We start from the raw sequence: 57,671 nt of genomic DNA on the forward strand, positions 1-57,671 counted from the left end.
AGCTTCAGCGTGACTGGAAATGGCTCCCAACCCCGATTCAAAAGCCCTTCTTCCGGCAATAACTCCTTCTTTAAAAGCGACCGCCATATTAAGTGAATTCCCGGCAACAGCAATGGCAGTATTCACCAAAACGGCATCCGCTCCCATTTCCATAGCTTTTGCAGCATCAGATGGTGCCCCTATTCCTGCATCTACCACCACAGGAACGTTGCTCTGGCTGATGATTATTTCAAGAAAGTCCTGTGTTTTTAATCCTTTATTCGTTCCAATAGGTGCTCCCAAAGGCATAACCACTGCTGTGCCGGCGTCTTCAAGCCGTTTGCACAGAACCGGGTCAGCATGAATGTAAGGCATTACTATAAATCCTAATTTAGCCAGTTCTTCAGTGGCATATAAGGTTTCAATGGGGTCTGGCAGTAAATATTTCGGATCCGGATGAATTTCCAGTTTTACCCAGTTGGTTTCCAGAGCTTCTCTCGCTAATTGCGCTGCCAATACTGCTTCTTTTGCGGTTCTGGCTCCGGAAGTATTAGGAAGAAGATGAACATTAGTCTCTTTTAATGAATCAAGCAGATCATCCCCGCTGGATTGGGCATCAATTCTTTTGAGCGCCATAGTTACCATATCGGTTTCTGATGCGATAACAGACTGTACCATATCTCTCATACTTCCGAATTTTCCTGTTCCTAAAAACAGTCTTGATTCAAAAGTTCTTCCTGCTATTTCTAATTTCTGATGGTTCATATCATTACTTTTTTTAATTCGTTAATAATCGCTGGCTGCCTGGTAATAATCCCGGAAACCGCAACACCATAAATTCCAATTTCCTGTAATGGTAAAATATCTTCAGGGTTAACGCTACCGATTGCAAATATTTTAGGAATTTCTATTGATCTATCTTTTAACCCTTCAACGATATTCCGATATCCTTCAAATCCAAGAACAGGGCTTAGCTTTTCTTTAGTTGTCGTAAATCTCAATGGCCCCAAACCAATGTAGTCACAGGGTTCTTTAATTCTCCGGATCACATCTGAAAGCGTATTTGCTGTTCCGCCAATAATGCTGTTTTCACCTAAGACCAGCCTCGCTTCATCAACAGAGCAATCATCTAGTCCTAAATGCACACCTTCAGCATCGATCTCTTTAGCTATTTGTACATGGTCGTTGATGATGCAAACCGCCTGATATTCTGAACAAAGTTTCTTTGAAGTTTCACAAAGGCTGATTAATTCATTTTCAGGCGCATTTTTCCATCGTACCTGAACCCATTGGATTCCGTTATCCAAAGCGTTACGGATATGCAGTTCCTGTTCCTGCATTGTATTTCCCTGCGATATGTATTGTAATTTTTCCATATTTTCTATGAATGTGTTCCCAGTAAAGAGGGATTGCTTTTTAAAAATTTTCCGATGTATAATTTTCCGTTCCGGCAGGCCGCTTCCATATCTTTCCCTTTCGCAAGTTCTGCAGTAATGGCTGAGGATAAAACACATCCTGAACCATGTTTAGGAAAATATACTGTATTGTTTTCGGCTGGAACGAAAAGAGTTTCTTTTCCGTTTTCAACTAAAATATCCGTTCCCAACAGATCTTTTCTATGCCCTCCTTTCATCAGCAATGCGCACTGATAGGTATCCGGTAGAAGATTATTTTCCTTTAAAACATTGTATTCATTATAATTCGGAGTTATTAAACTGAGCTTATTAATGGTATTTTTTAATTGAGGAAGTGTTTCAAGATCAAAAAAAGTGAATTCAGAAGTACTTTTCAGAACAGGATCCCAAACGATTTTAACTTCAGAATTATTCTTTTGAACTGTTTGTACAATTTTGCTTAAAAATTCAGCATCCTTTACAATTCCAATTTTTACTGCTGAAACGGGATAATTTTCCATCAATATCTCAATGGCTTCACTTACTTGCTCTATAGGACGCCATTCTAAACTCAGGCATTGGGAAGCTGTTTGCAATGTCAGTGCAGTACATACTCCCAATCCCATTACTTTGGATTGTTCAAAAGTTTTATGATCTGATAATAAGCCTGCTCCACCACTCGGATCGAAACCTGCAATACTTATGACATAAGGACGTTCCTGCATTTTCTGAATACTTTTAAAGGTTCTTCACTTTCCCAGACAGCACCTAACAGCGCTGCTCCGTCTGCACCTGATTCGAAGACTTCATGAATATTATCCTGATCAATTCCTCCAAGGGCAATTAATTTGACATCCGGATTATTCCTGTGTTTTATTTCTTCCTTAATGGTTGAATTCAATCCATATCCTTTTTTGGATATACTTGGAAAGAACGGGCTTATGAAAGCATATTCCCATTCTTTATCCAAAGTATTGTAGGTTGTGATATCGTGTACTGAAGTTGAAATGGTATTTTCTTTCACAAAAGACTTATACATTTCTTCCTGCCGATCAATTTCCCTGAAATGGAACCTTGAGATCTGATATTCCTTTCCAAGATCATAATGCGTATGCAGCACCAGCTGTGAATGAAAAGTTTCATCAATTTTACTGATCAATTCAATCATTTCATTCCGGCTGATCCATGGCTTTCGGATATGAAGCAGATCAAGACCTTCCTGAAACATTTCATTAATAATATCCGTTTCCTCAGGAAAGATCATTTCAGGGGTGATAACAAGGATCATATATAGATTTCTTTTCCTTTTTCAATAAATTCCTGCGATTTATCCAGCATTCCTTTTTCTGCAGATTCACGAATTTCCTGGGTGATTTTCATAGAACAGAATTTCGGTCCGCACATAGAACAGAAATGGGCAATTTTTGCTCCTTCTGCCGGAAGAGTTTCATCATGATACGCTCTTGCTGTTTCGGGATCTAATGAAAGATTGAACTGGTCTTCCCATCTGAATTCAAATCTTGCTTTACTTAATGCATTGTCTCTGTATTGTGCGCCTGGATGACCTTTTGCCAAATCTGCCGCATGGGCTGCCAGTTTATAGGTGATCACCCCAACTTTTACATCATCTTTATTCGGAAGTCCCAAATGTTCCTTCGGTGTTACATAGCAAAGCATGGCACAGCCAAACCATCCGATCATAGCTGCTCCGATTCCGGAAGTAATATGATCATACCCCGGTGCAATATCCGTGGTTAAAGGGCCTAAGGTATAAAACGGGGCTTCATGGCATTCTTTCAGCTGTTTATCCATATTTTCCTTGATCATGTGCATCGGAACGTGTCCAGGACCTTCAATCATTACCTGCACATTATGCTTCCAGGCAATTTTAGTCAGTTCACCTAACGTTTCCAGCTCTGCAAACTGTGCTGCATCATTGGCATCTGCAATAGATCCCGGGCGAAGACCATCTCCCAAAGAGAAAGCCACGTCGTATTTTTTCATGATCTCACAAATCTCTTCAAAATGGGTATACAGGAAGCTTTCTTTATGATGAAACAGACACCATTTTGCCATAATCGATCCTCCTCTGGATACAATTCCGGTTACTCTGTTAGCTGTCAAGTGAATATATCTTAATAAAACCCCTGCGTGGATGGTGAAATAAGAAACTCCCTGCTCAGCCTGTTCAATCAGCGTATCTCTGAAGATTTCCCATGTAAGATCTTCCGGAACACCTTTCACTTTTTCCAATGCCTGATAAATAGGAACGGTACCTATCGGAACCGGACTGTTTCTGATGATCCATTCTCTTGTTTCATGAATATTTTTCCCTGTAGAAAGGTCCATAATGGTATCTGCTCCCCATCGGCAAGCCCAGACCGCTTTTTCCACCTCCTCTTCAATACTGGATGAAACGGCACTGTTTCCGATATTGGCATTGATCTTTACCAGGAAATTTCTCCCGATAATCATCGGTTCACTTTCCGGATGGTTGATGTTATTCGGAATGATGGCTCTTCCTGCAGCAATTTCGTCTCTTACAAATTCCGGAGTGATCTTATTTTTCGGAGTATTCGCTCCAAAGCTGTGTCCCGGATGTTGAAAGCTCATTTCTTTAGATACGGAATCCAGCTGCTCTATCCTTTGGTTTTCTCTGATCGCCACATATTCCATTTCCGGAGTGATTATTCCCTGTTTGGCATAATAAAGCTGGGTAAGTTCTTTTCCTTCTTTGGCCACTTTAGGTTTATGGTCATAGGAAAACCTCAGTTCATCAAGACGTGGATCTGCCAAACGGGCTTTCCCGTATTCAGAAGTAATTCCGTCCAGGATATTCACATCATTCCTATCCAGAATCCATTGCTCTCTGATTCTCGGAAGTCCTTTCTGAATATCAATGGTTGCATTTTCATCGGTGTAAGGCCCTGAAGTATCATAAATTGTTACCGGAGCATTATGTTCAAAGCCGCCATTGGTCAGTTTGGTCGGACTAAGCTGTATTTCACGCATGGCTACATTGATAGGATGTAATATTCCTTCAACATAGATTTTCTTTGAGTTCGGAAATGGCGAACATGTAATGGAGTGAGCCATAAGTATTGGTATTTAATATGAGAATTAACCGCCCTGAGTGGCAGTGATGATTAAAATAGAATCGTTATTACTGAGGATGGTTTCCGCCCAGGCGGACAGTGGAATAATACGGTTGTTAAGAGCTACAGCGATGCCCTTTCTCTTTCCTGGCAGCTCAATAGCCAGTAATGCCTCCAGATTTTCGGGAAGTACATCGAATGTTTTTCGGGTGTGGTTGATTATAAGTTCCATTCCTAAATAAATTAAATCACTTCAGGAATGGCCATTATTGTACAATAGAATGTACAGCAAAAGTCATCTACTTTTCCCTACGCTGGTATGATCCAGATCAGGTTCAAAGGGTAAAGTCTCAGTCTGTTGGCAACAGACACCCCTAAAGTTTGAGACGAAGTTAGGCATTTTCTCAGAATACACAAAATTTCATATTTCAAAAAAACAAAAAAGCGATGAATGAACACCGCTTTTTAATTAAAGATATCTTGTTTTATTTTTATTTCTTAATTATTTTAACAGACTGTTGAGTTCCGTCTTTCATATCTAAAATCAGAATATAAACACCTGCTGAAAGATCCTGTAATCTTACTGTAGCTTGCGGATAATCAATTGTTCTGATTAATTTCCCTGAAAGATCAAGTACTTTAGCAGATTTTACCAATTCAGGCTTATGGACATTGATAATTTCCGAGAATGGGTTCGGATAAACTTTCACATCGCCTTTGGCACCGGTTTCAGAAATTCCTAAACAAGCTACCGCATCAACAGTTGCCGTTATCTGCTGACGTGAAGATTCACACTCTGTTAAAATTCCCCAATTGTAGAAAAAGTAAAAATATGCTGCACCCAAACTACTGCCAGTGATGTCTACAACACCTGGGAAAGAATATGGAAATGCTAAATTCGTACTATCTCTATACATATTCGTGACTCCAGTCCATGCACCAACACCTAATCTATAGTTACTACCTGGCGGGATAACAAAGTCCAGGGTTATTGTTTGTGGTATAGAATTAGCCGTGGAATTATGCCCCACTACATTTACTACTTTAGATGCAATTACAGTACCTGATGAATTTCTTAGCTCTACGGTAACGGTACCTGGTGTACCATCAGTTGAAGAATATGGAAATACATCTACTGTTTTTAATGTAAAAGTTGAATATACAGAAAATATCATATATGAACTTAAACCTCCTCCAGTTGATGCTCCACTTTCAATGATCTTTTTTCCAACCAATCCCTGCGTCTCTTTCATTGCACTTACCCAATAATTGGTTGTAGTGGTAAGTGATGGTGTAGTGTATGAATTTCCACTTGCTATTGAAGTTCCTCCTGTTGGAACATCATACCATTTTACAGTTGCTCCAGCATCAGCTGTAGCATTTAAAGTTGCGGAGGTTCCAGGGCAAACTGTTGCTCCTGCTGTCGAAAGTATATTGGACGGCTGACAAGGTGTATTTAAAAGTATTGGTAAAGCAGACCATTCACTATAATTTCCAGCCCCACAATTAGACCTTACCCAAACATAATATGAAGTGGTACTTGCCAACGAATTAATTGTTGCTGATGTCCCTGTAATATTAGTTTGTGTTGGAGTTGTAGTACTTGTCGGTGCAATATTGGTAGTATTATAGTATACATCATAAGTCGCAGGAGATGGCATCGGAGCGGTCCAGTTAACAGTAACTGAATTGGGAGTAGATGACCCCGTTGTTAAAGTTGGAGCAAAACAAGTAGGAGGAGTCCATGTATAAGTAAATCCTGCCGGAGGCATTCCTGCTGTAGAAGTAGAAGCAGTACTTGTATATTGTGTACTTGTGTTAGCTGTTCCGGGAGTTGAGCTGGTAAATGCTAATGTACTTGCATTTAAACGATTATTATAATCAGAGTTTGATGCCCCACGAAGCCCAACCTGAACAGTTCCTAAAACATTAGTAGAACCAATGGCAAATGCTCCGCTATTGTAAACCATATCAATAACATTAGTCGTTTCTTTCAATCTAATTTGAAAAGAAAACGCATAGGCAGATGTAGAAGAAGTTCCGTATGCAGGTCTAAAATTGGTCCATTGAATCACCATCTCTCTATTAGGTGCAGTTCCTACAACATCCGTTCTGATATCACCTGTAATTCCACCTAAATTAGCAAATGTATTTAAACCTTTACCAAAAACAGAAATCGCTCCTTCATAAGCCTCCGTTGATGATATAGGAACAGAATTTGACGTACTGGGAGCTGTAGTTCCGAAAGTGATATAGCCATTGGAAGAGATCTTAATACTGGTGTAAACAGTACCATTATAATTAAAATTAAAAGGCAACGCCACATCATAAGGCGTTACTTGATATAAACTTTCCGTTCCTGAGTTTGCTGTAGCGGTTCCTAAAACAGTTCCTCCTGTAACCGTTGTAAAAGTCCCTGTAGACTGAGCAAACGAATAGGCTTTTGCCTGAGCACTCACCAATGAATGTGCCCCTGACAACAACAGAGAGCAAAGTGTCAGTATTCTAAAATTCTGTTTTCTGAAATGTTTAAAAATGTTTAAATTGTAAAGTAGCTTCATAAATGTAAATTTGGAAGCACTAATATATAAAAATTTACAAAAAAATCAACGTAAATTAAAATTCAATACAAAAAAATTAAATTTATTTGTAATAAATTAAAAAACACAAAACGAAAACTATTTATTAATAAAAATATATTAAATAAAAAAAGAGTAGCATTGTGCTACTCTTTTACAGTCATTTAATTTAATATTTTTTAAAATTAAATAAATTTTCTATTCACAAGCTCTCCAGATCGCATCATTCTGCGGAACAGGAGCTATGATTTCTATGTTTTCTTTAGTAACCGGATGAATAAATTCCAGTTTTCTGGCGTGAAGATTAATACCTCCATCCGGATTAGAGCGAGGTGCTCCATATTTTAAGTCTCCTTTAATGGGAACTCCTGTTTTAGACAGCTGAGCCCTGATCTGATGATGTCTTCCCGTTTCAAGGTCAATTTCCAGCAACAAATAATTGTCTAATGTTTTGATTACATGATACGTCAGGATTGCTTCTTTGGCTCCTTCCGTAGCTTTTGGAAAAACAATGGCTTTATTATTTTTTTCGTTTTTCTTTAAATAATGAACCAGCCTTTGGCTTTGCGGAATCAATTCTTTTCCCACGACTGCCCAATATGTTTTTTTCACTTCACGGTTTTTCACCATCTGCGTAAGCCGGGAAAGTGCTTTAGATGTTTTTGCATAGATCACCAGCCCGGAAGTAGGCCTGTCTATACGATGCACCAAGCCGAGAAAAACATTTCCCGGCTTAGCATCTCTTATTTTTATAAAGTTCTTGATGGATTCTAATAGTGATTCATCACCGGTCTTATCACCCTGAACAAGTTGTCCGACTTTTTTATTGACCACCAGAAGATGATTGTCCTCATATATAATCTGCTCCTTCATACCTCTTCAGTTTATCTTCTTCTATTAGATAATGACAGGATAATTCCTGCAAGAAGCCCAACTGTTTTGATGGCTGAAAGTTTTGAGCCTTCCGGAATGAATGCTCCAAATACACAGATTGCGGCGGCGGCATACATCGCATAGACAAAATTCTTATTCGTAAGTAACGGAGCCTGAATAAAGAAGCTCGCTCCGATCAAAACATAAAAAACTTTTCTTGAAAGCAAATGATTAATTTCCGGAGAAAATAGATTAAACCAGCCCACAGCAAGACAAATCAAGGCTGCGATAGATAATATTCCCTGGACAGACTGTTGATTTTGCATAGATTAATAGCTTTCGTTTTCGTTTGGAAACTCTACACTTTTTACATCTTTTACATATTGGGAAACAGCTCCTGTAATTTCTGTGTAAAGGTCAAGATATCTTCTCAGGAATTTCGGGCTGAACCCTTTGTTCATTCCCACCATATCATGATATACCAAAACCTGTCCGTCACAATGTGCTCCGGCTCCGATTCCGATCGTTGGAATGGAAATACTGTCTGTCACTTTCTTTGCTAAATCTGCAGGAATTTTCTCCAATACGACTGAGAAACACCCCAGTTCTTCCAATAACTGTGCATCAGCAATCAGTTTTTCAGCTTCTGCCTCTTCTTTTGCTCTTACTTTATACGTTCCGAATTTATAGATCGACTGTGGTGTTAATCCCAAATGTCCCATTACCGGAATTCCGGCATTGATGATTTTTTTAATTGATTTGGAAATTTCTTTTCCGCCTTCAATTTTTACAGCATGTGCCCCACCTTCTTTCATCATTCTTACCGCAGATTCCAATGCTTTTTCAGGATTACTCTGATAGGTCCCGAAAGGCAGATCCGCTACCACCAAAGCTCTGTCGGTTCCTCTTACCACACTTTGAGCATGATAGATCATTTGATCCAGCGTAATGGGTAATGTAGTTTCAAAACCGGCCATTACATTCGCTGCAGAGTCTCCAATCAAAATAGCATCTACTCCGCCCGCATCTACCATCTTTGCTGTGGTAAAATCATAAGCCGTAAGCATTGTTATTTTCTCCTTGTCGAATTTCATTTTACGCAAGGTTTCAGTCGTAACTTTTTTAATTTCAGAGTGAACAGACATAATTTATCTATTTTTAAAAGTTAAAAAGTCGGCCTGAGCCGACTTAAGTTTTGTATGATTTTTATAAAACTACGTGACCGAGTTTCATGAGTTTATCGTGATTTAAAATCTTGATATTTCTTCCGTCCACTTCAATCAGGTTATCCTGCTTGAATTCAGAGATCAGACGGATGGCACTTTCTGTGGCAGTGCCGATAATGTTGGCAATTTCTTCTCTCGTCAATGAGATTTTGATGAACCCTTCAGGATCTACTCCCAGTTTCTGCTCCAGAAGCAGCAGGATTTCTGCCAGTCTTTCTCTTACCGTTTTCTGAGCAAGGAAAGTAATGGTATTGGATGATTCTCCCAATTCGTAAGAAATTTTCTGAAGCATTACGAAAGACAGCTGTGGATCTACTTCCAGAAGATACATGAAGATATCAGCAGGTAAAAAAACACATTCGATATCTGTCATGGCTTCAGCTTTAGCCTGGAAATTTTCCCCGCAAAGCAAAGAACGATAGCCAATAATATCCCCTTCTTTGATAAACCTTAAAATCTGGTCTTTCCCGAATGCTCCTGATTTTGAAAGTTTGGCAGCACCTTTTTCCAGGACAAACACTCCTTTGGGAGTTTCTCCATCCTCGAAAATGGTTTCATGTTTCTGAAAACTCAGTTTCTTTTTGCCATTAATATATTTTTCAAAATCTGCGCTAGAAAGTCTTTCCTTAAATGATTTATCATTAAAAACTCTGGCGAACCTCTCTTCAATTGCTATCTGTTGTTCCTGCGGCATTTTATATGATATTTATCACAAAAATAGAACTTTTTAACGCGATAAACAAAAAAAATTGTTATAATTTTGTAGTTCAATATTTTATGGTGGTGAACGAGAACTGTTTTCATTGTGGTCAAGGTATAGAAAAAGAGAGAATTTTATTTGATGAGAAGACTTTCTGTTGCAATGGCTGCAAGTCTGTTTATGAAATTCTGAATACAAATAACTTAAGCAATTTTTATCAGCTTAACAAAGGGGCAGGAATTCGTCCGAGTGATGAAAATTCTACCCAGTTTGACTATTTGGATACTCCTGAAATTTTTGAAAAAGTAACCGATTTCTCTGAAGGAAACACCAGCCTTGTCACATTCAAAATTCCTGTAATCCACTGTTCTTCCTGCATCTGGCTATTGGAAAGCCTCCATACATTAAATCAGCACATCAAATATTCTCAGGTTAATTTCACGAGGAAGACCTTACAGATTTCATTCAATCATAATGATTTGAAATTAAGCGAACTAGCTAATTTTTTAACCAATCTGGGATACAAACCTGTCATCAGTCTTGAAACTGCTGATAAAAATGAAGACCATCTTGACAAATCTTTATTAGTAAAATTTGCCATTGCCGCCTTTGCTTTTGGTAATGGAATGTTCCTTGCCTTTCCCGAGTACATTGGAGGGGAAGATTATTGGATGGAACATTATAAAGGTTTATTCAGAACCTTAATATTCCTCCTGGCAACACCTGTTGTATTTTATTCAGCTTCAGATTATTACAAATCTGCATGGTATGGTTTAAAAAATAAGATCGTCAACATTGATGTTCCGATTGTTTTAGGAATTCTTGTCCTATACGGAAGAAGTATCTATGAAGTGGTAACAGATTATGGCCCGGGATATTTCGATACACTTTGTGGACTTTTATTCTTCATGCTTCTCGGGAAGATCTTTCAGAAAAGAACATACAGTGCTCTTTCCTATGACAGAGATTATAAATCTTTCTACCCAATTGCTGTTACCAAGGTAGATTTTGAAGGAAAACAGGAAAACATCCTTCTTTCAGAGGTAAAAATAGGAGACAGAATTTTAGTTAGAAACCAGGAAATCATCCCTGTAGATGCCATTCTGATTAACGGGGAAGGAAACATCGACAACAGTTTTATTACCGGAGAAAGCGAAAGCATCAGCAAACAGCCTGGTGATAAGATTTTTGCCGGAGGTAAGCAGATCGGATCTTCTTTAGAGCTTGAAGTGATTAAAAACGTAGATCAAAGTTATTTAACTCAGCTTTGGAATAAAGAAGCTTTCAAAAAACATGAGACCGGGCTTGACACCCTGACAAACAACATTAGTAAATATTTCACATTCATTATTTTAGGTATCGCTTTAATTTCCGGGATTTACTGGTCATTTATTGATCTAGAGAAAATGTTCCAGGTTATTTCAGCCATCCTTATCATTGCATGTCCCTGTGCGCTCGCACTATCTGCACCATTCACTTTCGGACATATCATGAGGATTTTAGGCCGAAATAAATTTTACGTAAAAGATACTTTGACAATTGAAAAAATCGCGAAACTGGACACGATTGTTTTTGATAAAACAGGAACCATCACCCATAGAAAAAAATCAAACATCAAGTACGAAGGATCTGAGATCAGCGAATTTGATTCTCTGAATATTAAGACTTTACTAAAGAACTCCAATCACCCGCTTTCAAAATCATTATATGAATTCATCGAAGTAAATGATGATTATTTTCCGGTAGAAAATTTCGTTGAAATTTCAGGAAAAGGATATGAAGCCAGGGTAAGAGGAAATCTTTATAAGATCGGCTCTGCCCGTTACAATAATCAGAAACCTAAAAATCTTGAAACAGCAGTTTATATCAGCAAAAATAACGAATGCTTAGGTAAATTCATCTTTAAAAATGAATACCGTCCGAAGCTGAAAGAACTTTTCACAAAACTTACCCAATACAAAATATTTATCCTGAGCGGAGACAATTCCTCAGAAGAAAATCAGCTAAAAGAGCTTATCCCAAATTACAAAGGAATGTCCTTTAACCAAAGCCCGGAAGACAAACTGAATTATATTAAATCCCTTCAGGATCAGCACATGAAAGTAGCGATGCTTGGAGACGGTCTTAATGACGCCGGAGCCCTAAAACAGAGTAATGTAGGAATAGCCATTGCTGACGACACCAACAGTTTCACACCCTCTTCTGATGTAATCATGAATGGTGAAAAAGTGGCTACCCTTGATAACTACCTGAATGTCTGCAAAGGGTCTATCACCATTGTGAAAATGACATTTATAATCAGTTTTCTGTACAATATCGTTGGTTTAAGTTACGCTGTTACAGGACATATGCATCCGCTTTTTGCAGCAATCCTTATGCCAATCAGTTCGATCACAGTGGTTACCTTTACTACACTTTCAACATGGATTTTAGGTCGCAAACATTTCAAAAAACAGGCGTAAAAGCCCTTATTTAGACTGATTTTAAATTAGCTGAAATCGGCATTTCGTGATGAATGTCATTATTTTTCACTAAATTTGAACCCCGAAAATAGGTTAATTTTGTTGTCCAATGGATATTCTATATTTAATGATCCTCTGCAGTGTTTCTTTGGCTGCGATTTTCTTGGTCGTATTTATAGTGTATGCCCGAAAAGGACAGTTTGAGGATGATGAATCTCCTGCTGTCAGAATCCTTTTTGATGATGAAAAAATCAAAGAAAATGATGAAACTGGCGACAAAAATAAAGACGAGAAAGAAATAGGAGAAAATAATAAAATTGAGAAAAATAGTGAATAGTTGATATGGAAACACAGAAGTTTAGTTATGACAACAGTATTGTCCGTGCGTTCCTATATGCGACCATTGTCTTTGGTCTTATAGGATTTACGTTTGGACTTACGGCGGCATTAATGCTTTTCTACCCAGAGTTACCTGAATTCTTTTTCGGGACAGATGATACAACCATTAAAAGTTTGGCATCAGGTAATATTCAAGGGTTAATAAACACACATGGTGCATTTGGTTTTGGTAGAATCAGAATGTTGCACACCAATACCGTAATCTTTGCATTCGTTTGTAACATTGTTTACACGGGTATTTATTACTCATTACAAAGATTATTAAAAACAAGAATGTACAGTGATACATTGTCTTGGCTACATTTCTGGACTTGGCAGTTTATGATCGTTGCTACGTTCATTACATTCTTTATGGGGATCAATACCTCTAAGGAATATGCTGAGCACGAGTGGCCGATCGACATATTGATCGCATTCTCATGGATCATTTTTGGTATCAATATGTTCCTGACTATTTCGAAGAGAAGAGTGAGACACCTGTATGTTGCCATCTGGTTCTATATCGGTACCTGGATTGCAGTAGCAATGCTTCACATCTTCAACAACCTTGAAGTACCTTTATCTTTCACAGGCTGGAAATCCTATTCAGCATATGCGGGGGTAAAAGATGCTATTGTACAGTGGTGGTACGGACATAATGCGGTAGCATTCGTATTGACAACTCCGGTTCTAGGTTTAATGTATTACTTCCTTCCGAAGGCAGCAGACAGACCGGTATTCTCTTATAAACTGTCTATTATTCACTTCTGGTCATTAATTTTCGTATATATCTGGGCTGGTCCTCACCACCTTCAGTATACAGCTCTTCCGGCTTGGGCTCAGGCGGTAGGAACAGGTTTCTCTATCATGCTTATTGCACCATCATGGGGAGGTATGTTAAATGGTCTTCTTACCTTAAGAGGAGCTTGGGATAAAGTAAGAGAAAATCCTATCCTTAAGTTCTTCGTAGTAGCTGTTACATGCTATGGTATGGCAACGTTTGAAGGGCCGCTTTTGGCAACTAAAAACATCAACAAAATTGGTCACTTTACAGACTGGGTTATCGGTCACGTACACTTAGGAGCTCTTGGATGGAATGGTTTCATGGCATTCGGGGTTATCTATTACCTGGTACCAATCATGTGGAGAACAAAACTTTGGTCTGTAAAATTAGCTAACTGGCATTTCTGGTTAGGTACTTTAGGAATCATCTTCTATGCAGTACCAATGTATATTTCAGGATTTACACAAGGTTTAATGTGGAAGCAATTCAACCCGGACGGAACCCTATTATGGAAAAACTGGTTGGATACAGTAACGGCAATTATTCCTTACTTCAAAATGAGATTCGTAGGAGGTTTATTCTATATCTCAGGATCTATCCTAATGATCATCAATGTAATTGCTACAGTAAGAAAAGGATCATTCCAGAAAGAAGTTCCTGCTGAAGCACCTGCGTTGGCAAATATCAGTAAAAACAGAAAAGAAGGAGAAGGGACTCACCTTTGGTTAGAAAGAACTCCTGTATTATTAGGAATTCTATCTTTCATTACAATATCTATCGGTAGTTCAATTGAAATTATCCCTACACTATCTCTTAAGAAAAGTGTACCTACCATTTCTGCGGTGAAACCTTATTCACCACTGGAACTAGAAGGTAGAGATATCTATATCCGTGAAGGATGTAACGCTTGTCACTCTCAGATGGTAAGACCGTTCAGAGACGAGATTGTTAGATTTAACGGTAAAAACGGACAATACTCCAAAGCTGGGGAATTTGTATACGACAGACCATTCCTATGGGGTTCTAAGAGAACAGGACCGGATTTACATAGAGAAGGTGGTAAAAACCCAAGTTCTTGGCACTACAAACACATGTATAACCCAAGATCTACTTCTGCAGGTTCCATCATGCCTCGTTATCCTTGGTTAATTGCGACTGATCTGGACAGATCTAAAATGGTAAGCAAAATGAAGCTGATGAAAAATGTATTCGATGTACCTTATACCAAGGCTGAAATCGATTCTGCAGACAAATGGGCTAACAACCAATCAGCAAAAATTGTAAAAGATATCTTCTCTGAAGCAAATGACCTTAAGCAGGCTTATGCTAAGAGACCTCAGGGAGAATTAGAGAAAAAAGAAATTGTAGCTCTTATTTCCTATCTTCAGAGATTAGGTACAGATATCAAAACAACTGAAATCAAAACAGCAAGTAATAACTAAACATTAAAAGGTTCATATGATTCCTCAGAACTTTAAAGATATATTATCCAATACAGAAAATGCTGGCTTCTACCAGACACTGGCTCTGATTTTCTTTATGCTGTTCTTCATCGCTTTGGTAATCTATGTTTTTAGCAGACCTAAAAAATATTACAAAGAAGAAGAAGAGGCTCCTCTTGGGGATGATGAAGATGACGATTTTAATTTAAAAAATTAAACTATTTTTTATGAAACAAAGAACACCTGTTGTTATAAACATCTTAATAATAATCGGACTTTTAATAGTTTTTTATTATTTATTTGTACAGAGCTACGCGTTCCTTTCTTCACCTTACTTCTGGGGAACTGTTGTGATCGCCGGTATCCTTGCCTACATTCATAGTGCTATCGGAGACCTTATTGAAAACAACAAATTCAAGAAATTATCTCCTGAAGAGAAGGCAGCTTATTTAGCTGAAAAGAAAGTTCCTTATTTCAAAAGATTGTACCAAAGTGCATTCAAAAAGCAATCTGCTTCTGAGGAAAAAGATATCCTTATCGACCACGGTTTCGATGGAATCATGGAGTTGGATAACCAGTTACCGAAATGGTGGGTAGGTTTATTCTATTTTGGGACCGCTTTTTGTATTGTATATATTGCCGCTTACTCTTTCACAGATTTCGCTCACCCGCTAAGCGAATATGAAAAAGAATATAAAGAGCAGTTGGCAAGTATTGAGGAATATCAGAAATCTCAGCCTCCTGTAACGATTGAAACAGCTAAATATTCAGCTGATAATATCGCAGAAGGTAAAGAATTATTCAAAACAAACTGTGCATCTTGTCACAAGGAAGATGGTAGTGGAGGTATTGGTCCAAACCTTACTGATAACTACTGGATCAACCAGCCTGAGAAGACATTATTCAAAAACGTATTCCATATGGACTGGAATGGTTCTCCAACTAACCCTGCGATGAGACCATTCGGTAAGAATGGAGAAGTTTCAGGTGCTGAAATTGAAAAGATTGCAGCTTATGTATATCACATCAATCAGGAGCAGCCACCAGTGACTCCAGCTCAGGGAGGAGCAGCTCCTCAAGGAACTGAAGCGCATTGGGAAAAAGAATAATTTAAAAAATTAGAAAACATATGAAAAAAACATAATTTGTTATTAGATTAAAATAGTAACGAATTATGTTTTTTCTTTTTTAAAACCTATTACATATGTCAGACATAGAAGAAATAGAAGTACGAGGCGGACAGGGACAGGTTCTGGACCCTGAAACTTACAGAGATTCTATAGGGACAATGGAGCAATCCGGGAAAAGAAAATGGGTATTTCCAAGAAAACCCAAAGGAAAATACACCAACTATAGGAATATTGTAAGTTATCTGTTATTAATTATTTATTTTACATTACCTTTCATCAAAATCAATGGTAATCCATTATTGATGTTCAATGTCATAGACAGGGAATTTTTCATCTTTGGACAGCCTTTCTATCCACAGGACTTTTTTATCCTTACTTTAGGTGCCATCGCATCTTTAATCTTCATTATTGTTTTTACGATTGCATTCGGAAGAATTTTCTGCGGGTGGATTTGCCCTCAGACAATTTTTATGGAATCTATCTTCCGTAAAATAGAATATCTGATTGAAGGTGACAGAAATAAGCAGATGAAACTGGACAGACAGGAATGGAATAGTGAGAAAATCTGGAAGAGAAGTTTAAAATGGACTGTTTATATCATCATTTCATTGATCATCACTCACTTTATGTTTATGTACATTGTAGGGTATGAAGAAGTATTTAAGATTGTTGGTGAAGGACCATTTGCCCATCCTACCAATTTTATTGTAATGATTCTTCTTACTGCTGCATTTTATTTTGTATTTGCATGGTTCAGAGAGCAGGTTTGTACATTAGTATGTCCTTATGGAAGACTTCAGGGAGTACTGATTGATAAAGATACCATCAATGTTTTCTACGACTTTAAAAGAGGAGAAAACAGAGCGAAATGGAGAAAAGGAGAAGACCGAAAAGCTGCTGGAAAGGGTGATTGTATTGATTGCCATCAGTGTGTAGTGGTATGCCCTACCGGAATTGACATCAGGGACGGACAACAGCTGGAATGTATCAACTGTACAGCCTGTATAGATGCCTGTGATGAAGTTATGGAAAAAGTAGGTCTGCCAAAAGGACTGATCAGATATGCTTCTGAGAACGAAATTGAAAAAGAAACCCCATTCAGGTTTACCGGAAGAATGAAAGGATTCTCAATATTCTTATTTCTACTGGTAGGTTTCTTAGGATATCTTCTGTACAGCCGTGGTGAAATGGAGGCTAAATTCATTAAACCGGCAGGAAGTACATTTTTTGTAAGAGACGGTAAAATTACCAATACCTATAATTATACTTTCCTTAATAAAACGAATGATAAGAAAATTGTTACGATCAAAGTAATCGATCCTGCGCATGGTGAAATTACTTACAGTGCATCAAGTAAAATTCAGGTTGACAGAGATAAAATTTCCAAAGGAACAATCAATATCAGCTTCCCTGAAGATGAAATGAAGCTTTCTAAACAGAATATCACAATTGGTGTTTACGATATGAAGGGTAAACTGATTGATTCTTATCAGACCTATTTTGAAGGACCATTCAAACTGCAATTTTAATTAGAAAAAATGAAGAACTTTAGTTGGGGACATGGTGTTGTCATTGCATTATTAGCATTTATTATCTTTATATTATCCATGATGTTTCTTTTTCCAAACGGACAGAAGAACTCTGAAATGGTAACGGATAATTATTATGAAGAAGAGTTGAAGTATCAGGACGTTATTGATGCGAAGAAAAAAGCGGATGAACTACAGGAAAAACCTGTATACAGCCAGGATACCAAGGGAATTAAAATTACTTTTCCAAAAGATTATAACAACTCCAATACTACGGTAAAATTTGTTTTAAACAGAACCGACGACCAGAATTTAGACATTAAAAAATCTGTACAGCTTGACGCCGGACAGTCTTTCACAATTCCTGCACAGGTATTGAAAGTAGGAAACTACACCCTGAGACTGAGCTGGACGAAAGATAAAACAGACTACAGAATGGATTATGATGTGATATGGAAATAGGACTTATTGTGTCGGCTATTGCTTTAGGCTTTGCTTCCGGTTTTCATTGCATCGGAATGTGCGGTCCTATTGCATTATCGATGGGATTAACCAAAAAACAGGCTGCCAATTTCTATCTTCAGAACCTTACCTATCAATTCGGAAGAATTTTCACCTATTCGTTATTAGGTGCACTTCTGGGGATCATCGGTCAGGGATTTGAAATGGCGGGCTTTCAGAAATATCTGACTATTACTGCCGGAGTTCTTCTGATTATCATGGCTGTATTTTCATTTGGAGGAAAAGATTTTGCTTCAAAAATTCCTTTTCTTTCTAAATTCCTGTACAGCGTAAAAATGAATCTGGGAAGGCTTCTTCAGAAAGCAGACTACCGTTCAAGATTTACGACAGGACTACTTAATGGCTTCTTACCCTGTGGAATGGTTTATATGGCTCTTACCGCAAGTCTGGCAGGCGGAGGAATATGGCAGGGAGCTTTATATATGGCCTTATTTGGTCTGGGTACTCTTCCCTTCATGTTTGCCATCGTCTTAGCCGGTAATCTCATGAATCAGGCCTTCAGAATAAAAGTTTTGAAAGCAGTCCCGGTGATTATGATTATTCTGGGAGGATTATTCATACTGAGAGGTCTTGAACTGGGCATCCCATACGTTTCTCCGAAAGCAGAAGCTATGACAATCGTTAAAGATCCGAACGGAGCTGTTAACTGCCATTAAATTTATATTTACATAACCATGAAGAAAATCATTGTCTTATTCCTGATAAGCCTTTTTATGATGCAGTCCTGCAGTGTGAATTCTGAAATTGTTTATCATAAGGATGCCGCTTCTACTTCTGTTACCGATATCGATACAAGAGAGTTTATGGCAGAAATGATGGCTATGACACCTGATTCATTAAAGGAGAAAGAATTTGGAGAAGTAGATAAGCTTCCAACGATCTGGACAAGCATGTATGATCTTGCCAAAAAGGAAGGAAAATTAAAAACTGAAAATCCGGATTCCATCAGGATTATGAAAAAGATCTTCATGAAGTCTGCAAAAGAGGACAATAAACTGGCTGGGTTTTCTTTTAAGATGGAACATTTTGCTCCAGATGATTATAAAGTACTGAAAAGTTTTACCAAAACCGAAAAAATACCGCTGGATCAGAATATTTACAATAACTGGGATGGAAAAACGCTGACAATTGATACTGAAAATTTCAATCTTAAAAGCATTGAAGAAGCGATCAAAACCAAAAGCTCAAAGGAAGAAGCTGAAAAAATTGCCGGTATGATGGTCATGTTTTTCAAAAAAATAGGCACTACTTTAAAGTTCGAGAATCCCATACAATCAATTTCAGGGAAACATGACTGGCTGAAGCAGATTGATGATCATTCGATAAGGATAGAATATGATCTGAAAGCCATTTATGATAAAGATGTAAAACTTAAAAACGCTGATAAAAAGATTATAATCATTACAGAATAAAGCAAAACCCACCGGACTCCGGTGGGTTTTATAATAATATACTGAATTAAGTGATCCACTTAGTTGATCACGTCAAATCTTGCATATTCTGCAATCTTTTTAGGAAGTTTGATACCTTCCGCAGTCTGATTATTCTCAAGTAATGCTGCCATAATTCTTGGCAGTGCCATCGCAGAACCGTTCAAGGTGTGAACCAACTGAGATTTGCCATCAGCTTTATAACGGCACTTCAGCCTGTTCGCCTGGAATGTTTCAAAGTTAGACACAGAGCTTACCTCCAGCCACATTTCCTGAGCTGCACTCCACACTTCAAAGTCATAGGTCATTGCAGAGGCAAAACCTGTGTCACCACCGCAAAGTCTCAATACTCTGAACGGAAGTTCAAGGTCTGTCAGGATTTCTTTGATGTGTTCTACCATTTCTTCCAGCACAGCATAAGAATTTTCCGGTTTCTCAATTCTTACAATCTCTACTTTTTCAAACTGATGAAGACGGTTCAGTCCCCTTACGTGAGCTCCATAGCTTCCTGCTTCTCTTCTGTAGCATTGAGAGAATGCTGTATTTTTAACCGGAAGATCTTTTTCATCAAACAAAACATCACGGTAAAGATTGGTTACAGGAACTTCAGCTGTAGGAATAAGATATAATTTATCTTCATTGACATAATACATCTGCCCTTCTTTATCCGGAAGCTGTCCGGTACCAAAACCTGAAGCCTCATTTACCACGTGAGGAGGATTCACTTCCGTATATCCTTTTTCCACGTTTTTATCCAGGAAATACTGAACCAAAGCTCTCTGTAATCTGGCTCCTTTTCCTAAATAAACAGGGAAACCGGCTCCGGCAATTTTCACCCCCAATTCAAAATCGATAAGGTTATATTTTTTAGCCAGCTCCCAGTGAGGGATTGCACCTTCACCAAGTCCTTCTACAGGATGAGACTGGAAAATAATTTCGTTATCATCAGCAGAAGCCCCACTCTTCACCAGTTCATTTGGAATATTGGGAAGCTGGTAAAGGATATTCAGCAAGTCATTTTCTTTAACTTCTAACTGAGATTTCAATTCTGAGCTCGACTCTTTGTATTGTGCTGTTTTAGATTTTGCTGACTCCGCTTCTTCTTTTTTTCCTTCTTTCATCAAAAGTCCGATTTCTTTCGAAATTTTGTTGATTTCGGAAAGCTGGGAATCTAGTTCAAACTGGATTCTTTTTCTTTCGTCATCGGCAGCGATAGCCTCGTCTACCAACTCAAGATTTTTGAATTGTCTTTTCTTAAGACCTTCTAAAACGCGTTCTTTATTGTCGCGCAAAAAATTGACTTGTAACATTTTATTGAGATGTTAAATATTAGATGGTTAGCTTACAATCAGCTAACACTTGTACAAATTTAAAAATTATTTTGTGATCGTAACAGTATTTATCGAAGTAGGAGCATCAGCATCTTTTGAAAATACCTGAACCCTGTTATACAAAACTTTTGAAACCTGAAATACCGTTGGTGTATTCCGATACTGAACCTCCAAAGTATCTATAACATTATCATTTGCATTCGTACTTTTCGTATAGGTAATCTGCATTCTGGAATAGTAAGAAGTTCCTGTTCCCGGATTGTCAGGGCTTATAGAATCCAGTCTTCTTCTTTTGGCACCTGCCAGATATTCCATATAAAACAGGGAGTCTGTTGTCATTTTCAACGGAATACTTACCGGAGAAATGTCTTTGGTTCCAAAAATATCATTCACGGAATACCCAGTATAAGATCCTGTTTTCTTGCTGTTCAGCAAATCCTGACCGGCACTGTTCTTCATGTAGATATTCAGCAGCTGATCTATTCTCTGCAAAGAATCATCATCATTTTTGCAACTTATCAGTGCAAAAACCGCAACAAGTATACTCCAAAAATATTTCATCATGACTACAAAGGTAAAATATTAATCTTTAGGCTCCTCCTTTATTTTTCAAAATATTTCTGATACCATAGCTCAAAAGTTACCAGCTGCCATATTTTTACCCAATCATATTCGTGCTCCTGATGATTCCACCACTCATCAATTACAGAAGCATTGAAGAAATTTCTCTTCTTTAACCTTTCAAGATTTTCAACAATAAAGTCTCTTACTTTTTTTTCGTTTTTAATAAAATAATTGACAGGAAATGAAAATCCTTTTTTAGGCATATTCAAAACTGATTCGGGAAGATATTTTTCTGCAGTTTTACGCAATAAAGGTTTATTCTGATTTCCATTAAATCTTATGTTCTCAGGCAGCGCTGACACATAATCTATCAGGCTGTTGCTCAGATAAGGATAACGAAATTCGACACTGTATTTCATGGCACTCAGATCATCCCGGAAAACATGATGGGAGGACAGCGAATATTTCATGTCATATTCAAAATAACCGGAATAGCTTTTTGTTTCTGAAAGATGATATTGGGAAAGGTCTGAATGAATTGTTCTGTAAATATCCTGTTTTATAAGGGTTTTAACTTCCAAAGGCATCATACTGACCTGATTCTGTCTGAAAAAATCAAACATATCATCCTTAGAGAAATAATTTTTTACCCGTTGTGAAAATTTATCTTTTGTAAAGATAAGTGGACCTAGAAAATTAAAATTCCTCATCAGAAGCCACTTATTTAGCTTCAGCGTATGGGAATAGCCTGCAAAAAGCTCATCAGCTCCATTTCCGCTTAGCACGACCTTAAAATCTTTATCATGGGCATATTTCGCTGCATTGATCAACACTTCAATGCTACTGTAGGGTTCTTCAAAATGCTGGATATTTTCCTTAAGCTGTTCCAAAGCTTCTTCATCACTTACTTCTTTCACCTCATGCGAAACACCAAAATAGTTAGCCGCTATAGATGCATTTTTCACTTCTTCTTCAGAAAACGGATAGGATATAGTGTATGTGTTAATATCAGTATTGAAAAATTTTGCTTTAGAAGCAATTAAGGTAGAATCTATTCCTCCGCTCATCATAACCGCCACCGGAACATCTGCATATAATTGTTCTGAAATACTCTCAGAAATCAGCTCATCTATTATTCTTACAGCTTCCTCTTCAGAAATATTTTCTGTAGCTGGGAAAGGCAGTGTCCAGAATTTTTCTTTTATAATGTTTTTACTCTTCAGATCAACCGTCATAAAGGAAGCAGGTTCCAGAGAAAAAATTTGCTGAAAGCAGGTCTGCGGGCTCAGTGTTGTCTGAAAAAGAAAATTGGTATACACTCCATTCCAATTGATTTCAGGCTTTACAAACTCATTTTTCAGTAATGCTTTTATTTCTGAAGCCCAGACCAGTCCTTCTTCACTTTGATGATAAAACAAAGGTTTCATCCCTACTCTGTCTCTTGCCAGGATAAGCTTTTGTGAAATAAGATCCACAATACAAATGGCAAACATTCCGTCCAGCTTTTCAAAGGTGGCAGTCCCCCATTCTTCATAAGCCGCAAGGATAACTTCAGTATCCGAAGTGCTTTGGAAGGTATATCCTAAACTTTCAAGTTCTTTCCTTAGTTTTTTAAAATTATAAATCTCACCATTAAATGTGATGATAATCTGTTCATTTTCAGAAAGCATTGGCTGGTGTCCTTTTTCAGAAAGATCAATAATGGATAATCTGCGAAAACCCAGGGCAATCTGTGAAGTCTCATCCTGTAAAACCGGAAATTGCTTTTTTATCTTTTGGGTAGAATCATTGCCTGAAAAAGAGACTGCCCGTCCAAGGTCATACAGCCAGAACCCTTCATCATCCGGCCCGCGGTGTCTGATCGCCTGATTCATTTCCATAATATTTGTAGAGGAAATACTTTTATGAAATGAATAATAGCCGCTGATACCGCACATAGTAATACTTAATAGATTTGTAAAAATAAGAAAATGACATTATTTTCTTTGCGTCTGCGAAAGAATTATTTCTTCAGAAGTTTTTCTTTTAAAAGCTGTATTTCTTCTTTTGAAACAAAATAGTCTTTCAAACTAAATGCTGTAGAGCGATAAAATTTTTGAAACAACAGGAAAGCTGAAACCAAATAGGATGACGTAGTGGCAATACAGGCTCCTAAAATTCCCCATCCGGGTATTGCAATAAAAGAAAACACCACTGTAACTGCCAGCCCAACAATTGATTTAATATTAAGGATCTTCAGGTCTCTCATTCCTGAAAAGTAATGTCCAATCATATCACTTAAGGCTATGGCAAAAATTCCTGGAGATAAAAGAAGCATAATTTCTTTGGTATCTCTGAATTCTTTCCCAAAAATCATCTCATAAATCTGTGACGGGATAATAATAATCCCCAAAATGAAGCCTATCATTAGGGTAAAGGTCAGCTTTAAAGACTCTTTGGTTTTTCTTATAGATTCTTCCCGGCTTTTACTATTGACGACATCTGAATATAAAACGACAGCAATACTTCGGGTAATAGTCCATATGGCCTCTGAAAATGTAACTCCAATGGAAAATATTCCTACACTGGCAATCCCTTCAAAATGTTCTAAAAAATAAAACGAGAGCCTGTAATTGAGAAACTGAATAAACGCGCTCAGCTGCGTTTTCCAGCCATATTCAAACATATTCTTAGCAACATCTTTACAGAATGATATTTCAGAAATCCTACATTTTTTGATCATGTGAAAAAAACTGGAGATAAAAAGAAGAGCCAGACAGCTGATCTGTGCAAGAAAATAGACAGAAACATCTTTCTTCCCACACCCATACACCAGTATTCCTAAAAAGATAATATGAACAAGCTGTTGTAAAACCGTATAAAGATTAAACTTTTTAATATCCTGTGTTCCAATAAATAAACTGACATTAGTAGATAAAAGCGAAGAAAAAACGGAGATTCCGATAAGATAGAAAAGGTATTCTCCCTGAATAGAAGCCAGACTGAATAAAAAAGGAATTAAAAGTCCTGTCAGAAGTGACCAAAGATAAGCATAAAGTAAGATTTTTTCTATTTTGAATCTTGAAGCAAAATAAGAAGCGCTGCTCCCTGAAAAAATATTACTGAAGAAACTCACTGCAGCTGCATTCGCAATTACGATGGAAATAGTTCCCTTACCCTCACTTCCCCACATATTCGTAGAATAGATCACCAGCCCGAAACTGAGGATCAGAATAAGAAAACGTGAGACAAATGTTTTAATGATAGTAAGCTGCATGGTGATTATTTATCAATGGATTTTTTCACAAAATCAACAAAGGAATATTTTATCATCTCCCAATTGTATTTTTCTTTAAATTCTTTTACAGCATTGAGCGCATGAGCGTGATACAACTCAGGATTCCTGATATAATTAATAATAACATCCGAGATCCCATCAGCATTATGAGGATCTACCAAGCTCCCAAAAGAAAGTTTTCCCATATGTTTCCGGATCCCTTTCAGATCTGAATAAATTACCGGTTTACCTGCTCCCATAAAATAAAACAGCTTTATCGGCAGAGAATGGTTGTTTTCAAAGTTGATTTCACGAAGATCAAAACAGATATCTGCATCAGCCAATTCTTCTGTAAACTGTTCAAAAACCGTTGGTTTTCTTATCTCAATATCATCGAAATTATATTTCTTCAGTAACGCTGAGAAATAAAGTTTATCCCTTTCTTCTACAGCGGACCCGATGATCAGGATTCTGATATGAAGCGAAGAAGCTTTTTGGCGGAGTTTATCTGCAGTCTTAAAAAAATTATCAATTCCTTTATCTTTAGAAATCTGACCGGTATAGCAAAGGGTAACTCTACCCAGTTCAAGCTGTTTAACACTTTCTCTAATGTAATGGGTATCCGGATAATAAGGAAGAACCATCTGCTTTTTAAATCCGAAAAAATAGGCTAAAGGGAACTTTTTTGTAGTTTCTCCAAAAATAAAACGGGTACTCAAAAATCCTGCATACAGCTGAATAAAAGTAAATTTCACGGCCTGAAAAATTTTAACAGGAAACCGGTACTTTTGGAGCATTGACATGGAAGGATACCATTCTGTAACATCATAAATACAAGCTGCTTTATGCTGCCTTACAAATTTTCTTACTGCTGCCACTGCAAGAGGTTCGGAGCAAATGATACACTGAGGCTGAAACGTATGGCAAACCTTTCTGAAAGTTTCCATTTTCTTTTCAATACTTTCTTCCAGCACAGCATAAGATTCTATGTCAATGCCATCTATACCACCGCTGTAATCTGTATATAAACTGCATATCTTTACTTCATACCCATTATCTCTAAGAGCTTTTGCCTGATGATAGAAAATACGGTCATCATTATAGCTGTGGGATGTCGTTAAAAAAAGTACTTTAGGCATTAGTCTCTACTCGAATCTACACAAAGATACATTAAAACAAAAAAGTGGAAATATATTTTCCACTTTATGATTATTCTGCTGTATTGCTTTACAGCAGTTATTTTATAGAGGCCGCCCAGCTTTTCTCCAAAGGAAGAAGGAAGTGGCTCAAAAAATCCAGATAAGTATTTTTAGAGAAGTCAAAAACCTGGATATCATCTGAAAGTTCTCCGTTTCTCAGCTTTGTCTTGAAATCCATTAATTTTAAAGTTTTTACTTCACCATTCTCCACAAAACTTGCTTTCATTCTGTCGAAAAGGCCTAATTGATATTCTTCATCAATTTCTCTCATTACTTTTCCTAAGGCATCAATACTGCATCCCGAAGCCATTTCTTTTTCTTCGTCTACACATACGATGATAAACTGATTTTTTTCAATTTTAAATGAAGAAGAAAGGGGTTTTCCATGAGCTGCCCATGTTGCAAGGAAATCAAATAATTTTTCAGTAATGGCTTTTGCTTCTTTGGTTTCAAAAGGCCTTGAAGCCGGATATATAATGACTCTGTAGTCGTTGGTTTCTACAATATTAGATTCTTCGATTTTCATATCCTTCAATTTAGACTGTAAAATTACGATTTTTTCTTCAGAGTAAATAAAAACAATAAACTCAGGATGACTCCTGAGTTTAAATCTGTATGTAAAAAGTTATTATAAATCTTCTGCTTCAGCAAGAAGTTCAACGATATCTTTTACGGCTACTTCAGTATTTTTATTAAAGTGTTTTACCCCATCTGTCATCATGGTGTTGCAGAAAGGACATCCTGTAGCAATTACTTTAGGTTCAAAAGATAAAGCTTCTTCTGTTCTTTCAATATTGATGTCTTTATTTCCTTTTTCAGGTTCTTTAAACATCTGTGCACCTCCTGCTCCACAACAAAGCCCATTGGTCTTGCAACGCTTCATTTCCACAAGCTCCGCATCCAGCTTTTCAAGAAGCATTCTCGGAGCTTCATATTCATCGTTGGCACGGCCCAGATAACATGGATCATGGAAGGTAATCTTTTTCCCTCTGAATGCACCTCCTTCAATTTTCAGTCTTCCTTCTTCCATGAGGGTTTTAAGAAACTGGGTATGATGTACTACTTCAAAGTGCCCGCCTAAGCTTGGGTATTCGTTTTTAAGAGTATTAAAACAATGTGGACAAGCTGTTACGATTTTCTTTACTTCATAAGCGTTCAGTACTTCGATATTGGTAAGCGCCATCATCTGGAAAACAAATTCATTTCCGGCCCTTTTTGCAGGGTCTCCGGTACAGCTTTCTTCCTGTCCCAGAACGGCAAATTCAACGCCTATTTTATTTAATATCTTGCAGAATGCTTTTGTAATTTTCTTGGCACGGTCATCAAAACTTCCCGCACATCCAACCCAAAATAAAACTTCCGGTGCTTTTCCTTCGGCAGCATATTCTGCCATTGTTTTTATATTGAAATCCATCTTTTCAAATTTATCAATATGCTCATGTACCAATTTACCAATGATTGCTACATTGCTGCATTATTTTACTTTGTTATATTAATTTTCATTGGCCCAGTTCAGACGGTCAGCCTGATTGTACTGCCAAGGGGCAGCATTGTTTTCCACATTGGTCATCATCAGGTTAAGTTCCTGAGGAGCAGCAGACTGTTCCATTACCAGGAATCTTCTCATTTCAAAAATAATGGAAAGCGGATCAAGTAATACCGGACAGGCTTCTGTACACGCATTACATGTTGTACAGGCCCAAAGTTCTTCTTTTGTAATATAATCGTTTAACAGTTTTTTACCGTCGTCTACAAATTTTCCATTTTTATCTATGTTTCTTCCCACTTCTTCCAACCTGTCTCTGGTTTTCATCAGGATTAGTCTCGGAGAAAGTTTTTTACCGGTAATATTGGCCGGGCACACTGAAGTACAACGTCCACATTCCGTACATGAATAGGCATTAAGCAATTGTACCTGGTTCAGATCAAAAACATCTTCTGCCCCGAATTTCGAAGGCACATCAGCTTCTGACCCTTCAGCCGGTGCAGCGTAAGGATCTGCATTTGGATCCATCATTAATTTGATCTCCTTTGTTACGGACTCAAGATTGTTGAATTTCCCTTTTTTCTCAAGATTTGCATACCATGTACTCGGAAATGCAAGAATAATATGTAAATGCTTTGAATAATAAAGATAATTCATGAAGAAAAGAATCCCTACAAAGTGGAACCACCAGGCTGCTTTCTCTGTGAACATCAAAAATCCGTTATCAAAATTGAAGGTTTCCAAAAACGGAACCAATGTCATTTCACTGATCGGGAAACTTCCATGTACTGGTAAAACGCCTCTTGACTGTAAAATAAAATCTGAAGCATTCATTTTAAAGAAAGCCATCATCAGGGCAAATTCAATGATAAGAATCCAGTTGGCATCTTCTTTTGGCCATCCGAAAAGTTCCTTCATTGTTAACCTTTTGACCCCGTAAAAATTTCTTCTGATGAAAAATATAACGACCCCTATTACAACCAAAAGTGCCAGGACTTCTAATGTAGCTGTAAAGAAACTGTAGAATCCGTGTCCCAAAACCGAGGCCAGAAAACGGTGAGTTCCAAACACTCCATCAACAATTATTTCAATGAGTTCTATATTAATGATAATAAAACCAACATAAACAAAAATGTGTAAAATTCCTGCAACAGGACGTTTTACCATCTTACTCTGGCCCATAGCTACATTGGCCATGGTACTCCAGCGTTCAGATTTTCTGTCATTTCTATTGATTTCACGACCCAGCCTGATATTTCTGTAGATCTTCTGCAGGCTTTTGGCAAACAGTCCAAATCCGGCCACTAATAAAATCAGGAAAATAATGTTATCGATGTACTGCATAAGGTGTATTAGTCTTTGTTATTTTTACCGAAAACCGAGAAGTTGATGTATCTCTTCGGATTCGCTTTCATATCTTCGATTAATGTATTCAGATTGGAAGATGCCGAATTCAGGTTGTTGTAAAGCTGATCATCCTTCATCAGTTTACCCAAACTTCCTTCTCCTTTGTCTATTCCGCCAATCACCTGATTCAATTTTCCTACTGTAGCATCTAAACTTGCAATGGTAGCATTCAACTGTTTAGTGTCGATACTTTCTGCAAGGTGTCCGTATTTATCTAATGTTACTTTTCCGCTCTGCATGGTAAGGCTTGCATCATCCAGCACCTTTTGCAGTTTTGGATCATTATGTCCTACCAGATTGTTTACACTTCCTGCTGTAGCCTGTAATGCACCAACCGTTTTGTTAAGGTTAGCTAACAAAGCCTTAATTTCAGCTCTGTTCTGAGCATCAAAAACCTGGTTTGCATTGGCCATCAGGGAGTCTACTCTATGAAGAACCACCTGTAACTGATCTTTTACAGGGCCTACCTGAGAAGAAAGGCTTCCCAGCGTCCCCAGTTTGAAAGCTCCTTTTAATGTATCACCGTCTTTTGCAGTCGGCCCTCCATACATAAGGTTTACTCTCATTTCTTTACCGGACATTAGTCCCGGTTCAAAGATCTCCAGTGATGAGTTTTTTGAAAATTCAAATTTATTGTCGACAGTAACTTTTACAACAAAATTAATTTTTCCATCTTTTGAGGTGATAGGAATAATCTTGTCTACCTGCCCCACTTTAAGACCATTGATAGAAACTGCCGCAGACTGCGCCAGACCTTCTACATTGTCATATTTTGCGTAAAATATATTGTCGGTAGTAAAAAGGCTTTTCCCTTTCATAAACTGAAACAATACCACAAAGCCTACGATAGCTAGAAGTGCAATCACACCAGCTTTTAATTCTTTACTGAACTTCACTTGCTAATTTTTTTCTAATAAGCAAATATAATACATTTTAAATAAATCTTTTCCTTTATTATTCTGCGTTAAATACAAAAAAAGCGACAAAAAAATTTGTCGCTTTTTATATCATTGAAATGAATTTCTTATTGTTGCTGATTTCCCAGTTTGTTCCAGATCTCGATTCTGTAATCTTCGATATCTGCGTTGTCCTGAAGACTCTTCATCCAAGCCTGTCCGAACATTCCGGCATTTCTTTGAGTAAGAGATTCTGTAAACTGCTTAAGATCTCCAGGCTGTTTGTTGACTGTTTCTGATTTTTTGATCAGAACATAAACACCTGTTCCTCCTTCTACCGGATTGGAAAGCTTACCTTTTGCGACACCAAATGCTGCACCGGCAACTTTAGGTTCCATAGCACCAGCTACTGAAGGGTTCAGCAGGTTTACCTGAGCTGACTGTTTTGGAGCTGCAAATAACTTAGCAATCTGATCTAAGCTGGAAGCTTTTGCTGCTGTAATTTTATCAGAAATTTGTTTTGCTGCCAGTTTATTTTTAACGATAACTTCAATCTGATCTCTTACAGATTCAGGATCAGCAAGACCAGCTTCCTGTTTTCCATTCAGATAAACTACAATTTTATCACCTGTTCCATCTACTGTAAATAATTCAGTATCTCCTTTTGTTCTTTTTTTATCGAAAGCCCATGTAAGGATATCTGCATCTTTTTCGGTACCTAAGCCCTGAAGCTGACCTTCAAATCTTTTAGCTGCTTTTGGATTCGAGAACTGATAGTTATTTTTCTTAGCAATGTTTACGAAATCATTGAAAGATTTCCCTTGAACCTGCTGAATGAATTTTCTTGATTTTTTGTCTGTTTCAGCCTCAGTAGCATCAGAAGGTTTAATTGCTTTCACAAGATTAGCAACTTTATACCCCATTGATCCGGATTTTTTATCTTCAATATTAATGATATGGTAACCGAACTGAGTTTCCACTACTCCTGTAGCTCCTTTAGGATTGTTTGCAAGGTAAGCAAGGAATTCAGGAACAAAAGGTGTTTCCGCAGTGGTCCATCCAAGACTTCCTCCCTGAGCTGCAGAATTCGGATCGCTGGAAAGCTTAAGGAATTCTGTAAATTTGGCAGGAGTAGCCTTTACAATAGCACCAATTGAGTCTGCTAATTTCTTAGCTTGCTCTTTGGTTCTTGTCACTCCTTCACCTGCAGGGCTTCCTTTGAATGCAATAAGGATATGTCTTGATAAAGTAGAGTCTGAAGGTCTTTTACCTACAAGCTTAGATACGACATAAACATCTTGCTCTTTATAAGGGCCAAAAGTCTGACCTACTGCTGCTGCAGTGATCTGATCTTTGATCGTTGGAGGCAATTGAGCAGGATTGACATATTGAGGATTGAATGGCGCGTCAGAATTCGCCGTTACAAACATAGAGTCATTTTTGGTATTCTGGAAGTTTTCAGTACCTCCGCTTGCATCCGTACCCCCTGAATATAATTTTGTAATTTCTTTCAGAGTTGCGGCATCATCTGCTGCACTAGGCTTAGATGGGAAGAATACAATCCCTATATTTCTGCTTGGCTCAGCTTTGAACATTACAGGATGCTGTTTGATATAGTCAGCAAGATCCTGTGTAGTCACATTGATCTTTGTTTTTTGAAGGTATGCTGCATAATCTACTTTTACAAAGTCGATATCTGCAAGCTGATCTCTCTGCTTCATTAATTCTTCAGCTTCTTTCTTTCCTGTAGTAATCCCTACTGAAAGATTAGTAAACACCTGTCTGGCCATTAGTCTGTACTCAATTGTCTTTCTGGTTTTCAGCCATTGAGCATATCCTTGTGGGTTGGTGTTTTGTAATGTTTCAATTTCTTTTTTAAGCTCTTGAGTTTTAAAGTTACCTTTCTCATCAAAGAACTGCTTATTCTGAGCAAACATCTGATCATACTGGATCTGATTCCAGAAATAATCATCAGTCATTTCAAAGCCCAGTTTCTCAAACTGTTGCTTGATAAGTTTAGATTGTACAAGTAACTGCCAAGCCTGCTCTTCAAGACCGTTTTTCGGACGACCTTGCTGTTCAGCCTGCTGTTGCAACACGAAAAGCTGATCATTGAACTCTTCGCGGGTGATTTTCTCACCATTTACTTTTCCTAAAACATCAGGATTCTTACCAAAAACCTTGTCAATACTATCCGGGTTCACCAAAAACGCTAAAAGCGCTAAGGCTATTACTCCCATTAAAAGCCAAGGCTTACTCCTAATCTGTCCTAAAATTGCCATTTTATAAATTATAGTTTTTTATCAGTTTGCGAAAATACACATTTTTAAGAAATTACAGAAACAGAACTGCTTTATTTTGATTTTTAATGTAAAGATTATCTAAAAAAGGAAATTTTGGCCGTATTTTTAAGTAAAAAACAAATGGCATAAGTATTGTGCATTTTTTAGATATTATAAGATGCCACACGTTTTCAGAGCATATTGTAAAAAATCCCTTTAACGATAAAAAACGAAAATGACAATTTGTCATTCGATTGACTATGACAGAATTTGAAGATATTAGTTTAGAAGAAATGATCAGTGACGGATTTGATATCGTAACTGAAGAAATCAATCTTTCAGACTTTGCAGAGACTGATAAAAATTCCGAACAGAAGATATTCCCTATACTTCCCGTAAGAAATATGGTGATGTTCCCTAATGTGGTAATTCCCATTACTGCAGGAAGAAAAACCTCAATACAGCTTCTTGAAGAAGCCCAGAAGAATGGTGATTTTATAGGAATTGTAAGCCAGAAAAATTCGGATCTGGAACAACCTTCCGAAAAAGATATTTATACGACCGGCACATTGGCAAAGATCATTAAAATCATCAAGCTGCCGGAAGGTAATATTACAGCGATTACCAAAGGATTTCATAGGTTTAAGATCAAAAAAATTGTTGAAAACCAGCCATATTTCAAAGCAGAAATATCAAAATTAAAAGATACCCGGCCCAAAGATCAGGAAGAATATGAAGCATTGCTGGAGAACATCAAAGACCTTGCCTTAAAGATCATTGAACTTGATCCGAATATTCCTAATGCCGCAAACTTCGCGATTAAAAATATTAATAATAATGATGATCTTCTGAATTTCATCTGCACCAACGCTAATTTTTCTTCGATAGCCAAGCAGAAGCTTCTTGAAGAGAAAAGCCTGATGACAAGAGCCAACCAGTGCTATGAGATGATGCATGAGGATTTCAGAAAGCTTGAACTGAGAAACCAGATTCACCAGAAAACGTCAAAAGATCTTGACAAACAGCAAAGAGAGTATTTTCTGAACCAACAGATCAGAACCATTCAGGAAGAATTGGGTGGAGGCCCTGAAAGTGACGTTGAAGATCTGCTTGCAAAAGCCAAAAACAAGAAATGGAGCAAGGAAGTAGAAGAACATTTCCAAAAGGAAATCAGCAGGCTTCAGCGCCAGAACCCTAATTCTCCGGACTATAATGTGCAGAGAAATTATCTGGATTTCTTTACTGACCTTCCTTGGGAAACCTACACAAAAGATATTTTTGATATTGCAAAAGCTGAGAAAGTACTAGATAAGGCACATTTCGGACTGGAAGATATCAAGAAAAGAATCCTGGAGCACATGGCTGTTTTAAAATTAAAAAACAACATGAAATCTCCTATCCTGTTATTGGTAGGGCCTCCGGGGGTTGGTAAAACTTCTTTAGGAAAATCCATCGCTGATGCTTTGGGAAGAAAATATGTAAGATTATCACTGGGTGGTCTCCATGACGAAAGCGAAATCCGCGGACACAGAAAAACCTATATTGGAGCCATGGCGGGCAGAATTTTGCAGTCCATCAAGAAATCCGGTACTTCGAACCCGGTAATCGTTCTTGATGAAATTGATAAAATCGGACAGGGTCTGCATGGAGATCCAAGTTCCGCATTACTGGAGGTCCTTGATCCTGAACAGAATAAGTCATTTTATGACAACTTCCTGGAAATGGGGTATGATCTATCAAAAGTAATGTTTATTGCTACGGCCAACTCACTTTCAACAATACAGACTCCTCTTCTGGACAGAACGGAAATCATTCAGATTGCCGGTTATACGCTGGAGGAAAAGATTGAGATCGCTAAAAGACATCTGATCAAAAAGCAACAGGATGAAAATGGTCTGGATGCAAAATCATTTAAACTCGGAAACGCAGAGCTTAAACATATTATAGAAGCACACACTTCAGAAAGCGGCGTGAGAACCCTGGAAAAAAGAATTGCTGCCATTGCAAGATGGGTAGCTCTTCAGACTGCTCTGGTAAAAGAATATGATCCCAAAATTTCACTTGAAAAAGTAGATGAAATTCTTGGAGTACCAAGACCGAAAAGCCTGTCGGAAATCACGGGAGTTCCAGGTGTTGTAACAGGTCTTGCATGGACAAGTGTAGGAGGAGACATCCTTTATATTGAAAGTATTTTAAGCAATGGTAAAGGAGCATTAACGATGACCGGAAACCTCGGAACGGTCATGAAAGAATCTGCTACTATTGCCCTGGAATATATAAAAGCAAAACATGACGAGCTGGGGATTCCGCAGGAAGACATGGATAAGAAAAACATTCACGTACACGTTCCTGAAGGAGCAACCCCTAAAGACGGGCCGTCTGCAGGTATCGCCATGCTGACTTCCATGGTTTCTTCATTTAAAAATAAAAAGGTGAAACCTCACCTTGCGATGACAGGAGAAATTACATTGAGAGGAAAAGTACTTCCTGTAGGAGGTATTAAAGAAAAACTGCTTGCGGCAACAAGAGCAGGAATCAAAGATGTTATCCTTTGTGAGGCTAACAGAAAAGATGTGGAAGAAATCAAAAAAGATTATCTGAAAAACCTGAGAGTCCATTATGTCAACAGAATGGAAGAAGTGATAGATATCGCCATCGAAGAATAAAACAATTTATAACATATCAACTTCTCATAAGAAAACACGTTCTGCATATCAGAGCGTGTTTTTTCTTTCAGGAACAAAAAAGTGCAATTTTCCTGTTTAGGTGGAATAAAATTTGCTTCAATACAAGAAAATCCTGCAGGATTGAATAATTTTTTTCAATTCACACGGGTTTTTCTTATTTTTATTCCACACTGCAGATTTTTTAAATTATGAATTTTCTTAGACTTCCTTTCCTTGTCAAGCTAACCCTTGTGGTAGTTTCTGTCATTGGTCTTGGCTATCTTCTGGCATTAGGACAGACTATTCTAGCCCCCTTTTTCCTGGCATTCCTTATGGCTATGCTGTTTTTACCGGCGGCCACTTTTATGGAAAGAAAACTAAGATTTCCGAGATCAATGTCTACAATGACTTCGGTATTCATTATGCTGATGATTTTGGGTGGTATTATCTATTTCTTTACCAACCAGCTGTCTGATTTCAGTAAAGATCTTCCTCATCTTCAGGAACAGTTTACTACTGTTTTCAATAGTCTTCAGCACTGGGTTTCAAGAACCTTCAATGTAAAAGTGGATGAACAGGTAGATTATATCAATCAGGGATTGAATAAACTGTTATCTTCTTCAGGGATGATTTTAGGGTTTACTTTCGGAATTTTTTCAACAGGCTTTGGGTTTATTATATTTTTCACGCTGTTTTTTATCTTTATTTTAAATTACAGAAGACTGTTAAATAATTTTATTGTTACGGTTTTCAATGAAAGACATAAAGCAAGCGTAGTGGAAGCTGTAAATGAGATCCGTATTATGACCAAGAAATATATCTTCGGACTTTTTCTCCAGGTTATTATCGTTTCCATTTTAACATCTGTTCTTCTTACGATTCTGGGAGTGAAATACGCCATTCTCTTAGGAGTTCTTACCGGGCTGTTAAATGTCATTCCGTATCTGGGGATTTTTATTTCTCTTTTAATCTCCTGCTTTATAGCATTTGCCACTTCTACTCCTTCAACATGTATTTACGTTGCATTGGGGTATATTGCCATTCATGCTGTAGACGGCAATATCGTTCTGCCATTTGTGGTGGGTTCTAAAGTAAAGATCAATGCCTTATTTTCTTTTATCGGCATTCTTTTAGGAGAACATCTTTGGGGAATTGCGGGTATGTTCCTTTGCATTCCGGCAATAGCTATTATAAAAATTATCTGTGAAAAGGTAGATGATCTCAAACCATGGGGAAGACTTCTTGGTGAGGAACAGAAAGCTAATAAGAAAAAGAAAAGTTATAAAATTTCCAAGAATATTACACTTAAGGAAATGGACTAGAATATGAGTAATGAAAAATGAGTAAGAGTTGACATAACCCTACAACATTGTTTGTTTACCTCTTAAATAAAACGACCGCCTTTTTCAAGGCGGTCGTTTTATTTTATGATGAAATAGCACACAAAGGACTCATTCCATTTGGACAGGTTTCTGTACAGAAAATATACGTTTGGCTGTCCGGGCAGTATCCTTTATCCGGTTCAGGATTCCCACCTCCTCCACCCCCAAGGCAAGGATGCCCAGGTGGAATTTTACATGGACAGTCTATTGGCCCTATATCACATTTATCAATTCCTCCATGGATTTCTCTCAGATTTGTACGGTTTAACTTTTTAAGGTTTTTCAGCATAATATTATTAGTTTAGTTTGCATTTCAAATATAAATAATAAAATTATTCAAAACACAACGTTAACCTTACATTAACATTAATTGCATATTTCTTATAAAAATATAATCAACGAATCCTATTTTTATTATACATTTGATATAAAATCATCAATCATGAAAGTAATAAAATTCATCTTATGCTTACTCTTCGGACTTATGTTTATTAATGCCGGATTAAACAAGTTTTTTAATTACATGCCGATGGAGAAACCGACACCTGAACAAATGAAACTTTTTTCTGCTTTTGGAGAAATCAGCTGGCTGATGCCTCTAGTAGGGACTGTAGAGGTGATCGGCGGATTATTATTCATTTTTCCTAAAACAAGAGCCTTAGGAGCTATCGTTATTTTACCTGTTATGGTAGGAATTGTTGCTCACGTCTTCACTTTGGACAAATCTCCAATGGGAATGGGTATTGCCGGAGTGATGTTTCTGATCAACCTTTGGATGATTATTGATAATAGGGAAAAATATAAACACTTAGTTTCGTAAGGTCACAGATGATAGGTTGCAGGTTGCAGTACCTACAACTTATTACCTGTCATCCGACCTCTTCTCTATACAAAAGCACTGAAACCTGTAATCGATCGTCCAACGATGAGCGAGTTGATTTCTTTTGTACCTTCATAAGAATAAATCGCTTCTGCATCAGCAACAAATCTGGCTACATCGTATTCCAGAAGGATTCCGTTACCTCCCATCACTTCTCTGGCCCTGGAAACGATATCTCTTGTTCTCAGTGTACAGAAAACTTTTGCCAGTGAAGCGTGTTCATCTTTTAAAATTCCTTCATCCTGCATTTCGGACAATCTGAAAACCATGGTCTGCATTGCGGTGAGGTTAGACAGCATTTCCACAAGATGCCCCTGAATCATTTGGAATGAAGCGATAGGTCTTCCAAACTGTTCTCTTTTTCGGGTATACTCCAGTGCACTTTCATAAGCTCCCCGTGCACAGCCTGTGGCCATCCATGCAACTCCGGCCCTGGTCATTCTGAGGACTTTTCCTGTATCTTTGAAGGAATTAGCATTCTGCAGACGGTTTTCTTCAGTTATGAGACAGTCTTTTAAGGTGATCAAGCCGTTCTGGACAATCCTTAGAGCCATTTTTCCTTTAATCTTTTCTACAGAATATCCTGGATTATCTTTTTCCACAATAAATCCTTTTACCTCATCACTGTCCAGATCTCTGGCCCAGATAATGATCAGATCAGCAAAAGTGGCATTGCCTATCCATTTCTTCTGGCCGTTAAGCACCCACCCTTCAGTAGTTTTCTTACAGGTTACTGTAAGCCCGCCTGCAGCTCCTGAGCCAACCTCCGGTTCCGTGAGCCCAAAAGCTCCTATCTTTTCAAATTTCTGCATCTGCGGAAGCCATTTTTGTTTTTGCTCTTCCGAGCCACAGATATAAATAGATCCCATCGCCAGCCCTGACTGTACTCCAAAAAATGTAGCAATTGAAGCATCAATTCTCGCCATTTCCATAGCAATAACACCCTCCATCAGGAAGGGCATTCCCGGGCAGCCATATCCTTCATAGGTAACACCGCAGATGTCAAGTTTCTGGAACTTAGGGATCAGCTCGAAAGGGAATTCATCTCTGAGCCAGTAATGATTCACAAGAGGTTTTACTTCTTTTTCCATGAACGCCCTTACTTTAAGCTGAATTTCACGCTGTTCAGGGGTCAGTGTATGGTAAATATCATAGAAATCACCATCTATAGGCGGAAGTTCTTTTTTTTTCTTTTCCGGATCAAGCATTTTCATCAATCCTGAAAGCTGTTTGTCATCCAGCTTTGAAAAATTATGCATCAGCCTGGGCAGATCTACTTTTTGAGAAATAGCACTCAACTGATCAAAATCTATGGATGTAAATAATCCTATTGCGTCTCTGATTTTGGAAAACGTATTTGACATAGTGATAGATTGTAGTTTTGGTTTGTAAAAGATAAGCAAAAACTGCTCCGAAACCAATAGCAGGAACACAGATCTGTTTTACAAATAATTCAATTTCAATCCATTACAACTGAAAATTTATTTACAAACTTTTTACTTTTGATTTTCAAGCGTTACAAAAGATCCTGACTGAACTTTGGCTCAAGGAAAACATTTAAAATCAACGCTATGAAAACCACTTATATTACATTATCCCTATCAGCTGTTCTTTTATTAGGAATATACTCATGTAAAAAAGGAGAAGTTGCCACAACTGATCTTGATGCTTATGCCACCAGTGATACAACTGCCGCTGTTGTTTCAGACAGCATTTCATCAGTAGCCAGTATGAAGGTAAAAGACAAACAGTTCATCAAGACAGGAGACGTCAGTATGGAAGTAAAAGACGTATATAATGCAACCATCGCTATTGAAAAATCGGTGCAGGAACTCGGTGGTTTTGTTACCAACAGTAATCTTCAAAGTAATGTGGTTTCTGAAAGTACCTATAATACTTCTAATGAAGAAGCGATGCTTGTTAAAAAATATCAAACGGAAAACACAATGCAGGTTCGTATTCCCACTGAAAAACTGGGTGACCTTTTAACAGCCATCAATGCCAACAAATTATTCCTTAATTCAAGATCCATCAATGCGGAAGATGTGACAGCCAACATCAAATATTCTGAACTGGAAGGAAAAAGAAATCAAAAGACCGCCGAAAACATCAGCAAGCTGAAAACAAATAAAGATAAAGTAACGCTGGATAATGAGAATATGTCTGAAGGAAATCTTCAAAAGCTGCAAAGTATGAATATGACAGATGATCTGAAGTACAGCACAGTTGATATTTACATCAAAGAGCCTCAATTGCGTATTGCTGAAATTGCCGTTACCAATACTACAAGCATTGATAATAAATATAAATACAATTTCATCTATGACGCAAAAGACGGTTTCATCTATGGGTTTTACCTTATCCAGAGAATTATCGTTGCTCTTATCAACATTTGGCCGATCTTATTAATTGCAGCTGCTTTGATCTATTTTCTGAAAAAAAGAAAAACTTCAAAACCTGAACATTCAAAAATCCAGGAATAAAAGAATACTCATAACCAACTGGTTATCATCATAATTTTAGATTTTACAGCCTCCTTTTTTCGGGAGGTTTTATTTTTTTGAAAAAAAAACTGTAACGATTACAACTCCTGTTTTACCTACTGTTTAAAAGAACAGAGAATCAAAAAAATAACTACTATGAAAAATTTAATAAAACTTGGATTCGCCGCATTATTATCAGTGAACTCTTTGACTGCAAAAGCACAGAACACAAACAACGGAAAAGACAACAGTCTGCTTTGGGAAGTCTCGGGGAACGGTCTCCCTAAACCATCTTACATTACCGGAACTTTTCATATCTTATGCAGTAAAGATTTTGAGATCAGACCTAAGGTTCTGAAAGCTCTTGAAAGCACAGAAAGCTTTATTATGGAAATTAACTATACAGATCCTGCTGAGATGGTATCACTGCAAAAAATGTTTCAGGCTGACAGCAAGATATCTGATCAGCTTTCCCCGGAAGAAGCTAAAGAATTAAATACAATTCTTGCCAATTACGGAACTGATCTGAAAAGTGTTGATTCTTCAAGTCCCCAGTCACTTTATGCGCTGCTTTCCACCAAAGCGACTCCATGTCCAAAGACTGAAGTAAAGCTTTATGAAATGGAACTTCTTCAGAGAGCAATGAAAGATAAAAAAAGCATCAAAGGGCTTGAAAAAGTAGAAGATCAGATGAAATCGATTAATAAGGCTTACGATCTTAAGAGCACCATTGCTCAATTGAAAATGGGCAGGGAATATCAAATATTATTCGGACAGATGATTGAAGCTTTTAAAAATGAAAATGTGCAATCTCTTTACCGTCTTTTTAAAGTTGAAAGATTTATGAATTCCCAACAGGAAAAAGCAATGCTGACCGACAGAAATCAAAACTGGGTAAAAATAATGCCTGCCATGATGAAAAAAGAAAGTTCTTTATTTGCTGTTGGAGCATCACACCTTATGGGTAAAAATGGAATTATCCCTCTTCTGCAAGCAAAAGGCTATACGGTAAAACCTGTATCAAACTTATAACTGTAACCAAACCATGAAAGATTGTGAGTAATTCAACAGAAACTGCTTTTTTAAAGCTTGTCAACCAGCATAAAGGCATCTTATACAAAGCCTCGCGAATCTATGCGGATTCTGTAGAGGATCGGGAAGACCTGCAGCAGGAGATTCTTATCCAGCTGTGGAAATCTTATCAGACTTTCAAAGGAAACAGTGAATTCTCCACCTGGATGTACCGGGTTGCAATCAATACCGCAATTACTTTTTTGAAAAAAGAAAAACAAAGATCTGATAATCAAACGGATGCTCCCAGTTACTTTGAACTACAGCAGGAAGATTATAATCCCACCAAAGACAGGCAGTTGGAAGTTTTTTACAGCGCGGTTCACGAACTTAATTCATTAGAAAAAGCCGTCATATTTTATTTCATGGAAGGAATGTCACATAAGGAGATTGGAAACAATCTGGGCCTCAGCGAAGGTAATGCCCGGGTAAAACTCAACAGAACAAAAGAAAAAATACAGCAAATCATAAAAAAATCAGGTTATGAATTTTGATCAATTAAAAGAACAATGGAATAAAGAAGACAATCATGTCAACATTCCTGATACGATAGAACAGCTAAAGGAAAGCAAACACCCTATAGAAAGAATCCAAAAAAACATGAAAAAAGAATTTCCCATGCAGATTCTTGCCATCATTCTTATCGCTTTCTTCCCTTTTCAGTTTAAATTTCCTTCATCACAGTACATTATTTATTATGTATCCTATACCATGATGGTCGTTATATCTTCGTATTATCTGTTTGGATTTTATAAATTTTACAAACAGACAGAACTTTACACAGGAAATACCAAAAACAGCCTTTGGAAAATATATCATGAACTGCGTCTGAATATGGAACGATATCAGTCTTTCGGGTTTTTATTACTCCCTCACGTCCTTTTAACTATAGGACTGATCTTCTACAACACGATGAAAGAAAAGGGGAAATCTTTAGCAGGATTTACCGACTCTTATCAACTGGGATTAATTATTATAGTGCTCATCGGAACTTTAGGATTCATAATAAGTATTGTATTATGGACAAAATATGTCTATGGAAGAAGCGCCCGGCAACTGGAAAACATCCTGAACGAAATAGATGAATAAGAGCAGAGCTTCTCTCATAAAAGACTTATTATAAAACCTCAGACCTGTTCTGAGGTTTTGTTTTTTTTAAAAAATCGTTATTTATCATCTCCAAATTTATCTGAGGTTTTATTTTTCCGTAAATTTGCAAATCAGAAATAAATGATTATGGTTTGTTAGCTATATCATCCATAAATGATTTTCTGAACGATAAAAATTCTGTAATATGCTATCAAAAATAAATCCAACACAAACTAACAGCTGGAAAGCACTTGACGAACACTTCGCTGGAAATGACTTTGATCTTAGAACTCTTTTCCAGTATAACCCAAACCGTTTTAACGAGTTTTCCCTGCAAAAGGACAACTATCTTTTTGATTATTCTAAAAATTTAATTGACTCAAGAACAAAAGATCTTTTATTACAATTGGCTGAAGAATGTCAGTTAAAAGATGCTATTTCCAAAATGTTCTCCGGAGATAAAATCAATGAAACGGAAGGAAGAGCCGTATTACACACTGCATTAAGAGATTTCTCAGACCGTGAGATCCTTGTAGACGGAGAAAACATCAAACCGCAGATCAAGAGAGTTCTTGAGCATATGAAATCTTTTTCAGAAAAAGTAATTTCAGGAGAGCATAAAGGTTTCAGTGGAAAAGAAATTACAGATGTAGTCAATATCGGAATTGGAGGATCAGATTTAGGTCCCGTAATGGTTTGCTCAGCCTTAAAGCATTTTAAAACAAGATTAAACGCTCACTTTGTTTCCAATGTGGACGGAAATCATATCGCAGAAGTAGTGAAGGATTTAAATCCTGAAACTACTTTATTCATCATTGCTTCCAAAACATTTACCACTCAGGAAACAATGACCAATGCCAACTCCGCTAAAGACTGGTTCCTGAAAGCAGGAAAACAGGAGGATGTCGCGAAACATTTTGTAGCTTTATCTACTAATATTGAAGAAGTTAAGAAGTTCGGGATTGCAGAAGAAAATATTTTCGAGTTCTGGGATTGGGTAGGCGGAAGATATTCTCTTTGGAGTGCCATCGGGTTAAGCATTGTTCTTTCTGTAGGATATGAAAACTTTGAACAGCTTCTAAGAGGTGCTTTTGATACTGACCAACACTTCCAGACTGCAGAATTTTCTGAAAATATCCCTGTATTAATGGGGCTTTTAGGAATCTGGTACCGCAATTTTTATGCAGCAACTACATATGCAATTCTGCCTTATTCTCAATATCTGGACAGATTTGCAGCATATTTCCAGCAGGGAGATATGGAAAGTAACGGAAAATGTGTGGACAGAAATGGTGAATTTGTAGAATATGAAACCGGACCTATCATCTGGGGAGAGCCAGGCACGAATGGCCAGCACGCATTCTATCAATTAATCCATCAGGGAACTGAATTGATTCCGGCAGATTTTATTGCCTATGCAAAAAGCCCGAATAAAGTTTCCGACCATCAGGATAAATTATTAGCTAATTTTTTCGCTCAGACTGAAGCACTTGCCTTCGGAAAACTGGAAGAAGAAGTGGAGGAAGAACTAAGAAATTCCGGCCAATCAGATGAAGAAATTGACCGACTGATCAATTTCAAGGTCTTCCATGGAAACACCCCTACCAACTCAATACTATTCAAGGAGTTAACTCCGTTTTCACTGGGACAGCTTATCGCTTTGTATGAACACAAAATTTTTGTACAGGGAGTGATCTGGAATATTTTCAGCTTTGACCAGTTTGGAGTGGAATTAGGAAAAGTATTAGCCAATAAAATCCTTCCTGAACTTGAAAACAATGAAACAATAACCTCTCACGACAGTTCTACGAACGGCCTGATTAGTTATTATAAACAAAATAAATAGCAGATGTCTGCATTAAGATCATATTATTATAAACTCCCTCCCGGTTTCAGGCTTCTAGGAAGAAAAATTTTTTACTTCCCTATAGATCTTTATGAAGGACTTATTGGAAAAAGAGCTAAAAATGAGCCCAAAAAGGGTGATATCTATGTAGGAAGCAGCGACTTTATTCCCCACGGAATCCGGCAGATGAATGTATTAAAAAAATACATTTCACTCAGCAATACGGATCATGTACTGGATGTTGGATGCGGTATAGGAAGAACGGCTATAGCTTTAACGGGATTTATTGATAAAGGAACTTATGATGGTTTTGATGCTGTTGAAAAAGGAATTGTTTGGTGTGAAAAGCATATTCACAGAAAGTATCCTAATTTCAATTTTAAGTTCACCCCAATTTATAATGATCTGTATAACACCTACAGCCAAAAGGCTGAAGATTTTACATTTCCTTACGGAAACGAACTGTTTGATAAAGTCTTTCTGTTCTCGGTCTTCACCCATATGCAGATCCCGGAGATCAGACAATACCTAAAAGAAATAAGCCGGGTTCTTAAAAACAACGGACAATGTCTGGCTACTTTCTTTCTGTATGATGATTCTAAAAATGAGGAAGGAAGCATGTACTTTCCTCATCAGTATGAAGGATATAAATTAATGGATGATAAAGTAACTGCCGCCAATATAGCGGTAAGCTTACCGTTGCTCAATCAGATGGCTTACGATGCCGGGATGAAAGTAACGGTTATAAAAGAAGGATTCTGGAGAAATGATGTAAATAAAGAAAATGCTGATGAATTTCAGGATATCGTTGTATTCAATAAAATCTAAATAAAAGTAAAAAAGTAAAAATGGCAGAAATTCTTGACGGACTTAAAGTATCCAAGGAAATTAAAGCAGAGATCAAGGTTGAAGTAGAAAAGATTCTCGAAAGCAAAAGAAGAGCACCACATCTGGTAGCCATTCTTGTAGGAAATAACGGAGCGAGCAAAGCCTATGTAAACTCTAAAGTGAAAGACTGTGAGGAAGTAGGATTTCAATCCAGCTTAATCAAATTTCCAAGTACAGTTTCCGAATCCGAATTGTTGGAAAAAATTGATGAGCTTAATAAATCTAAAGCAGTGGATGGGTTTATCGTACAGTTGCCTTTACCGGACCAGATTGACCAGGAAAAGATCATCAATGCTATTGATCCAAGAAAAGATGTGGATGGTTTCCATCCTGAAAATTTTGGAAAAATGGCTCTTGAAATGGATACTTTCTTACCAGCCACTCCTTTTGGTATTCTAACACTATTGGAAAGATATAATATTGAGACCAAAGGAAAAGACTGTGTAATTATCGGAAGAAGTAAAATTGTAGGAAGACCGATGAGTATCCTTATGGGAAGAAAAGATTTCCCCGGAAACTCTACTGTTACCCTTACCCATTCTTATACAAAAGACATCGAAGAATATACAAAAAAAGCAGACATCGTTATTACAGCTTTGGGAGATCCTCACTTCTTAAAAGGAGATATGATCAAGGAAGGAGCAGTAATCATTGACGTGGGTATCACAAGAGTAGACAATGATTCTCCGAAAGGCTATTATCTTGCAGGTGATGTAGATTTTGACAGCTGTGCAGCAAAAGCGAGCTGGATCACACCGGTACCTGGAGGAGTAGGCCCAATGACGAGAGCGATGCTGATGAAAAACACCATCATTGCTTACAAAACTTCGGTCTATAACGACTAATTTTTACAATGAATAAAGAAGAAGATATTTTATTAAAAGAAGGTAAAATGCTCCCTGTCATGGAGCATTTTTACACTTTACAGGGAGAAGGAGCGCATACCGGAAAAGCAGCCTATTTTATCAGGCTGGGAGGGTGTGATGTAGGATGTCACTGGTGCGATGTAAAAGAAAGCTGGGACCCTAAGCTCCATCCTTTGATGAATGCTGCAGAAATTGCAGAAACAGCAGCCAGACACTGTAAAACAATTGTGCTGACCGGTGGTGAGCCTTTAATGTGGAACTTAGATATACTGACCTCCAGACTGAAAGAGTTAGGATGCACAATTCATATCGAAACTTCAGGAGCCTACCCTATGAGCGGGCATCTCGATTGGATTACACTTTCACCTAAGAAAACAGGACTTCCTAAAGAAGAGATTTATCAAAAAGCCAATGAACTTAAAGTAATCGTTTTCAATCAGCATGATTTTACGTTTGCTCAGGAGCAGGCAGCTAAAGTTTCTGAAAACTGTAGACTTTATCTTCAGAGTGAGTGGAGCAAAAGAAATGATATGTATCCAAAGATCACAGATTTCATTCTGGAACATCCGGAATGGCAGGCTTCAGTTCAGACACACAAATATCTGAACATACCGTAAAAAAGTGTAAATTAGCTGGTCTTATCCGCTATAATACCGATAGATGCAGAGAATTCGATACTCCAGATACCTGAAATCGATCATTATGTTGCTTGACCTCATGGTTATTGCATCTGTCTTTATATTCTTTTTTATAAGCAGAAACGAAAGTTTAAAATACCATAAAGAAACCTGGTATCAGAATATTTTTTCTTTGATTCTGTTATTTTTATTCTGGGTGCTTTTGAGCGGCAGAACAAAAATATACAATATTCCGAGGAATCTCACCTATACCCTGTTTCTTGAACGCCTTTTAATTCATTTTCTATTTTTTATACTTGGCGTTCTGCTTATAGGAAAGGTAAGTAAGAATGTATTTTTCAATTCGGATATTTACTGGCTCTCACTTTATCTTTTTATTTTCATATTTCTGGCAAAGTCACTGATCTATTTTTCGATCAAATATTTACGATCCCTGGGTGCCAACTACAGAAATGTAATGTTTCTTGGAGACACTCATTCTATAGAGATTCTTAAAAATATTTTTATCGACCGTAAAGATTATGGATACCGGATATTTGAATATGAAAACCCTCAGCTCAATATCAGTGAGCTGGTTTCTTTCTGGCAAAAAAACGGAATTCATACTTTGTTTCTATCCATGGAAAATTCTTATGATAAAAGGATTGAGAATGAAATTTTCAAGCTGGCAGAAGATCATAAGATTCATATCTCACTCATCCCAAGCATCACACAAAGTGATTTTTTCCTTTATGACCTTGGATATATACAGACTCAGCCGGTACTTAATCAGGCCCGGTATCCGCTGGATTATTATTCTAATTACCTGATGAAAAGAACATTTGATATCTTCTTTTCTGCCCTTATACTTATTTTTATATGTTCATGGGTATTTCCCATCATCGCCATTTTAATCAGAACAACTTCCAAAGGCCCGGTTTTTTTCCTTCAGAAAAGGTATGGTTTTCACGAGGAAGTCTTCAATTGTATTAAGTTCAGAACAATGATCGTCAATGATGAGTCTACCACCAAAACCACATCATTGAATGACTCCAGGATTACCAAAGTGGGTAGGTTTTTAAGAAAAACCAGTCTTGATGAACTTCCACAGTTCATTAATGTATTGAAGGGTGACATGTCTGTGGTAGGCCCACGTCCGCACATGCTGTCGGTTGATAATTATTATAAACCAAAGATCGGGAGATACAGCTTAAGAAGCATGGTTAATCCAGGCATTACGGGATTGGCACAGGTAAACGGGCTGCGTGGTGACTTAGGGGATGTGGAGGTAGAGATGAAGAAAAGAGTGCTGGCAGATACATTTTATGTAAGGAACTGGAGTTTTGTACTGGATCTGGTGATAATTTTAAAAACTATTTTTTTGGTTATCGGAGGAGATAAAAATGCCAAGTAAAAACCGGATAAAGTATATAATTTTAATACAAAAAACCAAGCTTGAGTCTTATCCCTGACTCTAGCCCAATTAAATAAAAAAGTCTAATTTAGCAGTATGTTAAAAAAGTTTTTCACAGCGATAGGGGAATACATTATCCTCTTGGGAAAATCCCTACAGAAACCTCAGAAAATGAGGGTTTTCTGGAAGCTGTTCATGAGAGAAATTAATGATTTGGGAGTAAATTCTTTCGGGCTTGTAGTCTTTACATCAATATTTGTGGGGGCTGTAGTTGCTATTCAGATGTTCAATAACTTTGATGCTTCTTCATTTCCTATTCCTACTTCATTTGTAGGATACGCTACAAAGGCAGTATTGGTTCTGGAATTTTCACCAACTATTATCAGTCTGATTCTGGCAGGTAAAGTAGGATCCTATATTGCATCCAGTATTGGAACGATGAGGGTTTCCGAACAGATTGATGCACTGGATATCATGGGAGTCAACTCCCCCAATTTTTTGATTCTCCCTAAAATTGCTGCCTGTATGCTCTTTAATCCGCTACTTATCGCCATCAGTATCGTATTTGGTATTGGCGGAGGATATATTGCCGGAATTCTGACCGGAAACTGGACCGAGAACGACTATATCGTAGGAATTCAAATGTATATGCCCAATCTGTTCATCTATTATGCATTTGTCAAAACAATCGTTTTTGCCTTCATCATTGCCACAGTACCTTCTTATTTCGGATATAATGTGAAAGGAGGCTCACTTGAAGTAGGTAGAGCCAGTACACAGGCTGTAGTATGGACAATGGTATTCATTATCATTTCCGAATTAATTTTAACCCAATTAATATTAAGCTGATGATTGAGGTAAAAGATCTTAAGAAAAGTTTTGGAGATGTTGAAGTACTTAAGGGAATTTCAACTTCATTTGATAAAGGAAAAGTAAACTTGATCATTGGGCAGAGTGGTTCGGGAAAAACGGTTTTTCTTAAAAGTTTATTGAATGTATACATGCCTTCATCAGGAGAAATCCTGTTTGATGGAAAAGATATCAATACCATGACAAGAGATGAAAAACAGCATCTCCGCTCGGAAATCGGGACTGTATTCCAGGGAAGCGCATTATTTGATTCTTTAACAGTAGAAGAAAATATTATGTTCCCTCTCGATATGTTTACCAACCTTACTTACAGAGAAAAAAAGAAAAGGGTTTTTGAGGTAATAGGAAGAGTACATCTTGATAAAGCAGAAAGAAAATATCCTTCTGAGATCTCAGGAGGAATGCAGAAAAGAGTTGCTATTGCACGGGCCATTGTTAACAATCCTAAATATCTGTTCTGTGATGAGCCCAACTCAGGGCTGGATCCATATACCTCAAAGGTAATTGATGATCTTCTGTATGAAATCACAAAAGAATACAACACAACAACCATCATCAATACCCATGATATGAATTCGGTAATGACAATTGGCGAGAAAATTGTATACCTAAGATTAGGAATCAAAGAATGGGAAGGTAATAAGGACATTCTGATCACAGCAGGCAATAAAAATCTGATTGATTTCGTTTATTCTTCAGAGCTCTTTAAAGAACTGAGAGAATATTTACTTGAGAATAATAAAACGATCGAGAATACAAAAATAGACGATAATGAAAAAGGTACTTAGTATAGCTTTAATAGGGTTTTCAATGTGTGCGTCTGCACAGATCTCTCTGGCAGGTAAGGCAAATTTAATTTTTCCTACAGGCTCTCCATCATGGTCCAACATCAAGGGAACAGTGAATGATGCCATTGAAGGGACAGGTAAAAATAATGTAGGTTTCAATGTTGGGCTTTCCTTAAAAGTAGGGCTTCCTACCTCATTGTTTGTGATGCCGGAAATCTATTATACTCACTTTAAAAATGAGTTTACTACAGATAATACTACTTTTGATGTAAAAAGCAACCGTATTGATGTTCCGGTTCTTTTAGGATATAACCTTTTGGGGAATATGCTTGGGGTTTTTGTAGGACCCGTTGGAAGTTTTAACTTGAATAAAGACAATACTTACAACGATTTCAAAGAAAATGCTAAAAACGACTTTACAGTAGGATATCAGTTTGGCGCACAGCTTGAAATCAAAAAGCTTATTGTAAATGCAAAATATGAAGGAGCTTTCAGTAAAGATCAGAGAAATTTTATCAACAGAGTTTCCGGTTCGGAAATCAGATATGATAACAGACCCAACCTGTTTATGGTAGGTTTAGGATATAAATTCTAATTTAATATCGAAAATAACAACTTTAAACCCTCAAATTTTATATTTGAGGGTTTTTATTTTGTGCTTCAAGTTCAGCCTGACGTTTTGCAATTTCTGCAGCCTGTTTCTCAAGTTCTTCTTTGTCTTTCTGCAGCTGCTTGAATTCTTTTTTCTTCTGCTCTGCTCTGATAGCGCTGCCTTTACTTACATACCCCACCATTCCTCCAATGATAAGTCCTATCCCAACTCCTGCCATCATTCCCATAATGTGGGAAATTTTTATTTGTTCTACGGCAAAATCGGTCGTTAGATAGAAAAGTAATGCAGAAACAGCTAAAAGTATAAGTCCGGTAATTGATAAACTCTTCATAATATTGTGTTTAGGTGGTTACATAAAAAAGCCTTACCAAATTTACTAAAAATTTAATAAGGCCTTACTCAAGATTAAAATTCTAATTATAGTTTTCCTCCTGCAGCCTTATAATATTCCAAAGCTTTGGGAAGATCTTTGTTGATATCTGAAATTCTTGTTTCAGGATTCGGGTGGGTAGATAAGAATTCAGGTTGTCTGGACCCTGAAGATGCTGCTTCCATTCTGTTCCAGAAAGGGATCGCTGCCCTCGGGTCATATCCTGCCATAGACATCAGATAAAGCCCCATTTCATCAGCTTCTGATTCCTGATTTCTTCCATATTTCAATAAAGCGACTTGTGAACCGATAGGATAAACCTTCTGGAAAACACTGGCCCATTGGGAATTTGAAATGGTGCCTCCCAGAATAGCTCCTCCATACTGAGCTACCATTGCCTGAGAAATTCTTTCGTTTCCATGGCCTGCCAATGCATGGGAAACCTCATGTCCCATCACGACGGCAAGTCCGTTATCATCTTTTGTGATCGGTAGTATTCCTGTATATACTGCTACTTTACCTCCAGGCATACACCATGCATTGAGTTCATTACTCTGCAGAAGATTAAATTCCCAGTTATAGTTGGCAAGATCTGCTGATCTTCCTATGCTCTGATAATATCTTTCCGCAGCACTTTTAATTCTGTTTCCTACATTTACCACTCTTTTTGCATCTGCTGTACCGGTAATAACTTTACCTTTGGACAATGTCGTTCTGTATTCCTGTGAAGACATTGTTAAAATTTCTGAATTGTTGGCCAGCTGTAAAGAAGATCTTCCCGTAATCGGGTTTGTAGTACAGGCAACGGCCGACAGAGCAATAGCTCCTATTCCTAATAGATGTGTAACTTTCATAGTTTGAGTGTTAATAATTCAACCTTAACAATTTTTATTCCAAAATATTCCAGAAAGAATATATTTGCATACATTTTGCTGTTTAAATTTAATAATTATATCATTATGAAAAAGTATATTTCTTTGCTGATGATTTTTGGATTCCTGTTCTTTTTTCAGAGCTGTGCGTCACAAGGTTCATTAGATCCGAAAACCGTGGACACTTTAGTAAGTTCTCAGGAATTTACCTTCCATGCAGAAAGAGCCAATCCTACGAATTATGATGTTATCAATGTTTTGAATTCAATGCCTAACGCTACTGCCACCAGAATACTTAACCTGAGCGGAGATTATACCATTGATGTCAGCAAAAATACGCTTGATGTAGTGTTGCCTTATTTCGGAAGACTGTTCAATCCAACATACGGAAATACAAGTGATAACAGCTATAGATTTACTTCAAAAGATTTCACCGTAACGAAAACTCAGAATAAAAAAGGAACCTGGACATTAAAGTTCAAGCCTAATGATACAAGAAATGTGGATCAGATCAATATAGAAATTTTTAAAAACGGTAAAGCTTTAGTTTCTATGAGAAGTAATGACAGGCAACCGATTAGCTACGACGGATATATTTCAAAAATGCAGGAAAAAAAGGAAAAAGAAAAACCTTAGTCACTCTTTTTTCCCGATAAAAATTTTTCAACAAATAATTTTGCTTCAGTACTTGGATTAGAGATCATTGCTGAAGCATTTTTTTTGTGCATATCATAAGCCTCTTCCAAAGAATTGTCTTTTTTCATCAATGATAAAATATATTCCTGAACCCAGTATTCAAAACGTTTTTCAGCCTGCTGGACGCGGATTTCTTCAAAACGGCCGCTTTTCTTTTTCAGATCAATAAATTCAAATATTTTATCATAAACCTCCTGCAAGCCTTCATTATGAAGGGCCGAGCCCAGCAGAACAGGGATTTTCCAGCCTTTTTCCTTAGGAGGAATAAAGTCCAAAGCTCTTTTTAATTCAAGCCTTGTATTTTTTGCTTTCTGAAGATTATCCTGGTCTACCTTGTTGATGAAAATAACGTCTACCATTTCCATAATGCCGCGCTTTATACCCTGAAGTTCATCTCCACCTCCAATGATTTTAAGGAATAAGAAAAAATCAGTAATATCCGCCACGAGTACTTCCGATTGTCCTACTCCTACTGTTTCTATTAAAATGTAATCATATCCTGCGGCCTCACAGATCATCATGGTTTCAAAAGTAGTATTGGCTACTCCACCCAAAAAGCCTGAACTTGGGGAAGGACGTATAAAGGCATTTACTTCTTTGGCAAGCTCTTCCATTCTGGTTTTATCCCCTAGAATACTTCCTTTGTTGATTGCCGAGCTGGGATCAATAGCCAAAACAGCTACTTTTTTTCCCTGAGCAATAGCCAACCTTCCAAAATTTTCTATAAAAGTGGATTTTCCGGCTCCCGGAACTCCGGTGACTCCTACCCTCACAGAGTTTCCGGTAAAGGGCATGATCTTCTTCAAAAGTTCCTCTGCCTGTACCCTGTGTTCTGCTTTTTTACTTTCAACCAATGTAATAGCTTTTGCAATCAGGCGTTTGTTTCCTGACTGTATTCCTTCTATTAACTCTTCTGTAGAAAATTTCATTGATTCAAAATTAATAATTAAAATGGGAATGGTCAATAGCCGTCTTATATTGATAAGGCAAAAGGCGTAAATTGTCCTGATCTGATGTTAACAATTTTTTATCAAGGTAATTTTTATTTCTTCTAAATTAAAACTACAGCACCCTGCATCAAAGGCTTAAGGAATTTATTACATTTGTTATATATCAAAAAAAGAAACATGAAAAAACTCATCGCTGCGGCTTCGTTAACTGCTATCCTGCTGGTTTCCTGTACGCCGAAAGCTGCTACATCTACTGCTGCTGCAGGAGCTTCAGGTTCTACTGCGGAACAGATTGCTCAGGGGAAAACTATTTTTGAAAATTCCTGCGGAAGATGTCATAAATTACCGGATCCTGCTTCACACAGTCCTGTAAAATGGGTAGGAATCATGAATTCGATGGCGCCAAAAGCTAAACTGACGGATGAACAGCATCAATGGGTTTATGACTATATTGTTTCTGTGAAGAAGTAATCAACAAACAAAAATAGTATGAAAAAAATCATCTTAGCCGGTATCGCAACATCAGCATTTCTGGTATCATGCGGACCAAAAAGTGTGGCTGTAACAGGGCCAAAGTATACCTCATCAGAGCAATTGGCACAAGGAAAAACCATTTTTGAAAATTCCTGCGCAAAATGTCATAAACTGCCGGAACCAACCAAGCATGATGACAAAGGATGGATCAACACCTTAAGCAGGATGGCTCCAAAGGCTAAGCTGACGGATGACCAACATCAAATGGTATACGATTATCTGATTTCCGTAAATAAAAAATAAGCTTTCAATTGAAAGCTTATTTTCCTTTAATGATATCAGGTTAAAACAGATTATTCTGTCTTTTTTACAGTTCCTGTTCTGGTTGTCTTTGATTTGATTAATTTTTCTCTATCTTCAATGAATTCAAGAGCAGCACGGCTGTAAGCAAACTTTTTGGCCTCTTTAAGGGTTGCTAAAGCTTTTTTGTACTCAAAGTTTCTTTCCTGCAGAAGCGACAGGCAGTTGAGAATTTCCGATCTGTCAATTCCTTTCAGCTTTAGAGCAAATTCAATCAGTTTCTCTGCTTCTTTATAATCTTCATTATTCAGGAGACACTCAATATAATATTTTGGAGTATTTACATTTCCAATGTTATTCTGCATTGCTTCATCAAAGTACTTCTTAGCCGTTTCATAATCCTTCAATTCTTCTGAATATACTCTTCCCATCAGACAAAGGCTGTCTGCATCTTCCGGTTCGTAGGATAAGGCATAGTTCAGCGCATCCATGCACTCCGCAAGGTTGAAAGGAAAGTAGTCCAGCGCTTCAAAATAATATTTACTTTTAGTTAAGGTCATTTCTGTAGTTTTTAAGTTCATTTTTCAAGGCATTCCTTTGTTTTTTGAATGTCCTGTCTTCATAATTCTTTTTAAAATCTGTTCCTGAGAATGTACGAACCGGATTCCCACGCTCTATCTGCATCTGAAGAGACCAGGTTTCTTTCAGGTTTCTTTCCAAATTTTGCAGATAGGCAGCCATTACCTTTTCTTTGAGTCTGATAACGGAACGTTTTTTATTTTCCAGCTGCGAACGGGAATCCTGTACAAAAACAGTTTCCTTAGTGGGAATATGGGTAGCACGCACGGCAGTATTCACCTTATTTACATTTTGCCCTCCACTTCCCTGGCTTCTCGCAGTCTGAAACCGGATATCTTTTTCATTGAAATCGATCATTTTTATATTTTCCAATTCAAAAATTCCAATAAACCAATTGCTTCTTTTATGCAGTTTCCTGAATGTACTCTTCCCTATCCAGCAAACACTTCCCAGCCAGTTTTTTAAGAAAAGATTTATTTCTTTTCCTTTCAAAAGGATAGTCACAGATTTTAATGTCAGGTTTTCATCACCGTTTTCACGATGAATGATTTCGTATTCTATTGTATTTTGTTTTGCCTCTTCAAGAAAGGTCTTCAAAACCCTGGCTACTACCCACTGGCATTCCAAAGGACCTCTTCCTGAAGTGATCTGTATTAATTTTTCCATTTTTATATTGGCATTTTACTTAATAAAGGGTGCCCCACCGGATCTATCCCTTTTTGTAATAAATCTTTTGCGGCCATTACTGCCCAGCATTTGTCACTGGAGTGAATATTTCTGTAAAATGAAAGTAAAATATCAGGTCTCACAACGGTAAAATCATTGGCTTCAACTGTTTCAAGATCATCTTTTTCAAAGAAGTCAATGGTAATTCTGTGAAATTTTTCATTTTCCAGCTCAACTGTTTTTTCATATCTGCGAAAGTTTTCCTCACTGGGCAAATGATCATACCGGGTCCAGACTTTCTGAAATCCTTCCTTCTGAAGAATGATCACTACGTCTGCTATATTTTCTTTCTTTACAAAAACATCAATATCCTTATGGTCATGGGCATGTTTATATTCCATATGTCCTGTTTCTGACATAAAATGCCATGCCCAGCCACCTGATAAAATGACTTTATCTCTTAATTTATCTAAAATTTCAAGCCCTAACCGGATTCTGAATTCCGGCCAGACTTCACCGTATCTTTTTATGTTATGTGGTGCTCCCATTTTTTTTTAAATATTTTATTTATTAAACCTTACAGGTTTTTGAAACCTGTAAGGTTGTAAAATATCAGGTTGGCTACCTGTCCATTCTCACAATTCTCGGCTGAAATGTTCCCAGGATATCTACCAGTTCACTCTGTGCATTCATCACTTCATTAATGTCTTTGTAGGCCATTGGTGCTTCTTCTGCATTTCCGCCCATCAGTGTGACATTTTTCAGTTTCAGTTCTTTTTTGATATCATGCTGAGTGAAAAGGTTTCTGCATTCTCCTCTTGAATGGGCTCTGCCCGCTCCATGCGATGCTGAGTTAAGGGATTCGGGGTTTCCTTTTCCGCGAACAATAAATCCTTTTGCCGTCATAGACCCCGGAATCATGCCCAGTTCATTTTCATTGGCAGGCGTTGCTCCTTTGCGGTGAACAATCACTTCTTTTCCATTATGGATTTCCTTCCATGCAAAATTGTGATGGTTCTCAATTCTGGCTTTTACTCTTCCACCAACCGCTTTAACGAGCCTTCTGTGAATATCATCATGACAGGCTGAAGCATAATCTCCGGCGAGATTCATTGCGGTCCAGTATTCCAGTCCCAGATGAGTACTCAGATCCAGCCATGCGAAATTTTGAGCTTCTTTTGGCAACGGGCACTGTTCTACAGCCATTCTTGAGTAATATTGGGCAATCTCTGCTCCCAATCCTCTTGAGCCGCTATGAGAAAGAATCCCCAGATATTTTCCTTTTGGCAGGCCAATTTGTTCGTCTTCTTCAGTGATTTCCACTTCCCCGAATTCTACAAAGTGGTTTCCGCCGCCCGAGGACCCCATCTGTTTGATCGCTTTTCCTTTTAATCTTCTTAAGATTGGAATCATATCAAATGTATCCCTGTCGAAAATCTCATGATCTATGTGAGATTTATGCGTTTCATACATCCCGAATTTTGTATGCTCAGCAAGCGCTTTTTCATACTTATCCCTTGCTCCTTCAAGATAAGAAACCGGTGTATCCAAAATACTAAGGCTCATTCTGCAGCCAATATCCATACCTACACCGTAAGGGATTACCGCATTTTCTACTGCCAGCACTCCTCCTATGGGAAGTCCGTAGCCGCTGTGGGCATCCGGCATTAATGCTCCCTGAGTAGAAACAGGCAGTTTCAAAGCAGTATACAGCTGATTTTTTGCCTCTTCTGAGATATTAGTACCAAAAATCTGAAATGAAGCCCGCTGGGAATTCAGCATCCGCTTTTCAGTTTTTTTGGATGAAAGCAGGGTTTCTGCAATCTGTCCGAAGGTGAGATCTTTTTCAAATTCTTCCGGATTCAACAGGATTTCCTTTAAAAGAGATTTTACGTGGTGAATATTCTTCGTTGCAAAATTTCTTTTCATGACTTCCAATGCTACGTTTACGCTTTGGTTATTTGGATAGCCCAGTTTTAATATATCTTTTCCTTTTAGTTTTAAATTTCCCATTGTTTTTGTTTTAAATAACAGTTGGACTTATTCGTCCTGTAAGCTTTCTGCAATCTCTGTTGCAGACATTGTGCAGGTCACATATTTCCTGCTTTTGATAAGTTTTCTTTGATACGTTTCTTTCCATGGATTTGACTTACATAAAATAGTCTTGTTCATAATCCCTATAACCTTATACTCTCCCAAATAGGAATCCAGCACTGCATATTCTTTTTCCAGCTCCAGATCCAAGGGTTTGTAATGAGTAATCATGTTGGGTTTTACTCTCAGAGTAAATCTCCACGGTTCAGTGAATTTATAGTAGGTTCCGAATATCTTACGAACAGGGCAATAGTCTTCTTTCTTTTCAAAGTATTGTCTTTCTCTGTCGGTAAGCCCCAATTTCGGATCATTCCAGGAAAATGAAGTGATATACCTGAGCTTCTGTTCTCTTTCTACATATATCTTTCTTCCGAACTTTCTTTTCTTTTTGAGAAACTTGCGGTTTTCAGAATACGAATAGGTATTGATCTTCTTTAAAATTCCTTCGAAAAAATCTCCATCTTTGGATTGCTTTACATCATCCCTCACTACAAAGAATCTTACAAATCCTTTTTGATAAGGTTTATCTAATGGAATCAACGGAAGATTTCTTCTTATTTTCCAGAGTTCTCTACTACGTTTGTATTGTTTTCTTATCTGCTTTTCTACATCTTTTCTAATTGCTCTTTTTCTGCTTCTCATGCTTCTCAGCCGGGAAAACAGAAGGTTATTATTTTCCATTGTTCACACAAGCCTGATGTGAGATCTTAATTTTTTATCTCGCACAGCTTTTAATCAACTAAAATATCAGTTGAATGAATTAATAATAGACGAAATAGTTCTGAGGAATATTTCTCATCCTATTTTGCCTTTAATGACACTAAAAAAGATTTCGGGAAAACTTGAAGTTTGAAATATTGCGCAATAAAAAACCCGAAATCTCTACGACTTCGGGTTCTGATATTTCATTGTACTGTTATTCTAAGAATGTACCAAACCGCGAAGCCTTACCACCATAAGCGGTAATCCAACTGTAGAATTCTGATTTGTTCTGAACATTGCTTCGTTGTTTTTAATTGTTAAACTTGATTTTCAGGTGCAAATATATACATTTTTCTGATAATCAAAATTATTTTTTTCACTTAAGGTGAATAATGCTGAGAAATATAGCGTCTATAACTTTTGTCATCCTATTGGTATCCAGCGTTTCCAGAGTGTCAGTGGGTTCGTGATAGTTTTTATTTCTGAAGAAGGAAGAATCAGTGATCATAAGTGCAGGAAAATCAAAATTCCAATAGTTAAGATGATCAGAA

At 37.4% G+C, this 57,671-nt stretch carries 59 protein-coding genes and 1 riboswitch (2 of these 60 cut by a window edge); of the genes, 27 read left to right on the forward strand and 32 right to left on the reverse strand.

Going from position 1 to position 57,671, the window contains the following annotated elements; all coding sequences use genetic code 11:
* The 11 genes from CRS_RS16405 to CRS_RS16455 all read right to left on the reverse strand — a co-directional run.
* A protein-coding gene (locus CRS_RS16405) for a thiazole synthase (RefSeq protein ID WP_142725100.1) crosses the window boundary here: on the reverse strand, window positions 1–744 show its 5' portion. Its footprint begins 33 nt before the window's first position; only the first 744 of its 777 coding nucleotides appear in the window; its start codon is at window positions 742–744; its stop codon lies beyond the left edge, outside the window.
* Window positions 741–1,355: a thiamine phosphate synthase gene (locus CRS_RS16410; RefSeq protein ID WP_142725101.1), complete on the reverse strand. Its 615-nt coding sequence runs from the start codon at window positions 1,353–1,355 to the stop codon at window positions 741–743. Before CRS_RS16410 ends, CRS_RS16405 begins: the two co-directional genes overlap by 4 nt.
* 5 nt (window positions 1,356–1,360) lie before the next feature.
* Window positions 1,361–2,098, reverse strand: a complete 738-nt coding sequence (locus CRS_RS16415; protein WP_142725102.1) for a hydroxymethylpyrimidine/phosphomethylpyrimidine kinase — start codon at window positions 2,096–2,098, stop codon at window positions 1,361–1,363.
* A complete protein-coding gene (locus CRS_RS16420) occupies window positions 2,074–2,661 on the reverse strand; it encodes a thiamine phosphate synthase (RefSeq protein WP_142725103.1) in 588 nt (195 codons plus the stop codon). The genes CRS_RS16415 and CRS_RS16420 overlap by 25 nt, the downstream gene beginning before the upstream one ends.
* Window positions 2,658–4,469 carry a phosphomethylpyrimidine synthase ThiC gene (gene thiC / locus CRS_RS16425; protein WP_142725104.1) on the reverse strand — a complete coding sequence of 604 codons (1,812 nt, stop codon included), beginning with the start codon at window positions 4,467–4,469 and terminating at the stop codon, window positions 2,658–2,660. The genes CRS_RS16420 and thiC overlap by 4 nt, the downstream gene beginning before the upstream one ends.
* A gap of 24 nt (window positions 4,470–4,493) precedes the next feature.
* Window positions 4,494–4,700: a sulfur carrier protein ThiS gene (thiS, locus tag CRS_RS16430; protein ID WP_142725105.1), complete on the reverse strand. Its 207-nt coding sequence runs from the start codon at window positions 4,698–4,700 to the stop codon at window positions 4,494–4,496.
* Window positions 4,701–4,757: 57 nt separating this feature from the next.
* Window positions 4,758–4,854, reverse strand: a riboswitch (TPP riboswitch).
* Window positions 4,855–4,959: 105 nt separating this feature from the next.
* Entirely contained in the window at window positions 4,960–7,029 is a 2,070-nt protein-coding gene (locus CRS_RS16435; protein WP_142725106.1) for a T9SS type A sorting domain-containing protein, read from the reverse strand.
* A gap of 216 nt (window positions 7,030–7,245) precedes the next feature.
* Window positions 7,246–7,920 (reverse strand): RluA family pseudouridine synthase, encoded by a 675-nt coding sequence (locus CRS_RS16440; RefSeq protein WP_142725107.1) that lies wholly within the window; start codon window positions 7,918–7,920, stop codon window positions 7,246–7,248.
* 11 nt (window positions 7,921–7,931) lie between these two features.
* Entirely contained in the window at window positions 7,932–8,246 is a 315-nt protein-coding gene (locus CRS_RS16445; protein ID WP_142725108.1) for a hypothetical protein, read from the reverse strand.
* Window positions 8,247–8,249: 3 nt separating this feature from the next.
* Entirely contained in the window at window positions 8,250–9,065 is an 816-nt protein-coding gene (panB, locus tag CRS_RS16450; RefSeq protein ID WP_142725109.1) for a 3-methyl-2-oxobutanoate hydroxymethyltransferase, read from the reverse strand.
* A gap of 61 nt (window positions 9,066–9,126) precedes the next feature.
* The gene (locus CRS_RS16455; RefSeq protein WP_142725110.1) at window positions 9,127–9,840 is read right to left on the reverse strand and encodes a Crp/Fnr family transcriptional regulator; all 714 of its coding nucleotides are present in this window, start codon (window positions 9,838–9,840) and stop codon (window positions 9,127–9,129) included.
* Between the two features lie 89 nt (window positions 9,841–9,929).
* On the opposite strand from CRS_RS16455, the gene CRS_RS16460 reads away from it, so the two are divergent.
* From CRS_RS16460 to CRS_RS16500, 9 genes are all read left to right on the forward strand, one after another.
* Window positions 9,930–12,308, forward strand: coding sequence for a heavy metal translocating P-type ATPase metal-binding domain-containing protein (locus CRS_RS16460; protein ID WP_142725111.1), 2,379 nt, complete (start codon window positions 9,930–9,932; stop codon window positions 12,306–12,308).
* Between the two features lie 109 nt (window positions 12,309–12,417).
* Window positions 12,418–12,645 (forward strand): cbb3-type cytochrome oxidase assembly protein CcoS, encoded by a 228-nt coding sequence (gene ccoS / locus CRS_RS16465; RefSeq protein ID WP_142725112.1) that lies wholly within the window; start codon window positions 12,418–12,420, stop codon window positions 12,643–12,645.
* A 5-nt stretch (window positions 12,646–12,650) separates the two neighbouring features.
* Window positions 12,651–14,912, forward strand: coding sequence for a cytochrome-c oxidase, cbb3-type subunit I (ccoN, locus tag CRS_RS16470; protein ID WP_142725113.1), 2,262 nt, complete (start codon window positions 12,651–12,653; stop codon window positions 14,910–14,912).
* Window positions 14,913–14,928: 16 nt separating this feature from the next.
* Window positions 14,929–15,129 carry a cbb3-type cytochrome c oxidase subunit 3 gene (locus tag CRS_RS16475; protein ID WP_002983870.1) on the forward strand — a complete coding sequence of 67 codons (201 nt, stop codon included), beginning with the start codon at window positions 14,929–14,931 and terminating at the stop codon, window positions 15,127–15,129.
* A 10-nt stretch (window positions 15,130–15,139) separates the two neighbouring features.
* Complete coding sequence (locus tag CRS_RS16480; RefSeq protein ID WP_142725114.1) at window positions 15,140–16,021, forward strand: cbb3-type cytochrome c oxidase N-terminal domain-containing protein; 882 nt, start codon at window positions 15,140–15,142, stop codon at window positions 16,019–16,021.
* A gap of 95 nt (window positions 16,022–16,116) precedes the next feature.
* Window positions 16,117–17,571 carry a cytochrome c oxidase accessory protein CcoG gene (gene ccoG, locus CRS_RS16485; protein WP_142725115.1) on the forward strand — a complete coding sequence of 485 codons (1,455 nt, stop codon included), beginning with the start codon at window positions 16,117–16,119 and terminating at the stop codon, window positions 17,569–17,571.
* A gap of 9 nt (window positions 17,572–17,580) precedes the next feature.
* Entirely contained in the window at window positions 17,581–18,033 is a 453-nt protein-coding gene (locus CRS_RS16490; protein WP_142725116.1) for a FixH family protein, read from the forward strand.
* Window positions 18,024–18,749, forward strand: coding sequence for a sulfite exporter TauE/SafE family protein (locus CRS_RS16495; protein WP_131436537.1), 726 nt, complete (start codon window positions 18,024–18,026; stop codon window positions 18,747–18,749). Before CRS_RS16490 ends, CRS_RS16495 begins: the two co-directional genes overlap by 10 nt.
* Window positions 18,750–18,767: 18 nt before the next feature.
* On the forward strand, window positions 18,768–19,505 hold the full coding sequence (locus CRS_RS16500; protein WP_142725117.1) for a hypothetical protein: 738 nt from the start codon (window positions 18,768–18,770) through the stop codon (window positions 19,503–19,505).
* Between the two features lie 59 nt (window positions 19,506–19,564).
* Here the strand turns inward: CRS_RS16500 and serS are convergent, their stop codons facing one another.
* The 10 genes from serS to CRS_RS16550 all read right to left on the reverse strand — a co-directional run bounded on the left by serS (window position 19,565) and on the right by CRS_RS16550 (window position 31,944).
* A complete protein-coding gene (gene serS, locus CRS_RS16505) occupies window positions 19,565–20,833 on the reverse strand; it encodes a serine--tRNA ligase (RefSeq protein WP_142725118.1) in 1,269 nt (422 codons plus the stop codon).
* Window positions 20,834–20,899: 66 nt separating this feature from the next.
* Entirely contained in the window at window positions 20,900–21,418 is a 519-nt protein-coding gene (locus CRS_RS16510; protein ID WP_142725119.1) for a hypothetical protein, read from the reverse strand.
* Between the two features lie 38 nt (window positions 21,419–21,456).
* Complete coding sequence (gene asnB / locus CRS_RS16515) at window positions 21,457–23,355, reverse strand: asparagine synthase (glutamine-hydrolyzing) (RefSeq protein WP_142725120.1); 1,899 nt, start codon at window positions 23,353–23,355, stop codon at window positions 21,457–21,459.
* Between the two features lie 65 nt (window positions 23,356–23,420).
* The gene (locus CRS_RS16520; RefSeq protein WP_142725121.1) at window positions 23,421–24,674 is read right to left on the reverse strand and encodes a lipopolysaccharide biosynthesis protein; all 1,254 of its coding nucleotides are present in this window, start codon (window positions 24,672–24,674) and stop codon (window positions 23,421–23,423) included.
* Window positions 24,675–24,679: 5 nt separating this feature from the next.
* Window positions 24,680–25,813 carry a glycosyltransferase gene (locus tag CRS_RS16525; protein ID WP_142725122.1) on the reverse strand — a complete coding sequence of 378 codons (1,134 nt, stop codon included), beginning with the start codon at window positions 25,811–25,813 and terminating at the stop codon, window positions 24,680–24,682.
* 97 nt (window positions 25,814–25,910) lie between these two features.
* Window positions 25,911–26,399 (reverse strand): hypothetical protein, encoded by a 489-nt coding sequence (locus CRS_RS16530; RefSeq protein ID WP_002983890.1) that lies wholly within the window; start codon window positions 26,397–26,399, stop codon window positions 25,911–25,913.
* 102 nt (window positions 26,400–26,501) lie between these two features.
* A complete protein-coding gene (locus CRS_RS16535; RefSeq protein WP_047428861.1) occupies window positions 26,502–27,287 on the reverse strand; it encodes a (Fe-S)-binding protein in 786 nt (261 codons plus the stop codon).
* Window positions 27,288–27,365: 78 nt separating this feature from the next.
* Window positions 27,366–28,703 (reverse strand): (Fe-S)-binding protein, encoded by a 1,338-nt coding sequence (locus CRS_RS16540; protein ID WP_142725123.1) that lies wholly within the window; start codon window positions 28,701–28,703, stop codon window positions 27,366–27,368.
* Between the two features lie 8 nt (window positions 28,704–28,711).
* The gene (locus CRS_RS16545; RefSeq protein WP_002983898.1) at window positions 28,712–29,662 is read right to left on the reverse strand and encodes an MlaD family protein; all 951 of its coding nucleotides are present in this window, start codon (window positions 29,660–29,662) and stop codon (window positions 28,712–28,714) included.
* Window positions 29,663–29,790: 128 nt separating this feature from the next.
* A complete protein-coding gene (locus CRS_RS16550) occupies window positions 29,791–31,944 on the reverse strand; it encodes a SurA N-terminal domain-containing protein (RefSeq protein ID WP_142725124.1) in 2,154 nt (717 codons plus the stop codon).
* A 260-nt stretch (window positions 31,945–32,204) separates the two neighbouring features.
* Here CRS_RS16550 and lon point away from each other — a divergent pair, with 260 nt between their 5' ends.
* Window positions 32,205–34,610 (forward strand): endopeptidase La, encoded by a 2,406-nt coding sequence (gene lon / locus CRS_RS16555; protein ID WP_142725125.1) that lies wholly within the window; start codon window positions 32,205–32,207, stop codon window positions 34,608–34,610.
* 209 nt (window positions 34,611–34,819) lie between these two features.
* Window positions 34,820–35,932 carry an AI-2E family transporter gene (locus CRS_RS16560; RefSeq protein ID WP_142725126.1) on the forward strand — a complete coding sequence of 371 codons (1,113 nt, stop codon included), beginning with the start codon at window positions 34,820–34,822 and terminating at the stop codon, window positions 35,930–35,932.
* A gap of 103 nt (window positions 35,933–36,035) precedes the next feature.
* Here CRS_RS16560 and CRS_RS16565 read toward each other — a convergent pair whose 3' ends face one another.
* Entirely contained in the window at window positions 36,036–36,281 is a 246-nt protein-coding gene (locus CRS_RS16565; protein WP_142725127.1) for a hypothetical protein, read from the reverse strand.
* A 153-nt stretch (window positions 36,282–36,434) separates the two neighbouring features.
* Between CRS_RS16565 and CRS_RS16570 the strand changes: the two genes are divergently transcribed.
* Window positions 36,435–36,812 (forward strand): DoxX family protein, encoded by a 378-nt coding sequence (locus tag CRS_RS16570; RefSeq protein ID WP_142725128.1) that lies wholly within the window; start codon window positions 36,435–36,437, stop codon window positions 36,810–36,812.
* A gap of 65 nt (window positions 36,813–36,877) precedes the next feature.
* Here the strand turns inward: CRS_RS16570 and CRS_RS16575 are convergent, their stop codons facing one another.
* Complete coding sequence (locus CRS_RS16575; protein WP_142725129.1) at window positions 36,878–38,236, reverse strand: acyl-CoA dehydrogenase family protein; 1,359 nt, start codon at window positions 38,234–38,236, stop codon at window positions 36,878–36,880.
* A gap of 207 nt (window positions 38,237–38,443) precedes the next feature.
* Between CRS_RS16575 and CRS_RS16580 the strand changes: the two genes are divergently transcribed.
* From CRS_RS16580 to CRS_RS16635, 12 genes are all read left to right on the forward strand, one after another.
* On the forward strand, window positions 38,444–39,355 hold the full coding sequence (locus CRS_RS16580; protein WP_142725130.1) for a DUF4349 domain-containing protein: 912 nt from the start codon (window positions 38,444–38,446) through the stop codon (window positions 39,353–39,355).
* 156 nt (window positions 39,356–39,511) lie between these two features.
* The gene (locus CRS_RS16585; RefSeq protein WP_142725131.1) at window positions 39,512–40,387 is read left to right on the forward strand and encodes a TraB/GumN family protein; all 876 of its coding nucleotides are present in this window, start codon (window positions 39,512–39,514) and stop codon (window positions 40,385–40,387) included.
* A 23-nt stretch (window positions 40,388–40,410) separates the two neighbouring features.
* Window positions 40,411–40,920: an RNA polymerase sigma factor gene (locus CRS_RS16590; RefSeq protein WP_142725132.1), complete on the forward strand. Its 510-nt coding sequence runs from the start codon at window positions 40,411–40,413 to the stop codon at window positions 40,918–40,920.
* Window positions 40,910–41,515 carry a hypothetical protein gene (locus CRS_RS16595; RefSeq protein WP_142725133.1) on the forward strand — a complete coding sequence of 202 codons (606 nt, stop codon included), beginning with the start codon at window positions 40,910–40,912 and terminating at the stop codon, window positions 41,513–41,515. The genes CRS_RS16590 and CRS_RS16595 overlap by 11 nt, the downstream gene beginning before the upstream one ends.
* 205 nt (window positions 41,516–41,720) lie before the next feature.
* Window positions 41,721–43,361: a glucose-6-phosphate isomerase gene (gene pgi, locus CRS_RS16600; protein WP_142725134.1), complete on the forward strand. Its 1,641-nt coding sequence runs from the start codon at window positions 41,721–41,723 to the stop codon at window positions 43,359–43,361.
* Between the two features lie 3 nt (window positions 43,362–43,364).
* The gene (locus CRS_RS16605; protein WP_142725135.1) at window positions 43,365–44,189 is read left to right on the forward strand and encodes a class I SAM-dependent methyltransferase; all 825 of its coding nucleotides are present in this window, start codon (window positions 43,365–43,367) and stop codon (window positions 44,187–44,189) included.
* Window positions 44,190–44,209: 20 nt separating this feature from the next.
* Entirely contained in the window at window positions 44,210–45,094 is an 885-nt protein-coding gene (locus CRS_RS16610) for a bifunctional 5,10-methylenetetrahydrofolate dehydrogenase/5,10-methenyltetrahydrofolate cyclohydrolase (RefSeq protein WP_002983915.1), read from the forward strand.
* Window positions 45,095–45,102: 8 nt separating this feature from the next.
* On the forward strand, window positions 45,103–45,732 hold the full coding sequence (locus CRS_RS16615; RefSeq protein ID WP_142725136.1) for a 7-carboxy-7-deazaguanine synthase QueE: 630 nt from the start codon (window positions 45,103–45,105) through the stop codon (window positions 45,730–45,732).
* Window positions 45,733–45,775: 43 nt separating this feature from the next.
* Window positions 45,776–47,146 (forward strand): exopolysaccharide biosynthesis polyprenyl glycosylphosphotransferase, encoded by a 1,371-nt coding sequence (locus tag CRS_RS16620; protein ID WP_142725137.1) that lies wholly within the window; start codon window positions 45,776–45,778, stop codon window positions 47,144–47,146.
* A gap of 96 nt (window positions 47,147–47,242) precedes the next feature.
* A complete protein-coding gene (locus CRS_RS16625; RefSeq protein WP_142725138.1) occupies window positions 47,243–47,995 on the forward strand; it encodes an ABC transporter permease in 753 nt (250 codons plus the stop codon).
* Window positions 47,995–48,804, forward strand: a complete 810-nt coding sequence (locus CRS_RS16630; protein WP_142725139.1) for an ABC transporter ATP-binding protein — start codon at window positions 47,995–47,997, stop codon at window positions 48,802–48,804. The genes CRS_RS16625 and CRS_RS16630 overlap by 1 nt, the downstream gene beginning before the upstream one ends.
* Window positions 48,788–49,399, forward strand: a complete 612-nt coding sequence (locus tag CRS_RS16635; protein WP_142725140.1) for an outer membrane beta-barrel protein — start codon at window positions 48,788–48,790, stop codon at window positions 49,397–49,399. The genes CRS_RS16630 and CRS_RS16635 overlap by 17 nt, the downstream gene beginning before the upstream one ends.
* Before the next feature lie 37 nt (window positions 49,400–49,436).
* Here the strand turns inward: CRS_RS16635 and CRS_RS16640 are convergent, their stop codons facing one another.
* Window positions 49,437–49,748: a hypothetical protein gene (locus tag CRS_RS16640; RefSeq protein ID WP_142725141.1), complete on the reverse strand. Its 312-nt coding sequence runs from the start codon at window positions 49,746–49,748 to the stop codon at window positions 49,437–49,439.
* A gap of 86 nt (window positions 49,749–49,834) precedes the next feature.
* Window positions 49,835–50,641 carry a M48 family metallopeptidase gene (locus tag CRS_RS16645; RefSeq protein ID WP_142725142.1) on the reverse strand — a complete coding sequence of 269 codons (807 nt, stop codon included), beginning with the start codon at window positions 50,639–50,641 and terminating at the stop codon, window positions 49,835–49,837.
* Between the two features lie 105 nt (window positions 50,642–50,746).
* On the opposite strand from CRS_RS16645, the gene CRS_RS16650 reads away from it, so the two are divergent.
* Window positions 50,747–51,295 carry a DUF4251 domain-containing protein gene (locus CRS_RS16650; protein ID WP_142725143.1) on the forward strand — a complete coding sequence of 183 codons (549 nt, stop codon included), beginning with the start codon at window positions 50,747–50,749 and terminating at the stop codon, window positions 51,293–51,295.
* Here CRS_RS16650 and meaB read toward each other — a convergent pair.
* Window positions 51,292–52,284, reverse strand: a complete 993-nt coding sequence (gene meaB / locus CRS_RS16655) for a methylmalonyl Co-A mutase-associated GTPase MeaB (RefSeq protein WP_142725144.1) — start codon at window positions 52,282–52,284, stop codon at window positions 51,292–51,294. The two genes, CRS_RS16650 and meaB, sit on opposite strands and share 4 nt — an antisense overlap.
* Before the next feature lie 198 nt (window positions 52,285–52,482).
* Between meaB and CRS_RS16660 the strand changes: the two genes are divergently transcribed.
* Entirely contained in the window at window positions 52,483–52,776 is a 294-nt protein-coding gene (locus CRS_RS16660) for a cytochrome c (protein WP_142725145.1), read from the forward strand.
* An 18-nt stretch (window positions 52,777–52,794) separates the two neighbouring features.
* Window positions 52,795–53,082 (forward strand): c-type cytochrome, encoded by a 288-nt coding sequence (locus tag CRS_RS16665; protein ID WP_142725146.1) that lies wholly within the window; start codon window positions 52,795–52,797, stop codon window positions 53,080–53,082.
* Between the two features lie 50 nt (window positions 53,083–53,132).
* On the opposite strand, the gene CRS_RS16670 is transcribed toward CRS_RS16665, so the two are convergent.
* From CRS_RS16670 to CRS_RS16695, 6 genes are all read right to left on the reverse strand, one after another.
* Window positions 53,133–53,639: a hypothetical protein gene (locus CRS_RS16670; RefSeq protein WP_142725147.1), complete on the reverse strand. Its 507-nt coding sequence runs from the start codon at window positions 53,637–53,639 to the stop codon at window positions 53,133–53,135.
* Entirely contained in the window at window positions 53,626–54,324 is a 699-nt protein-coding gene (prfH, locus tag CRS_RS16675; protein WP_142725148.1) for a peptide chain release factor H, read from the reverse strand. The genes CRS_RS16670 and prfH overlap by 14 nt, the downstream gene beginning before the upstream one ends.
* A gap of 2 nt (window positions 54,325–54,326) precedes the next feature.
* Window positions 54,327–54,872, reverse strand: coding sequence for a hypothetical protein (locus CRS_RS16680; protein ID WP_142725149.1), 546 nt, complete (start codon window positions 54,870–54,872; stop codon window positions 54,327–54,329).
* Window positions 54,873–54,945: 73 nt separating this feature from the next.
* Complete coding sequence (locus CRS_RS16685) at window positions 54,946–56,337, reverse strand: RtcB family protein (RefSeq protein ID WP_142725150.1); 1,392 nt, start codon at window positions 56,335–56,337, stop codon at window positions 54,946–54,948.
* Window positions 56,338–56,364: 27 nt separating this feature from the next.
* The gene (locus CRS_RS16690; RefSeq protein WP_142725151.1) at window positions 56,365–57,099 is read right to left on the reverse strand and encodes a hypothetical protein; all 735 of its coding nucleotides are present in this window, start codon (window positions 57,097–57,099) and stop codon (window positions 56,365–56,367) included.
* 397 nt (window positions 57,100–57,496) lie between these two features.
* Window positions 57,497–57,671 carry the 3' portion of a M28 family peptidase gene (locus CRS_RS16695; RefSeq protein ID WP_142725152.1) on the reverse strand. 812 nt of this gene lie beyond the right edge of the window, so only the last 175 of its 987 coding nucleotides appear in the window; its start codon lies beyond the right edge, outside the window — the gene reads right to left on this strand; it ends in the stop codon at window positions 57,497–57,499.

This window comes from Chryseobacterium sp. ON_d1, from assembly GCF_006829085.1.
Taxonomy (GTDB): Bacteria; Bacteroidota; Bacteroidia; order Flavobacteriales; family Weeksellaceae; genus Chryseobacterium.

Bases quoted from the DNA above. Each gene is read 5' to 3' on its own strand.
- CRS_RS16410 (WP_142725101.1), bottom strand. From the start codon at position 1,355: ATGGAAAAATTACAATACATATCGCAGGGAAATACAATGCAGGAACAG.
- CRS_RS16680 (WP_142725149.1), bottom strand. From the start codon at position 54,872: ATGGGAGCACCACATAACATAAAAAGATACGGTGAAGTCTGGCCGGAA.
- CRS_RS16440 (WP_142725107.1), bottom strand. From the start codon at position 7,920: ATGAAGGAGCAGATTATATATGAGGACAATCATCTTCTGGTGGTCAAT.
- CRS_RS16540 (WP_142725123.1), bottom strand. From the start codon at position 28,703: ATGCAGTACATCGATAACATTATTTTCCTGATTTTATTAGTGGCCGGA.
- CRS_RS16490 (WP_142725116.1), top strand. From the start codon at position 17,581: ATGAAGAACTTTAGTTGGGGACATGGTGTTGTCATTGCATTATTAGCA.
- CRS_RS16595 (WP_142725133.1), top strand. From the start codon at position 40,910: ATGAATTTTGATCAATTAAAAGAACAATGGAATAAAGAAGACAATCAT.
- thiC (WP_142725104.1), bottom strand. From the start codon at position 4,469: ATGGCTCACTCCATTACATGTTCGCCATTTCCGAACTCAAAGAAAATC.
- CRS_RS16550 (WP_142725124.1), bottom strand. From the start codon at position 31,944: ATGGCAATTTTAGGACAGATTAGGAGTAAGCCTTGGCTTTTAATGGGA.
- asnB (WP_142725120.1), bottom strand. From the start codon at position 23,355: ATGTGCGGTATCAGCGGCTATTATTCATTTCATAAAAGTATTTCCTCT.
- CRS_RS16525 (WP_142725122.1), bottom strand. From the start codon at position 25,813: ATGCCTAAAGTACTTTTTTTAACGACATCCCACAGCTATAATGATGAC.
- CRS_RS16665 (WP_142725146.1), top strand. From the start codon at position 52,795: ATGAAAAAAATCATCTTAGCCGGTATCGCAACATCAGCATTTCTGGTA.
- CRS_RS16615 (WP_142725136.1), top strand. From the start codon at position 45,103: ATGAATAAAGAAGAAGATATTTTATTAAAAGAAGGTAAAATGCTCCCT.
- CRS_RS16685 (WP_142725150.1), bottom strand. From the start codon at position 56,337: ATGGGAAATTTAAAACTAAAAGGAAAAGATATATTAAAACTGGGCTAT.
- lon (WP_142725125.1), top strand. From the start codon at position 32,205: ATGACAGAATTTGAAGATATTAGTTTAGAAGAAATGATCAGTGACGGA.
- CRS_RS16640 (WP_142725141.1), bottom strand. From the start codon at position 49,748: ATGAAGAGTTTATCAATTACCGGACTTATACTTTTAGCTGTTTCTGCA.
- CRS_RS16625 (WP_142725138.1), top strand. From the start codon at position 47,243: ATGTTAAAAAAGTTTTTCACAGCGATAGGGGAATACATTATCCTCTTG.
- prfH (WP_142725148.1), bottom strand. From the start codon at position 54,324: ATGGAAAAATTAATACAGATCACTTCAGGAAGAGGTCCTTTGGAATGC.
- CRS_RS16670 (WP_142725147.1), bottom strand. From the start codon at position 53,639: ATGACCTTAACTAAAAGTAAATATTATTTTGAAGCGCTGGACTACTTT.
- CRS_RS16520 (WP_142725121.1), bottom strand. From the start codon at position 24,674: ATGCAGCTTACTATCATTAAAACATTTGTCTCACGTTTTCTTATTCTG.
- CRS_RS16475 (WP_002983870.1), top strand. From the start codon at position 14,929: ATGATTCCTCAGAACTTTAAAGATATATTATCCAATACAGAAAATGCT.
- CRS_RS16565 (WP_142725127.1), bottom strand. From the start codon at position 36,281: ATGCTGAAAAACCTTAAAAAGTTAAACCGTACAAATCTGAGAGAAATC.
- CRS_RS16420 (WP_142725103.1), bottom strand. From the start codon at position 2,661: ATGATCCTTGTTATCACCCCTGAAATGATCTTTCCTGAGGAAACGGAT.
- pgi (WP_142725134.1), top strand. From the start codon at position 41,721: ATGCTATCAAAAATAAATCCAACACAAACTAACAGCTGGAAAGCACTT.
- serS (WP_142725118.1), bottom strand. From the start codon at position 20,833: ATGTTACAAGTCAATTTTTTGCGCGACAATAAAGAACGCGTTTTAGAA.
- CRS_RS16435 (WP_142725106.1), bottom strand. From the start codon at position 7,029: ATGAAGCTACTTTACAATTTAAACATTTTTAAACATTTCAGAAAACAG.
- CRS_RS16575 (WP_142725129.1), bottom strand. From the start codon at position 38,236: ATGTCAAATACGTTTTCCAAAATCAGAGACGCAATAGGATTATTTACA.
- CRS_RS16535 (WP_047428861.1), bottom strand. From the start codon at position 27,287: ATGGATTTCAATATAAAAACAATGGCAGAATATGCTGCCGAAGGAAAA.
- ccoS (WP_142725112.1), top strand. From the start codon at position 12,418: ATGGATATTCTATATTTAATGATCCTCTGCAGTGTTTCTTTGGCTGCG.
- CRS_RS16660 (WP_142725145.1), top strand. From the start codon at position 52,483: ATGAAAAAACTCATCGCTGCGGCTTCGTTAACTGCTATCCTGCTGGTT.
- CRS_RS16645 (WP_142725142.1), bottom strand. From the start codon at position 50,641: ATGAAAGTTACACATCTATTAGGAATAGGAGCTATTGCTCTGTCGGCC.
- ccoG (WP_142725115.1), top strand. From the start codon at position 16,117: ATGTCAGACATAGAAGAAATAGAAGTACGAGGCGGACAGGGACAGGTT.
- CRS_RS16455 (WP_142725110.1), bottom strand. From the start codon at position 9,840: ATGCCGCAGGAACAACAGATAGCAATTGAAGAGAGGTTCGCCAGAGTT.
- CRS_RS16585 (WP_142725131.1), top strand. From the start codon at position 39,512: ATGAAAAATTTAATAAAACTTGGATTCGCCGCATTATTATCAGTGAAC.
- CRS_RS16500 (WP_142725117.1), top strand. From the start codon at position 18,768: ATGAAGAAAATCATTGTCTTATTCCTGATAAGCCTTTTTATGATGCAG.
- CRS_RS16510 (WP_142725119.1), bottom strand. From the start codon at position 21,418: ATGATGAAATATTTTTGGAGTATACTTGTTGCGGTTTTTGCACTGATA.
- CRS_RS16620 (WP_142725137.1), top strand. From the start codon at position 45,776: ATGCAGAGAATTCGATACTCCAGATACCTGAAATCGATCATTATGTTG.
- meaB (WP_142725144.1), bottom strand. From the start codon at position 52,284: ATGAAATTTTCTACAGAAGAGTTAATAGAAGGAATACAGTCAGGAAAC.
- CRS_RS16635 (WP_142725140.1), top strand. From the start codon at position 48,788: ATGAAAAAGGTACTTAGTATAGCTTTAATAGGGTTTTCAATGTGTGCG.
- CRS_RS16570 (WP_142725128.1), top strand. From the start codon at position 36,435: ATGAAAGTAATAAAATTCATCTTATGCTTACTCTTCGGACTTATGTTT.
- CRS_RS16690 (WP_142725151.1), bottom strand. From the start codon at position 57,099: ATGGAAAATAATAACCTTCTGTTTTCCCGGCTGAGAAGCATGAGAAGC.
- CRS_RS16650 (WP_142725143.1), top strand. From the start codon at position 50,747: ATGAAAAAGTATATTTCTTTGCTGATGATTTTTGGATTCCTGTTCTTT.
- CRS_RS16495 (WP_131436537.1), top strand. From the start codon at position 18,024: ATGGAAATAGGACTTATTGTGTCGGCTATTGCTTTAGGCTTTGCTTCC.
- panB (WP_142725109.1), bottom strand. From the start codon at position 9,065: ATGTCTGTTCACTCTGAAATTAAAAAAGTTACGACTGAAACCTTGCGT.
- CRS_RS16630 (WP_142725139.1), top strand. From the start codon at position 47,995: ATGATTGAGGTAAAAGATCTTAAGAAAAGTTTTGGAGATGTTGAAGTA.
- CRS_RS16560 (WP_142725126.1), top strand. From the start codon at position 34,820: ATGAATTTTCTTAGACTTCCTTTCCTTGTCAAGCTAACCCTTGTGGTA.
- CRS_RS16445 (WP_142725108.1), bottom strand. From the start codon at position 8,246: ATGCAAAATCAACAGTCTGTCCAGGGAATATTATCTATCGCAGCCTTG.
- CRS_RS16580 (WP_142725130.1), top strand. From the start codon at position 38,444: ATGAAAACCACTTATATTACATTATCCCTATCAGCTGTTCTTTTATTA.
- ccoN (WP_142725113.1), top strand. From the start codon at position 12,651: ATGGAAACACAGAAGTTTAGTTATGACAACAGTATTGTCCGTGCGTTC.
- thiS (WP_142725105.1), bottom strand. From the start codon at position 4,700: ATGGAACTTATAATCAACCACACCCGAAAAACATTCGATGTACTTCCC.
- CRS_RS16610 (WP_002983915.1), top strand. From the start codon at position 44,210: ATGGCAGAAATTCTTGACGGACTTAAAGTATCCAAGGAAATTAAAGCA.
- CRS_RS16480 (WP_142725114.1), top strand. From the start codon at position 15,140: ATGAAACAAAGAACACCTGTTGTTATAAACATCTTAATAATAATCGGA.
- CRS_RS16530 (WP_002983890.1), bottom strand. From the start codon at position 26,399: ATGAAAATCGAAGAATCTAATATTGTAGAAACCAACGACTACAGAGTC.
- CRS_RS16415 (WP_142725102.1), bottom strand. From the start codon at position 2,098: ATGCAGGAACGTCCTTATGTCATAAGTATTGCAGGTTTCGATCCGAGT.
- CRS_RS16605 (WP_142725135.1), top strand. From the start codon at position 43,365: ATGTCTGCATTAAGATCATATTATTATAAACTCCCTCCCGGTTTCAGG.